Annotated in this window: 49 protein-coding genes and 2 tRNA genes; 14 read left to right on the top strand and 37 right to left on the bottom strand. The window is 71.9% G+C overall.

Annotated elements, in window-relative coordinates; genetic code table 11:
* The 9 genes from IF29_RS0137260 to IF29_RS0137220 all read right to left on the bottom strand — a co-directional run.
* A partial coding sequence (locus IF29_RS0137260) for a beta propeller repeat protein (RefSeq protein ID WP_051726532.1) occupies positions 1-2,482 on the bottom strand: 2,482 nt, incomplete at its 3' end.
* 200 nt (positions 2,483-2,682) lie between these two features.
* Positions 2,683-3,660, bottom strand: a complete 978-nt coding sequence (locus IF29_RS0137255) for a LacI family DNA-binding transcriptional regulator (RefSeq protein WP_232242787.1) — start codon at positions 3,658-3,660, stop codon at positions 2,683-2,685.
* Between the two features lie 283 nt (positions 3,661-3,943).
* Entirely contained in the window at positions 3,944-4,633 is a 690-nt protein-coding gene (locus IF29_RS0137250) for an MmyB family transcriptional regulator (protein WP_157624125.1), read from the bottom strand.
* 499 nt (positions 4,634-5,132) lie between these two features.
* A complete protein-coding gene (locus IF29_RS0137245; protein WP_030265345.1) occupies positions 5,133-5,675 on the bottom strand; it encodes an arginine repressor in 543 nt (180 codons plus the stop codon).
* A gap of 3 nt (positions 5,676-5,678) precedes the next feature.
* Entirely contained in the window at positions 5,679-6,872 is a 1,194-nt protein-coding gene (locus tag IF29_RS0137240) for an acetylornithine transaminase (RefSeq protein WP_030265342.1), read from the bottom strand.
* Positions 6,869-7,813: an acetylglutamate kinase gene (gene argB, locus IF29_RS0137235; protein WP_030265339.1), complete on the bottom strand. Its 945-nt coding sequence runs from the start codon at positions 7,811-7,813 to the stop codon at positions 6,869-6,871. The genes IF29_RS0137240 and argB overlap by 4 nt, the downstream gene beginning before the upstream one ends.
* Positions 7,814-7,828: 15 nt before the next feature.
* Positions 7,829-9,022 (bottom strand): bifunctional glutamate N-acetyltransferase/amino-acid acetyltransferase ArgJ, encoded by a 1,194-nt coding sequence (argJ, locus tag IF29_RS0137230; RefSeq protein ID WP_030265337.1) that lies wholly within the window; start codon positions 9,020-9,022, stop codon positions 7,829-7,831.
* Entirely contained in the window at positions 9,019-10,089 is a 1,071-nt protein-coding gene (argC, locus tag IF29_RS0137225) for an N-acetyl-gamma-glutamyl-phosphate reductase (protein ID WP_232242785.1), read from the bottom strand. The genes argJ and argC overlap by 4 nt, the downstream gene beginning before the upstream one ends.
* A 76-nt stretch (positions 10,090-10,165) precedes the next feature.
* A complete protein-coding gene (locus IF29_RS0137220) occupies positions 10,166-10,996 on the bottom strand; it encodes an SDR family NAD(P)-dependent oxidoreductase (protein ID WP_051726530.1) in 831 nt (276 codons plus the stop codon).
* A gap of 146 nt (positions 10,997-11,142) precedes the next feature.
* Between IF29_RS0137220 and IF29_RS0137215 the strand changes: the two genes are divergently transcribed.
* The gene (locus tag IF29_RS0137215) at positions 11,143-12,000 is read left to right on the top strand and encodes a 3-hydroxybutyryl-CoA dehydrogenase (RefSeq protein WP_030265327.1); all 858 of its coding nucleotides are present in this window, start codon (positions 11,143-11,145) and stop codon (positions 11,998-12,000) included.
* Between the two features lie 9 nt (positions 12,001-12,009).
* Here the strand turns inward: IF29_RS0137215 and IF29_RS0137210 are convergent, their stop codons facing one another.
* The 5 genes from IF29_RS0137210 to IF29_RS46550 all read right to left on the bottom strand — a co-directional run bounded on the left by IF29_RS0137210 (position 12,010) and on the right by IF29_RS46550 (position 13,462).
* Entirely contained in the window at positions 12,010-12,306 is a 297-nt protein-coding gene (locus IF29_RS0137210; RefSeq protein WP_030265324.1) for a hypothetical protein, read from the bottom strand.
* Positions 12,307-12,357: 51 nt separating this feature from the next.
* A complete protein-coding gene (locus tag IF29_RS0137205; RefSeq protein WP_030265321.1) occupies positions 12,358-12,588 on the bottom strand; it encodes a hypothetical protein in 231 nt (76 codons plus the stop codon).
* A gap of 61 nt (positions 12,589-12,649) precedes the next feature.
* Positions 12,650-12,874 carry a hypothetical protein gene (locus IF29_RS0137200; protein ID WP_030265318.1) on the bottom strand — a complete coding sequence of 75 codons (225 nt, stop codon included), beginning with the start codon at positions 12,872-12,874 and terminating at the stop codon, positions 12,650-12,652.
* A gap of 54 nt (positions 12,875-12,928) precedes the next feature.
* The gene (locus IF29_RS0137195) at positions 12,929-13,159 is read right to left on the bottom strand and encodes a hypothetical protein (RefSeq protein WP_030265315.1); all 231 of its coding nucleotides are present in this window, start codon (positions 13,157-13,159) and stop codon (positions 12,929-12,931) included.
* 84 nt (positions 13,160-13,243) lie between these two features.
* Positions 13,244-13,462: a hypothetical protein gene (locus IF29_RS46550; RefSeq protein ID WP_157624124.1), complete on the bottom strand. Its 219-nt coding sequence runs from the start codon at positions 13,460-13,462 to the stop codon at positions 13,244-13,246.
* Between the two features lie 118 nt (positions 13,463-13,580).
* On the opposite strand from IF29_RS46550, the gene IF29_RS0137185 reads away from it, so the two are divergent.
* From IF29_RS0137185 to hemC, 5 genes are all read left to right on the top strand, one after another.
* Positions 13,581-13,913, top strand: a complete 333-nt coding sequence (locus IF29_RS0137185) for a valyl-tRNA synthetase (RefSeq protein ID WP_030265310.1) — start codon at positions 13,581-13,583, stop codon at positions 13,911-13,913.
* 95 nt (positions 13,914-14,008) lie between these two features.
* Positions 14,009-14,081, top strand: a tRNA-His gene (locus tag IF29_RS0137180).
* Between the two features lie 5 nt (positions 14,082-14,086).
* Positions 14,087-14,161: transfer RNA gene (locus IF29_RS0137175), tRNA-Trp, on the top strand.
* Between the two features lie 124 nt (positions 14,162-14,285).
* Positions 14,286-14,588, top strand: a complete 303-nt coding sequence (locus IF29_RS0137170; protein ID WP_030265307.1) for a hypothetical protein — start codon at positions 14,286-14,288, stop codon at positions 14,586-14,588.
* Positions 14,589-14,716: 128 nt separating this feature from the next.
* On the top strand, positions 14,717-15,646 hold the full coding sequence (hemC, locus tag IF29_RS0137165) for a hydroxymethylbilane synthase (protein ID WP_030265304.1): 930 nt from the start codon (positions 14,717-14,719) through the stop codon (positions 15,644-15,646).
* 61 nt (positions 15,647-15,707) lie between these two features.
* Here hemC and IF29_RS0137160 read toward each other — a convergent pair whose 3' ends face one another.
* The 14 genes from IF29_RS0137160 to infC all read right to left on the bottom strand — a co-directional run bounded on the left by IF29_RS0137160 (position 15,708) and on the right by infC (position 28,731).
* Entirely contained in the window at positions 15,708-16,037 is a 330-nt protein-coding gene (locus IF29_RS0137160) for a hypothetical protein (protein WP_030265301.1), read from the bottom strand.
* A gap of 64 nt (positions 16,038-16,101) precedes the next feature.
* On the bottom strand, positions 16,102-16,479 hold the full coding sequence (locus IF29_RS47165; RefSeq protein WP_063757702.1) for a hypothetical protein: 378 nt from the start codon (positions 16,477-16,479) through the stop codon (positions 16,102-16,104).
* A gap of 135 nt (positions 16,480-16,614) precedes the next feature.
* Positions 16,615-17,601 carry a 2-dehydropantoate 2-reductase gene (locus tag IF29_RS0137150; protein ID WP_030265295.1) on the bottom strand — a complete coding sequence of 329 codons (987 nt, stop codon included), beginning with the start codon at positions 17,599-17,601 and terminating at the stop codon, positions 16,615-16,617.
* 79 nt (positions 17,602-17,680) lie between these two features.
* Entirely contained in the window at positions 17,681-18,649 is a 969-nt protein-coding gene (locus IF29_RS0137145) for a HipA family kinase (protein WP_232242783.1), read from the bottom strand.
* A complete protein-coding gene (locus IF29_RS0137140; RefSeq protein WP_051726529.1) occupies positions 18,642-19,130 on the bottom strand; it encodes a MarR family winged helix-turn-helix transcriptional regulator in 489 nt (162 codons plus the stop codon). The genes IF29_RS0137145 and IF29_RS0137140 overlap by 8 nt, the downstream gene beginning before the upstream one ends.
* A gap of 61 nt (positions 19,131-19,191) precedes the next feature.
* A complete protein-coding gene (locus IF29_RS0137135) occupies positions 19,192-20,115 on the bottom strand; it encodes a carbohydrate kinase family protein (protein WP_030265282.1) in 924 nt (307 codons plus the stop codon).
* A 26-nt stretch (positions 20,116-20,141) separates the two neighbouring features.
* Positions 20,142-21,068, bottom strand: coding sequence for a pseudouridine-5'-phosphate glycosidase (locus IF29_RS0137130; protein ID WP_030265279.1), 927 nt, complete (start codon positions 21,066-21,068; stop codon positions 20,142-20,144).
* A gap of 171 nt (positions 21,069-21,239) precedes the next feature.
* Positions 21,240-23,762 carry a phenylalanine--tRNA ligase subunit beta gene (gene pheT / locus IF29_RS0137125; protein WP_030265276.1) on the bottom strand — a complete coding sequence of 841 codons (2,523 nt, stop codon included), beginning with the start codon at positions 23,760-23,762 and terminating at the stop codon, positions 21,240-21,242.
* The gene (gene pheS, locus IF29_RS0137120; RefSeq protein ID WP_030265271.1) at positions 23,762-24,886 is read right to left on the bottom strand and encodes a phenylalanine--tRNA ligase subunit alpha; all 1,125 of its coding nucleotides are present in this window, start codon (positions 24,884-24,886) and stop codon (positions 23,762-23,764) included. Before pheS ends, pheT begins: the two co-directional genes overlap by 1 nt.
* Before the next feature lie 136 nt (positions 24,887-25,022).
* On the bottom strand, positions 25,023-26,126 hold the full coding sequence (locus tag IF29_RS0137115) for a sensor histidine kinase (RefSeq protein ID WP_037598133.1): 1,104 nt from the start codon (positions 26,124-26,126) through the stop codon (positions 25,023-25,025).
* Between the two features lie 35 nt (positions 26,127-26,161).
* Entirely contained in the window at positions 26,162-27,040 is an 879-nt protein-coding gene (locus tag IF29_RS0137110) for a TrmH family RNA methyltransferase (protein ID WP_030265267.1), read from the bottom strand.
* A gap of 119 nt (positions 27,041-27,159) precedes the next feature.
* A complete protein-coding gene (gene rplT, locus IF29_RS0137105; RefSeq protein WP_030265265.1) occupies positions 27,160-27,546 on the bottom strand; it encodes a 50S ribosomal protein L20 in 387 nt (128 codons plus the stop codon).
* Between the two features lie 87 nt (positions 27,547-27,633).
* A complete protein-coding gene (gene rpmI / locus IF29_RS0137100) occupies positions 27,634-27,828 on the bottom strand; it encodes a 50S ribosomal protein L35 (RefSeq protein ID WP_030265264.1) in 195 nt (64 codons plus the stop codon).
* A gap of 132 nt (positions 27,829-27,960) precedes the next feature.
* Complete coding sequence (gene infC / locus IF29_RS42805) at positions 27,961-28,731, bottom strand: translation initiation factor IF-3 (RefSeq protein WP_051726528.1); 771 nt, start codon at positions 28,729-28,731, stop codon at positions 27,961-27,963.
* 414 nt (positions 28,732-29,145) lie between these two features.
* Between infC and IF29_RS0137090 the strand changes: the two genes are divergently transcribed.
* Positions 29,146-29,517 (top strand): DUF1844 domain-containing protein, encoded by a 372-nt coding sequence (locus tag IF29_RS0137090; RefSeq protein ID WP_030265259.1) that lies wholly within the window; start codon positions 29,146-29,148, stop codon positions 29,515-29,517.
* Positions 29,518-29,566: 49 nt separating this feature from the next.
* Here IF29_RS0137090 and IF29_RS0137085 read toward each other — a convergent pair whose 3' ends face one another.
* Complete coding sequence (locus IF29_RS0137085) at positions 29,567-30,316, bottom strand: SseB family protein (RefSeq protein ID WP_030265257.1); 750 nt, start codon at positions 30,314-30,316, stop codon at positions 29,567-29,569.
* A gap of 126 nt (positions 30,317-30,442) precedes the next feature.
* On the opposite strand from IF29_RS0137085, the gene IF29_RS48685 reads away from it, so the two are divergent.
* Complete coding sequence (locus IF29_RS48685) at positions 30,443-31,507, top strand: serine hydrolase (protein ID WP_051726527.1); 1,065 nt, start codon at positions 30,443-30,445, stop codon at positions 31,505-31,507.
* Positions 31,508-31,574: 67 nt separating this feature from the next.
* Positions 31,575-32,774, top strand: coding sequence for an amino acid deaminase/aldolase (locus IF29_RS0137075; RefSeq protein WP_030265253.1), 1,200 nt, complete (start codon positions 31,575-31,577; stop codon positions 32,772-32,774).
* A 112-nt stretch (positions 32,775-32,886) separates the two neighbouring features.
* On the opposite strand, the gene IF29_RS42800 is transcribed toward IF29_RS0137075, so the two are convergent.
* From IF29_RS42800 to IF29_RS0137045, 6 genes are all read right to left on the bottom strand, one after another.
* Positions 32,887-33,882: a DUF2510 domain-containing protein gene (locus IF29_RS42800; protein ID WP_037598127.1), complete on the bottom strand. Its 996-nt coding sequence runs from the start codon at positions 33,880-33,882 to the stop codon at positions 32,887-32,889.
* Positions 33,883-33,934: 52 nt separating this feature from the next.
* On the bottom strand, positions 33,935-35,116 hold the full coding sequence (locus IF29_RS0137065; RefSeq protein ID WP_030265250.1) for a glutathionylspermidine synthase family protein: 1,182 nt from the start codon (positions 35,114-35,116) through the stop codon (positions 33,935-33,937).
* A 9-nt stretch (positions 35,117-35,125) separates the two neighbouring features.
* On the bottom strand, positions 35,126-35,494 hold the full coding sequence (locus IF29_RS0137060) for a hypothetical protein (protein ID WP_030265248.1): 369 nt from the start codon (positions 35,492-35,494) through the stop codon (positions 35,126-35,128).
* A gap of 77 nt (positions 35,495-35,571) precedes the next feature.
* A complete protein-coding gene (locus tag IF29_RS0137055) occupies positions 35,572-36,363 on the bottom strand; it encodes a 3-oxoacyl-ACP reductase (RefSeq protein ID WP_030265245.1) in 792 nt (263 codons plus the stop codon).
* A gap of 7 nt (positions 36,364-36,370) precedes the next feature.
* On the bottom strand, positions 36,371-37,738 hold the full coding sequence (locus tag IF29_RS0137050; RefSeq protein WP_030265243.1) for an aldehyde dehydrogenase family protein: 1,368 nt from the start codon (positions 37,736-37,738) through the stop codon (positions 36,371-36,373).
* Between the two features lie 11 nt (positions 37,739-37,749).
* Positions 37,750-39,111: a glutamine synthetase family protein gene (locus IF29_RS0137045; protein WP_030265240.1), complete on the bottom strand. Its 1,362-nt coding sequence runs from the start codon at positions 39,109-39,111 to the stop codon at positions 37,750-37,752.
* 98 nt (positions 39,112-39,209) lie between these two features.
* On the opposite strand from IF29_RS0137045, the gene IF29_RS0137040 reads away from it, so the two are divergent.
* From IF29_RS0137040 to IF29_RS0137030, 3 genes are read left to right on the top strand one after another with little or no spacing between them, the layout of a single operon-like run.
* Positions 39,210-39,968, top strand: a complete 759-nt coding sequence (locus IF29_RS0137040) for a FadR/GntR family transcriptional regulator (RefSeq protein WP_030265238.1) — start codon at positions 39,210-39,212, stop codon at positions 39,966-39,968.
* 24 nt (positions 39,969-39,992) lie between these two features.
* Complete coding sequence (locus IF29_RS0137035; protein ID WP_063757701.1) at positions 39,993-40,841, top strand: gamma-glutamyl-gamma-aminobutyrate hydrolase family protein; 849 nt, start codon at positions 39,993-39,995, stop codon at positions 40,839-40,841.
* A gap of 4 nt (positions 40,842-40,845) precedes the next feature.
* Complete coding sequence (locus IF29_RS0137030; RefSeq protein WP_030265233.1) at positions 40,846-42,870, top strand: S9 family peptidase; 2,025 nt, start codon at positions 40,846-40,848, stop codon at positions 42,868-42,870.
* Positions 42,871-42,877: 7 nt separating this feature from the next.
* On the opposite strand, the gene IF29_RS0137025 is transcribed toward IF29_RS0137030, so the two are convergent.
* Positions 42,878-43,771: an oxidoreductase gene (locus tag IF29_RS0137025; protein WP_030265230.1), complete on the bottom strand. Its 894-nt coding sequence runs from the start codon at positions 43,769-43,771 to the stop codon at positions 42,878-42,880.
* Between the two features lie 130 nt (positions 43,772-43,901).
* Between IF29_RS0137025 and IF29_RS0137020 the strand changes: the two genes are divergently transcribed.
* A complete protein-coding gene (locus IF29_RS0137020; RefSeq protein WP_380523795.1) occupies positions 43,902-44,909 on the top strand; it encodes a 5'-3' exonuclease in 1,008 nt (335 codons plus the stop codon).
* Between the two features lie 87 nt (positions 44,910-44,996).
* Entirely contained in the window at positions 44,997-45,599 is a 603-nt protein-coding gene (locus IF29_RS44140; RefSeq protein WP_051726525.1) for a restriction endonuclease, read from the top strand.
* 123 nt (positions 45,600-45,722) lie between these two features.
* Here the strand turns inward: IF29_RS44140 and IF29_RS0137010 are convergent, their stop codons facing one another.
* Positions 45,723-50,438 (bottom strand): ATP-binding protein, encoded by a 4,716-nt coding sequence (locus IF29_RS0137010; RefSeq protein WP_157624123.1) that lies wholly within the window; start codon positions 50,436-50,438, stop codon positions 45,723-45,725.
* Between the last annotated feature and the right edge of the window lie 198 nt (positions 50,439-50,636).

Here is a 50,636-nt window from a genome sequence, read left to right as displayed (position 1 = left end):
GGGTCGGCGTCGGGGTGGGGGTCGGCGTGGGAGTAGGAGTCGGGGTGGGCGTGGGCGTCGTGGTGGGCGTGGGCGTCGGCGTGGAGGTGGAGGTCCCGCCGGCGATGTCGCCGTAGAGGATCCCCCGTCCGTTGCTGCTCAGGTACACCCGGCCGTAGGTCCGCATGTCACCGGTGATCGCCGCCCCGGTCCAGCCCCACTGGTGCTGGTCGTCGTTGATCCGCACCCAGGTCGCTCCCGCGTCGTCGGACCGGAAGATCCCGCGGACGCCGCCGACCTGCGCGCTGCTGTAGAGCGCCGGGTAGCTCTGGCCCGGGGCCGCCTTGCCGAAGCCGATGCTGTCGGCCTGGTCCACGGCGGCGACCCGGATGAAGCTCGCGCCGCCGTTGGTCGAGTGCCAGAGGCCGTAGGTTCCGCCGCTCTGGCCGCCGGCGAACCAGACATCGCCCTTGACCCCCGGCAGGGCCTTGAAGCGGACGTTGCCCGCGCTCGGCAGCCCGGTCGCCGCCGTGGCGGTGAAGCTGGCCCCGGCGTCGGTGCTGACGTAGAAGGTCCCGCCCGAGTAGCCGTAGAAGGTCTTGGGGTCGGACCGGTCGGAGGCGACCGTGGCGCCGGCCGGAATGCCCGTCGAAGCGCTCCACGTGTTGCCGTACCCGGTCGAGTGGTAGACCCCGGTCCCGGCCGGGCTCCACACCGTGGCGCTGCCGTCCGCCGCCAGCGCCACGGTGCCGCCGCCGGTCACCCCGCTCGGCTCGGACGAGGCCGCGAACCAGTCCGCGCCGTCGTCGGTGGAGTAGCCGATGTGCTTCTCGGTGGAACCCGACGCGGTGTCACCGACCCGGACGATGATGCTCGGGCTGGTCTCGGCGTAGTCGATCCCGGTGGAGCTGGTGAAGTTCGGCGAGGAGAAGGTCTTGGCGGGGACGGCGGTGACGTCCGTGTGCCGGAAGCCGCTGAGGTCGCCGAGGGCGCTGAGCAGCGGGGCCCCGGTCGGCGGGCTGATCAGCCCGTTGACGGCGGTCTCCTCCAGTCCCTGCACCACCGGCGCGATGGTGATCTTCTTCCCGGCGTCGAAGTCGGTCAGGTCGGAACTGCCGAACAGGGTGGCCCCGGTTCCGTAGAGCATCCGGTTGGAGTTGAACGGGTCGATCTCCAGGGACTCGGTCATCCAGCCGAGCTTGGGGGTCTCCTCCGGCGGCGAGGGATTGGCGTTCATGGTCAGCCAGGGCACCTTGGTCAGGTCGATGGTGTACTGGTCGACCCGGGTGGGATAGCCGTTGTAGGACCAGAACGGCTTCCAGGTCGCCCCGCTGTCGGTGCTGCGCCAGATCTGGGTGTCCGGCCACCAGGAGCTGTAGGCGGTCACCATCAGCGTGCCCGGGTGCTCCCGGTCCACGGTCAGACCGCTGTAGCCGAAGTAGTCGTTGCTGGTGTCGGTGGACGGCACCGGGCTGACGTTGGACCAGGTCCCGGTTCCGGTGGCGTACTTCCAGACGTCGCCGTGCGCGCCGTCGTAGGGGCCGCCGGTGTCGCTGTAGGTGATGAAGAGGTTGCCGCCGGACCCGTCGAGCACCGCCTTGTGCGGGATCATGCCGGTCGGCTGCCCGGTGACGGCCGTCCAGGTGGAGCCGCCGTCGTCGGAGCGGTAGATGCTGTGCGCCTTGTCGGCGACGCCGACGTACACCGTCTTGGTCACCCCGTTCACCGTGCCGCTGCCCTTGTCGAAGACCTCCCAGAGCACGCCCTCGGGGTCGTTCTGGTACCCGGTGGTGTCGGTGGGGTCGGGCGCGTAGGGGCCGGTGTCGGGGAAGGAGCTGACCTTGGCCCAGGTCACACCGTAGTCGGTGCTGCGCCACAGGCCGTTGCCGCTCTCGGCGCCGAAGTACAGCACCTTGTCGTTGTCGGGGTCGATGCTCAGCCGCTCGCCCATCCCCCGTCCCGGCATGTTGCCGCCGACCTTGAACGGCAGCACGGTGCGCTGCCAGGTGGCGCCCTGGTCGTCGGAGCGCAGGATGGCGCCGTCGTTGGAGTCCCAGCTGTTGGTGTAGCTGCCGGCGGCCAGGTAGACCCGGTTGGGGTCGGCCGCGTCGGTGGCCAGGCTGGCCACGCCGCTGAGGTTCCAGTCGCTCCAGCCGATCGAGTCCAGCAGCGGGATCCACGTGCCGGTCGCCGGGTCCTGCCGGTAGGCGCCGCCGACGTCGGTGCGGGCGTACACCAGCCCGGAGCGGCCCTCGTTGAAGATGATGCCGGGGACGAAGCCGCCCCCGCCGATCTGCACGTTGTTCCAGCTGTACGCCTGGCTGGTGGCCGCGGCGGTGACGGCGGCGGTGACGGCGGCGGTGACGGCCTCCGGCTGGACGGTGCGGTCCGGGGCCGAACCCTGGGCCGGGAGCGCTCCCGGCAGCAGGCCGACCACGGCCAGGGCGGCGGCTGTCGTCAGCACGGTGAGCATGGATCTGGCCTTGGTGCGTGGGTGGCGCATCGGGCGGCTCCTCTGGGTGTGCCGGGGTGGCCCGCCCATGAAGGCAGTCGGCTGACGGTACGTCAATCCGACCTATGGGACATGCAAGCGCTTCGCCACACACCAGGGGCTGAGCCGATCCGCGGGCATGAAAGCTACATCCGGTCGGTGAGTCGGTCGCTGAGTCGGCCGGTGAGTCGGCCGGTGAGTCGGCCGGCGGGTCAGGCCGAGTCGCGCAGGACCAGCGTGGTCTCCATCACGACCTGCCCCTGGTCCTGCCCCGATCCCCGGGCCTGCCCGAGCAGTTCGGCCACCGCCCGGGCGCCCATCTCCTCCACCGGCTGCCGCACCGTGGTCAGCAGCGGCCGGATCCGGCAGGCCACCGCGTCGTCGTCGAACCCCACCAGGGCGACCTGCTCCGGCACCCTGATCCGCAGCCGCTGCAACGTCCGGAGCGCGCCGGCGGCCATCAGGTCGGAGGCCGCGAAGACCGCGTCGAGCCCGGGGCGCAGCTCCAGCAGGCGGATCATGGCGTGCTCCCCCGAGGCGACGGTGAAGTCCCCGTAGGCCACGGTCTCCCGCACCGGCCCCTCGGCCTCGCGCACCGCGCGGAGGTAGCCGCGCAGCCGGTCCGCGCCGACCGACATGTCCGGCGGCCCGGCGATGGTGCCGACGGTGCGCCGCCCGGAGCGGAGCAGATGGTCCACCGCACCGGCCGCGCCGCCGAGGTTGTCCGCGTCCACGTAGGGCAGGTCCCCCGGGGCCATCGGCCGGCCCAGCGACACCACCGGCACGCCGGCCGCCCTGATCAGCCGCGGCAGCGAGTCGTCACCGCGCGGCCCGACCAGCAGCACCCCGTCCACATGGCCGCCGCAGAGGTAGCGCAGCAGCGAGGGGCGCCGGGCCCGCCGGGACGCGGTCAGCACCACCAGTTCCTGCTCGCCGTGGAGCAGCGCGCGCTCGACCCCGACCAGCAGCCGTGAGTAGAAGACGTCCGACCAGTAGTGGATCATGTCCTCGAACACCACCACGGCGACCGCCCCGGTCGCCCGCGCCCCGACGCTCTGGGCCCGCTGGCGCACGTACCCCAGGTCCCGCACGGCCGTCTCCACCCGCGCCAGTGCGTCCTCGCTGACCGGCGCGGAGCGGTTGAGCACCCGGGAGGCCGTGGCCGTGGAAACCCCCGCCCTCCGTGCCACCTCGGCGAGGGTGGGTCGCGAGGCAGGTGGGGCAGTGGGAGGAGCAACCATCTCCGGTCCCTTCGACTGTCGGCCGCCTGTCAGGCACCCGTCACCGCGCAATACGGAGCGTCGGGCACCACCGACCCACTGTCAAGACTCCTGCACGGCAAGACCGTTGGCCGCACAACCGGTACGCGCGCGATTCTTGGTCAAGCATCATTCATTGCGACAATGAAATTCCGCCGGCACAGGGGAGCAGGAATGTCTTTTCGCCGCCGCGAACTGACTGTCCGTGAATTCATCAGCGGGTGGCGAGCACCGGGTCGGCCGAGAGCGCCCGTGACGGTCCGAGAAGGCGCCCATGGTTCTTCGGCGGCTCGACGACCCCGGGCTCGAACGGGATGATCATGAGGACGGCCCGCGACCCGAGGTGCGCCGGACACATGCTCACCATCCCCTCCCCCAGGACCTCGTGGCGCAGCGGACGCCGGTCCCCGTCGTTGGTCGTGTACTCCCGGTCCCGGTTCCGGTAGATGGGGCCGGTGTCCGGGTCCGCGAGGATCTCGGCCTCCAGGCGCTGCAGCTCCTGGGACTGCGGATGCTGCCGCACGGTCGCCCTGAGCTGTGCCAGCGCGTACGGGGCCCATGCCTTCTCCCAGTCCATGAGGATCCGCCGGGCCTGGGGACTGAGCATCATCCAGCGCAGGATGTTCTCCGGCGGGCGCGGCGGATCGGGCTCGGCCGAGAACAGGCTCGGGAAATGCCTGTTCCACCTGAGCAGCCGCCAGGACGGGTCGGTGATGTAGGCCATGTGTTCGATGCCGTCCAAGGCCGCCTGCCAGTGCTGCCCCACCCGCACCGGAGCCTGCGGATCGAACGGCTGAAGGCCCCTCTCGACTCCGGCATACAGGTAGAGGCAGGTCCATTCGTGCTGGTCCAGGCCCAGGAGCGTAGCGACGTCGTCCAGCAGCACCGGTGACGGGCTGTCCATCTGACCCCGCTCCAGCCGACCGAACGTCCCGCTCGGCCAGGACCGACTGCTGGGCCACGTCCGTTGAATGAGCAGGTGGTCGACCTGGCTCTGGGACAGACCGGTCACCCGACGTCCCCGCCGCTCCTCCCGGGGCGGGAAGCCCCAGTCGGCCGGGTCGATCCTGCTGCGCGCGCCCTTCAAGAGCCGTCCGAGCTCACCGGCGTCCATATGTCGACAAACCCCCTCATAGCTCCGGGGTCCCTGGTAGTCCGGTCCAGTACCCAGCTTTTTATATGCAGGTAATTACATGCAAAAACCAGCACTGGAAAGATACCCGAGAACCGGACAGACTCTCCGCCGGAACTGAACCAGCACAGACCAATTCCGGCTCGACCGAAGGGCAGGGCAGCCGATGAACCAGCGACACATCCGCCGCGGACCCCGTCGGCGGGCCGGAGGGTCGTGGCGCGGCGGTTCGGCGCCCGTACGGAGCGGGGCTGCTACCACGCCGATCCCGTCAGGACTGGGCCAGGTCCAGTAGGCGGTCGGCGAGGGCGTTGCCGCCGGCCGGGTCGCGGGCGATGAGGAGGACGGTGTCGTCGCCGGCGATGGTGCCGATGATCTCGTGGATGCCGGACTGGTCGATGGCGGAGGCCAGGAACTGGGCGGCGCCGGGCGGGGTGCGGAGGACCACCAGGTTGCCGGAGGCGGTGGCCGAGACCATCAGCTCGGAGGCGAGCCGGGCCAGCCGGCCCTCGTTGCCGAACTCGCCGCCGGCCGCCTGCGGGGTGCGGTCGCCGCCCTCGGCCGGGACGGCGTAGACCAGGTTGCCGTACTGGTTGCGGATCTTGACGGCGCCCAGCTCGTCCAGGTCGCGGGAGAGCGTGGCCTGGGTGACCGCGAGGCCGTCGTCCGCGAGCAGCTTCGCCAACTGGCTCTGCGAGCGGATGGGCTGACGGGTCAGCAGGTCCACGATGCGCCGGTGTCGTGCGGTCCGCGTCTGCGGGAGCTGGGGCACCGGCCCCGGGCCGGCCTGGTCGGGCTGGACGTCTTCGGCCATGGGTCAGTCAGCCTCTCGTACGGAGCGCAGGATGCCGGGCAGCACCGCGAGGAAGGTGTCCGCGTCGCGCTCGGTGAGGATCAGCGGCGGGGCCAGCCGGACGGTGTCCGGGACCGCGGCGTTGACCAGGAACCCGGCCCGCTGGGCGGCGGCCTGGATCTGCGCCGCGACCGGCTGGGTGAGGACGATGCCGAGCAGCAGGCCCGCCCCCCGCACGTGGTCCACCAGCGGGTCGCTGATGGCCTCGATGCCGTTCCGCAGCCGCTCCCCCACCTTGGCGACCTGGTCCAGCAGGCCCTCGGCCTCGATGGTGTCCAGCACCGCGTTGGCCGCGGCGCAGACCACCGGGTTGCCGGAGAAGGTGGAGCCGTGGTGGCCCGGGTGCAGCAGTTCCGCCGCGTCGCCGAAGGCCAGGGTGGCGCCGAGCGGCAGGCCGCCGCCGATGCCCTTGGCCAGGGTGACGATGTCGGGGTCGACGCCCTCGACGGCCTGGTGGGCGAGCCAGTGCCCGGTGCGTCCGATGCCGGTCTGGATCTCGTCCAGCACCAGCAGGGTGCCGGTGGCGCGGGTGATCTCGCGGGCGGCGAGCAGGTAGTCGGCGGGCGGGACGACGACCCCGTTCTCGCCCTGGATCGGCTCCAGCAGCACCAGGGCGGTGTCGGTGGTGACGGCCGCACGCAGCGCCTCGACGTCGCCGTAGGGGACGTGGCTGACGTCGCCCGGCAGCGGGCGGAACGGGTCCTGCTTGGCGGGCTGGGCGGTCAGCGACAGGGCGCCCATGGTCCGGCCGTGGAAGCCGCCGTGGGCGGAGACCATGTGGGTGCGGCCGGTCAGCCGGCCGATCTTGAAGGCCGCCTCGTTGGCCTCGGCGCCGGAGTTGGAGAAGTAGACCCGTCCGGGCAGCGGGTGGTCGGCCAGCGCGACCAGCCGCTCGGCGAGCCGGACGGTGGGCTCGGCCAGGAAGAAGTTGGAGATGTGGCCGAGGGTGCCGATCTGCTCGGTGACCGCCGCGACGATCGCCGGGTGGGCGGTGCCGAGCGCGTTGACGGCGATGCCGCCGAGGAAGTCGGTGTAGCGCTTGCCGTCGGCGTCCCACAGGTGCACGCCCTCGCCGCGGACCAGCGGGATGCGGGGGGTGCCGAAGTTGTTCATCAGCGTGTGCTGCCACCGCTGGGTGAGTTCCTGATTGGCGGTCATGCGAGCCCCCCGGTGATGACGGTGTCGGTCTCTGATGGGTCGTCGGGCACGACCATGGTGCCGATGCCCTCGTCGGTGAAGATCTCCAGCAGCAGGCTGTGCTGCACCCTGCCGTCCAGCACGCGGGCGGTGCCGACGCCCTCGCGGACGGCGCGCAGGCAGCCCTCCATCTTCGGCAGCATCCCGCTGGCCAGCGTCGGCAGCAGCTTCTCCAGCTCGCTGGAGCTGAGTTGGCTGATCACGTCGTCGCTGGCGGGCCAGTCGGCGTAGAGGCCCTCGACGTCGGTGAGCACCACCAGCATCTCGGCGTCCAGCGCGACCGCCATCGCGGCGGCGGCGGTGTCGGCGTTGATGTTGTAGACATGGCCGTCGGAGCCGCGGGCGATCGAGGAGATCACCGGGATCCGGCCGTTGTCCAGCAGCGCGTTGACCGCGCCGGGCTCGACATGGGCGATGTCGCCGACCAGGCCGATGTCCACCTGGGCGCCGTCCACCTCGGCGTAGCGCTTGACGGCGGTCATGGTGTGGGCGTCCTCGCCGGTCATGCCGACGGCGAACGGGCCGTGGTCGTTGAGCAGTCCGACCAGGTCCCGCTGGACCTGTCCGGCCAGCACCATCCGGACCACGTCCATGGTCTCCGGGGTGGTCACCCGCAGGCCGGCGGTGAAGTGCGAGTCGATGCCCAACCGCTCCAGCTGGGCGCTGATCTGCGGGCCGCCGCCGTGGACGATGACCGGGCGCAGCCCGGCATAGCGCAGGAAGACCACGTCCTGGGCGAAGGCCGCCTTGAGCGACTCGTCGACCATGGCGTTGCCGCCGAACTTGATGACCACGGTCTTGCCGTGGAAGCGCTCCAGCCAGGGCAGCGCCTCGATCAGGGTGAGCGCCTTGGGCAGCGCGGTGTTGTTGCGGGCCTGTTCGCCCTTGGGTGCGATCTGCACGGCCGTCGGGCCCCTTCAGCTGGAGTAGGCGCTGTTCTCGTGGACGTAGTCGGCGGTGAGGTCGTTGGTCCACACGGTGGCCTCGGCCTGTCCCGCGTGCAGGTCGGCGGTGATCACGACCTGACGGTCCTTCATGCTGACCAGGTCGCGGTCCTCGCCGACGCCGCCCGACTTGCACACCCAGACGCCGTTGATGGCCACGTCCAGGGCGTCCGGGTCGAAGGCCGCGCTGGTGGTGCCGATCGCGGAGAGCACCCGGCCCCAGTTGGGGTCCTCGCCGTGGACGGCGCACTTGAGCAGGTTGTTGCGGGCGATGGTGCGGGCCACGTCGACGGCCTCGGCCTCGGTGGCGGCGCCCACGACGTCGATCCGGATGTCCTTGCTGGCGCCCTCGGCGTCGCCGACCAGTTGCAGCGCCAGGTCGGCGCAGACGGTGCGGACCGCCTCGGCGAACGCAGCCTGATCCGGCGTCACCCCGCTTGCGCCGGAGGCCAGCAGCAGCACGGTGTCGTTGGTGGACATGCAGCCGTCGGAGTCGACCCGGTCGAAGGTGGTGCGGGTGGCCGAGCGCAGCGCGGTGTCCAGTCGCTGGGCGTCCACCACGGCGTCGGTGGTGAGCACCACCAGCATGGTGGCCAGGCCGGGGGCGAGCATGCCGGCGCCCTTGGCCATGCCGCCGACGGTCCAGCCGTCGGCGTGGGTGACCGCGGCGGTCTTGTGGACGGTGTCGGTGGTCTTGATGGCGACGGCGGCGGCCTCGCCACCGTCCGCGCTGAGCGCGGCGGCTGCGGTGTCCACGCCGGGGAGCAGCTTGTCCATCGGCAGCCGGACCCCGATCAGTCCGGTGGACGCGACGGCCACCTCGGCGGCGTTCAGGCCGAGCACCTCGGCGGTGCGCTCCGCGGTGGCGTGGGTGTCCTGGAAGCCGAGCGGTCCGGTGCAGGCGTTGGCGCCACCGGAGTTGAGGATGACGGCGGAGACGGTGCCGCCCTTGACGACCTGCTCGGACCAGTGCACCGGGGCGGCCTTGACCCGGTTGGAGGTGAAGACCCCGGCGGCGGCGAGGGTGGGTCCGTCGTTGACGACCAGGGCCAGGTCCGGGGTGCCGGAGGCCTTGATGCCGGCGGTGATCCCGGCCGCGCGGAAGCCCTGCGCCGCGGTGACTCCGGTGCCGGACGCTTCGGTGCTGCTGGTGGTGGGGCTGGTCACGGTGCGACTCCAGTCTGCGGAAGGCCGAGTTCCTCGGGCAGCCCGAGGGCGATGTTCATGCTCTGGACGGCGCCGCCGGCCGTCCCCTTGGCGAGGTTGTCGATGGCGCTGACCACGGTGATCCGTCCGACGCTCTCATCCAGGGCGACCTGCACCAGCGCGTGGTTGGAGCCGAGGACGGCGGAGGTGGCGGGCCACTGCCCCTCGGGCAGCAGGTGGACGAAGGGCTCGGCGGCGTACGCCGCACTGTAGGCCTGGCGCAGCCGCTGCGGGGTGGTGCCGGGTCGGGCCTTGACGCTGCAGGTGGCGAGGATGCCGCGGGACATCGGCGCCAGGGTGGGGGTGAACGAGACGGCCACCCGCTCCCCGGCCACCGCCGAGAGGTTCTGCGTCATCTCCGGGGTGTGCCGGTGCACGCCGCCGACGCCGTACGGGCTCATGCTGCCCATCACCTCGCTGCCGAGCAGATGGGTCTTGGCTGCCTTGCCGGCGCCGGAGGTGCCGGAGGCGGCGACCACCACCGCCTCAGGCTCGGCCAGCCCGGCGGCGTAGGCCGGGATCAGGGCGAGGGTGACCGCGGTGGGGTAGCAGCCGGGGACGGCGATCCGCCTGCTGCCCTTCAACGCCTCCCGGGCGCCGGGCAGTTCGGGCAGCCCGTAGGGCCAGGTGCCGGCGTGCGGGGAGCCGTAGAACTTCTCCCACTCGGCGGGGTCGTGCAGCCGGAAGTCGGCGCCGCAGTCGACGATCAGCACGTCCTCGCCCAACTGTGCGGCGACGGCGGCGGACTGACCGTGCGGCAGGCCGAGGAAGACCACGTCGTGGCCGGCCAGCGTCTCGGCGTCGGTGGGCTCCAGGACCCGGTCGGCCAGCGGCAGCAGGTGCGGCTGGAGCCCGCCGAGCCGGGTGCCGGCGTTGGAGCCGCCGGTGAGGGCGCCGATCTCGATCCGCGGGTGGTTCAGCAGCATGCGCAGCACCTCGCCCCCGGCGTAGCCGCTGGCGCCGGCCACCGCCGCCCGGAACATGCCGGGCCGGGACGTGGTGGGCGCACTGGTGGGCGTGACTGCCATGACTCCTCCTCCGCTTCGGGATAACTATACGAAGGAAGGCACATTCATGCAATCAGCTATGCAGTCGGCCCTGCGCTCAGCCGCCGGTCCGCGCGAGCGGGTCCTCCTCGCTGTACGGGCGCAGCCGCAGCGTCCTGGCGTCGTGCTCGCTGATCCGGCCCGCCTGCTCCAGCAGCTCCGGGATGCTGTCCTGGCCCAGGTGCAGGAAGCGCCCGTGCAGCAGGTCCAGACGGCCCCGGGCCGCGTCGGCGACGGTAGAGACCAGCAGGGGGATGCTGCCCCAGTGCAGCATGTCCGCGAACATCGGCATGCCCGCCGTCATCTCGGTGGCCACCGCGCCCGGGCTGATGTCCAGCACGGTCACCCCGTGCGGGCGCAGCGGTCCGGCGACGTTGTCGCTCAGCCGCAGCAGCGCCGCCTTGGAGGTGGCGTACGCCGAGTAGCGCCACTCCGGGCGCAGCGCGAAGCCGGAGTTGAGGTTGACCACCCGGCCGCGCTGGCGCTCCACCATGCCCGGCAGCACGGCCCGCATCATATTGAAGGGCCCGCGCAGATTGGTCTCCACGACCGACCACCACTGCAGCGGGTCCGCCTCCCACAGCGGCACCTCGGCGCGGTCGATCTGTCCGGCGTTGTTGACCAGCAGCCCGACCGGGCCCAGGTCGCGCTCCACGCTGCGCACCGCCTCCCGGACCGCCCCGGGATGGGTGACGTCGGCGGCGACTGCGACGCATTTCACACCCTGCTTCACGCAGGCGCGCAGGGTCTCCGTGAGCGTCTCCCGATGGCGTCCGATCACGCCCAGGTGCATGCCTTCCTCGGCCAGGCCGAGTGCGATCTCCCGTCCGATCCCCCGGCCCGCGCCGGTGATCAGGGCGACCTCTCCTTCGAGCGTCCGCAGGGGCACCCTGGACTCCTCTCGTGGCGCCGGACTGCCATTGTTGATCACCGGGCGGCACCGGCGGCCTCGGACACGCGGGCCGTGACGGAGTAACGTCGGCTCGGTTGATCTGCAGGCTGACCACTCAGCGGGCACGAACGAATGGACTTGATGTGAGCGACATCGCGCGGGTAGGGGTCGTCGGCTGCGGGCTGATGGGGTCGGGGATCGCCGAGGTCTTCGCCCGGGCCGGACTGGACGTCAAGGTCTCCGAGGCGAGCGGCGAGGCCCTGGAGCTCGGCCGCACCCGGCTCACCGGCTCGTTCGACACCGCGGTCAAGCGCGGCAAGCTCACCGAGGAGGAGCGCGACGCGGCGCTGGCCCGGATCTCCTTCACCACCGAACTGGCCGACTTCGCCGACCGCGACCTGGTCATCGAGGCGGTGGCCGAGCGCGAGGACGTCAAGAGCGCGATCTTCCAGACCCTGGACCAGGTGGTGGAGCGGCGCGACGCCATCCTGGCGTCCAACACCTCCTCCATCCCGATCGTGAAGCTGGCCTCGGCCACCTCCCGCCCGGAGCAGGTGCTCGGCATACACTTCTTCAACCCCGCGCCGGTGCAGAAGCTGGTGGAGATCATCCCCACGCTCACCACCTCGGCCGAGACGGTGACCCGCGCCGAGGCCTTCACCCGCGAGGTGCTGGCCAAGGACCCGATCCGGGCCCGCGACCGGGCCGGCTTCGTGGTCAACGCCCTGCTGGTGCCCTACCTGCTCTCCGCCGTCCGGATGTTCGAGTCGGGCGTGGCCACTGCCGAGGACATCGACAAGGGCATGGAGGCCGGCTGCGCCCACCCGATGGGCCCGCTCCGGCTGTGCGACCTGATCGGCTTGGACACCATCGTCTCCATCGCCGAGTCGATGTACCACGAGTACAAGGAGCCCCTGTACGCCGCGCCGCCGCTGCTGCAGCGGATGGTCGACGCCGGCCTCCTCGGCCGCAAGTCCGGCCGGGGCTTCTACCAGTACTGACGTCGGGTCTCAGCCGACGGCGCCGGACCACTCGCCGGGGTGGTCCACCCAGCAGACCCGCTCCGGATCGTCCAGGTCGATGCCGGGGCGGTGCACCTCGACCAGTGCCTCGAACCGCTCCTGGCTGTCGCAGGGCCGGGTGACCACGGTGCCGTCGGCCCGGACGATGCGGACCTGCCGGTCCGGCTCGTCCGGGCTGTAGCCCAGTACATAGACGGCGCAGGTCCCGGGGTCGGCGTCCTGGTCATCGCGGTCCTGGTCATCGAGGCGGTCCAGGGCGAGGTCAAGATCGAGGTCGTCGCTCATGGGCTGAGCCTCCCCCGGGATCAACCAATCCGCATGTCGGGCTGCGGCCGTTCAGTCCTCCGGCCACTCGCCCGGGTGGCCGCCGGCCCAGTGCACCTGGGTCGGGTCGTTGAGGTCCACGTCGGGCCGGAACAGCTTCAACGCGGCCCTGAGGTCGTTCTGGGTGGAGCATGCCTCCCAGAGCGGATCGCCGCCGCCGATGCGCTGCATGCGTACGTGGCGGTGGCGGTCCCACGGGACCAACGGGCTTATCTCGACGGGGTGAACGCTGAGTATCGCCATGACTACACCCTGACTCCCCCCGGCCCCCGCCGCACCTCGGACGGACTCGAACGGATCCGGCTCAGCCCTGCGGCCACTGTCCCGGGCTGCCCACCCAGTGCACCTGCGACTCGTCGCCGAGGTCGAGGTCGGGCCGGAACACGGTCAGCGCGGAGACGAGGTCGGCCCCGGTGGCGCAGGCCTCCCAGACCGGCGCCGAGCCCGGACGCTCGATGCGGACGTGACGGTGCCGGTCGCCGGTCACCAGGGGACCGATCTCTACCGGATACGTGGCGTTTCTGGCCATACCGTCAGCCTCACCCCAAGCGGCGCGGGCCGCACGTCGGGGCGGCCGGGCGGATCAGACGCCCGACCACTCGCCGGGGTGGTCGGCCCAGTAGACCTGTGCCGGGTCGTCCAGGTCGGTGCCCGGACGCTCCAGCGCCACGAAGGCCGCGAACTGGTCCTGGTCCGCGCACAGGGAACGGACGGTGTCGCCGTCCGGGCGCACCACGTGGACGTAGCGGTCGCGGTCCTCGGGGACCAGGGCGCCCACGTAGACGGGCTTGTCGGACTCCGGGTGCTCGCTCATGGCCCCAGCGTCACCCGCGCTGCCGCCGGTCGCACGTCGGACGGGCTCAGGAGGCGGGCTGCGGGGCGGGGGGCGGGGAACCGGCTACGACCCGACCGGCCAGACGCCCCGGTCGCCGTCCCACTGGACCCGCTCCTCGTCGTCCAGGTCCACGGACAGGCCGAGCTGGCCGAGGAACTCCTCGGCCTCGCGCCGGCTGCCGCAGGCCCGAACCGCGGGGATGCCGCCCGGGGTCGAGGCGCTGACCTGCCGGCTGCTCTGGCTGGCGTCGAGCATGCCGATGAATACCGTCGTCTCGCTCATGGCTCCACCCTCGCCCGGCGGCGGGAACCGCGCACGGCGGACGGACTTGCCGGAGCGCCGTCCCAGGTCGGCACGGGTCTGGTAGAAGTAGACGCCATCGCCAGAAGGAGCCCGCACGATGACCCGGCCCGCCCCCGCCGTCGAAGCCATCCGCTCCCGGTACGCCGCCGGTGCCACCGACCGGTGGGAGTCGGCGGACATCGCCACGCTGCTGGCCGAGGTCGACCGGCTGCGGGCGCAGCTGTCCGGCGGCATCGTCGAGTACGCCGTGCAGGCCGTCATCGACGGGCAGCCCCGGGAGATGGTCGAGTACGGCACCGAGCGCGACGCGCTGGAGATCCGGCTCGAACAGCACCGCGACGAGCAACTCTCCGACTACCGGCTGGTGGTGCTGACCCGTCATATCGTCCGCACCGAGTGGATCGAGCAGCCGGACGCCGCGGACCTCTGACGGCCCCCTACCGACAGCCCCCTTCCGAGGGCCCGGAAAACCGTTCGCGGCCCACGGCCGGACCTCCGTAGGCTGCTGTACGGCGGGAACGCCTGGTGGTCGTAGCTCAGTCGGCAGAGCACCGCGTTGTGGACGCGGGTGTCACGGGTTCGAGCCCCGTCGACCACCCTCGATGGTTCGTAGCTCAGCTCGGCCAGAGCAGCCGGCTCCAACCCGGCGTGTCGCAGGTTCGAATCCTGCCGAACCAGCCCAACTGACGTAGCACGAAAAAATCTGCGTTGTCTTCGCGCGTGGAACGTGTCTTACGCTGTCGCAGCGGCCTCCGGCCTGACAACATACGGCTCCAGGAGACCACTGTGGGAGGGAACTGACATGCCGTCCGTGACCATGCGCCGGAAGCGTCCGGTGACCGTCCGCACCCTCCTGTGGACCGGCCTCAACCAGGAGGAGATGACGGAGTTCTGCGGCGGCGCGTTCCGCGTCATCGCCGCGACGGGCCCCGGCAACCCCGGCCAGGACTCGAAGATCACCGCCGAGGTCTTCGACGAGCTCCACTCCACCTGGGTCGGCGTCTACACCGGGCACCATGTGGTCCGCGGCGTCCGCGGCGAGTTCTACCCGATCGACGAGACGGTCCTCAACGAGACCTACGAACCGGCCGACGCGGACCTCTGACCCGGACCACTGGACCCGTGCCGCCGCCGCCCGTGCCGGAACGCGTCAGCATACCCCTCCGGGTGCGCCGACAGGCCGCCCACCTCCCTGATGCCGGTTCCGCCGCCGGGACGCCCTAGGCTGAGGTCATGTCAGATCCTCAACTGATCCGCATCGGCGCACGTTCCTCCCCGATGTCGCTGGCCCAGGTGGAGCGGGTCCGGGCCGAACTGGCCGCCGCGAACCCCGGGATCGCCACCGAGGTCGTCCCGTTCACGACCTCGGGAGACCGCTGGTCGGGCGCGCTGGTGGAGCTCGGCGGCAAGGGCGCCTTCACCCGGGAACTGGACCAGGCGCTGCTCGCCGGGACCATCGACCTGGCCGTGCACTGCGTCAAGGACGTGCCCGGGGACCGGCCGGTGCCGGCCGGGACGGTGTTCGCCGCCTACCTGAAGCGTGACGACCTGCGGGACGCCCTGGTCCACCCGGGCGGCCTGACCCTGGACCGGCTTCCGGCCGGCAGCCGGATCGGCACCTCCTCGGTCCGCCGGGTGGCCCAACTCGCGCAGCGCTGGCCCGAACTGGAGCCGGTGCCGATCCGCGGCAACGCCAACAGCCGACTGGCGAAGCTGGACGCCGGCGTCGTGGACGCGCTGCTGCTGGCCGTCTCCGGGCTGGAGCGGATCGGGGCGCAGGACCGGATCACCGAGATCCTCACGGTGGAGCAGATGATGCCGGCCGTGGGCTCGGGCACCCTCGCCCTGCAGTGCCGCAGCGAGGACGAGGCGGTGGTCGAGGCCGTCGGCGCGCTCAACGACGCCGAGACCTTCCGGCAGACCACCGCCGAGCGGATGCTGCTGCACGTGCTGCAGGGCCACTGCAACTCCCCCATCGCCGCGTTCGCGACCACCGAGCACGACGGCAGGCTGTCGCTGCGGGCCCGGGTCTTCAGCGCGGACGGGAAGACCACGCTGGACGCGCACGAGTGGGACCGCAACGCACTGGCGCTGGGGACGTCGGTGGCGGCGACGCTGCTGCGCCAGGGCGCGCACGAGGTCATCAACGCCATTCCGCACTGATCCGCGCCATTCCGCGCTGATGACCCCCGCTCGACTGCCGACAGGGCCGTCGAGCACACCGTCAGGCCGGGTGGGACTGCCCGCCCTCGACGGTGAGCAGTTCCCCGCCGTCCGGTCCGTGCAGGTCCATCCGGGTCGGCGGGGTGCGGCCGTTGACGGCGTAGTGGTCCCGGATCCGGGCCAGCACGCCGGGCAGCGCCGCCTCGGTGTCCGAGGAGACCGGCCCGTGCTGCAGCCAGTGCAGGCACAGGGTCCAGTCGTCCGGGTCGTCGGGGGCGACGGTCCGCACCGGCTTGGCGGAGACGTCGATGGCGTCGAGGGCGGTGAGGATGGCGGCCATGTCGTCCGGGTGGATCCGGCCGGGGTCGTCCTCCACCAGTGCGTCGGTCATGACTCCCCCTTACCCCGCCCCTGCCGTCACATGCCTAACGAAGCAGCGTCGGCGGGGGCGTGGCTCAGTGGCCGAACAGGTGCACCCCGCGGCTGCGGCGCTTGGTCAGCACCGGCATGGTCGCGGTGTCGTCCTCGCCCGGGTCGGTGGCGGTGCCGGCGTCGACGGTCTTCGCGGCGGCCCGGCGCTCGCGGCGGGCGGCACGCAGTTCGGCGTTGCGGCGGCGCTCGCGGCGGGCGCCCACCGAGACCATCATCAGGGCCAGGCAGAAGACCAGTGCCAGTGCGATTCCCGCGAGGAACGCGCCCAGTGTGTTGACGGTGGCCAGGTGGTGATCGAAGAGGGTGGCCGAGTACTGCGGCCCACCGTCGAGATTGTCGGCGATCAGCACAGTGGCGAAGGCGATGGTTCCGCCCACGAGCAGGAGTCCGAGCAGCAGCATGTCACACCTCGTTGATCCGGTTGGCGTTGCTCCGGTTGACGTCTGCTGCAGCGCGTACCCGGGATGCGGTCGCACTAACGCGCATCACACACCGTGCCCGTGACCTGGTGTGACCTGCTGTGGTGTGACGCAGCGTCAGAGCAGGCCGTGCACGCGGGCGCTGAGGCGGGTGAGGCCCAGCATCGCGTCGATGCTGGGGGTGGCCAGCCCCAGCAGGCCGCCGATCTCGCGCACCGAGCCGACCAGGGCGTCGAGTTCGAGCCTGCGCCCGGCCTGGGCGTCCTGGAGCATGGAGGTCCTGGCCACGCCGAGCTTGCGGGTGACCTGGCTGCGGTCCTCGGGGCTCTGCTCGATCGGGCAGCCGATGCGGGCGCCGATCTCGGCCGCCTCCCGCATGGCGGCATGGCAGAAGGCCATCACCAGTTCGTCGTCGAGGATGAGGTCGCCGGTCGCGCCGGTGAGGGCGGAGACCGGGTTCATCGTCATATTGCCCCAGAGCTTGAACCAGACGTCCCGCTGGATGGCGGTGGACCCGGTCGCCTCCAGCCCCGCGCCGCGCAGCAGCGAGACGAGTTCGCCCACCCGGGGCGAGTCCGTGTTGTCGGGCTCGCCGAGGATCAGCCCCTCGCCCTTGTGGTGGTGCACCAGGCCCGGTTCGGGGGTGCTGCAGCTGACGTGGACCACGCAGCCGACGACCCGGGTGGTCGGGACCGCGGCGGCGATCCGGCCGCCGGGGTCGACCGTGTCCAGGTGCCGGCCCTCGCAGGGGCCGCCGAAGCCGTCGAAGAACCACCAGGGCACGCCGTTGAGGGCGGCGACCACGGCGGTCTCCGGGCCGACCAGGTGGGCGAGGCTGTCCAGGGTGGAGCGGACCGCGTGCGCCTTGACCGCGAGCACCACCACGTCCTGCACGCCCAGTTCGGCAGCGTCGTCGGTGGCCCGGACCGGCGCGGAGGCGACGGCGTCGTCCGGCCGCTCCGCCGACTCCAGCCGCCAGCCGTGCCGGCGCAGCGAGTCCAGGGTCGCGCCGCGCGCGACCGCCGAGGTCTCCACGCCCGCGAGGGCGAGCCTCGCCCCGATGAACCCGCCGACCGCCCCGGCCCCCACCACACAGATCCGCATGGGGTGACGCTACCCCGCAGATGTCGGCCCCGGTCAACCCCGCCTCGGTCGGCCCGGCCCCGGTCGGCTCCCGCTCCGGTCAGCCCCGTACGTGCTGGAGCCAGGCCGGACGGCCGGCGAGGCTCGCCGCCGTGCGCCGCGCCTCGCGCTCGGCCAGTTCCTCGGGGGTGGCGAAGCAGTCCGGCAGCCACTCGGCGGAGCGGCCGGCCCTGGCGGCGAGGTGGCTGACATAGGCCGCACGCTGCAGCTCGGGGGTGTCCAGGCCCGGCTCCGGCTCCAGCCACTCGTCCGGGACCAGCTCGGTGACCTCGCGCAGCAGGTCGACGGTGACCAGCGGCGCCAGGGCCCGGTCCGCCCCGGCGACGTCCGGTGAGTAGCCGCCCAGGGCGTGCTCGGACATCGGGTACTTCCGGCCGACCGCCTCCGCCGCACCGGACCAGCGGTGGTGGAAGATCAGCGCCGCGCCGTGGTCGATCAGCCACAACCGCTGGTGCCACACCATCAGGTTGGGGCTGTGCACGGTGCGGTCGACATTGCCCACCAGGGCGTCGAACCAGACGATCCGGCCGGCCTCGGCGGGCGAGACGTCCACGTCCCGGACCACCCCCGGGGCGAAGTCGCGGGCCCCGGGCAGGAAGTCCATGCCGAGGTTCAGTCCGGCACTGGCCCGCAGCAGGTCCTGCACCTCCGGGTCCGGCTCGTGCACCGCCACCTCGGGGTCGAACCTGACCAGCACCATCTCCGGGACCGGCAGACCCAGCCGCCGTCCCAGCTCGGCGGTGACGACCTCGGCGACCAGCGCCTTGCGGCCCTGTGCGGCGCCGGAGAACTTGACCACATAGGTGCCCAGGTCGTCGGTCTCGACGACACCGGGCAGCGAACCCCCGGCGCGCAGCGGTTCGAGGTACCGCAGCGCGGTCACCTCGGTCAGTCCGCTGTTCGCCCGCACCCGCTCAGCCTCTCGTCCGCCCGGCAGTGGAACCGCCCAGCCGCCGCCCAGTAGTAGTTCCACCATCCGCCACTGCGCCTCCCCCAGCAGGTCAACCATGCCGGTCGGCCGTCGATTCCGTCCGCTTCCGGGACCTGGCGGCACCGGCCCCGGCGCTGCCTTCGAGTGCGTCCAGCAGGTCGACCAGCGTGGCCAACCCGCCACCCTCCCAGACCTCGCCGGTGAAGACGGACTCGGCGACCTCGGCCGCGGTCCGCTCCATCTCGTCCAGCCGCTCCCGACCGGTGGGCGTCAGCGCCGCGTACGCCACCCGGGCGTCGCGCGGGTCGGGCTCGCGGACGACCAGGCCGATCCGCTCCAGCGGGATCAGACCCCGGGTGACGCCGGACGCGGACAGGCCCAGCGCCTGGGCCAGGTCCACCCGGCGCATCCGGCCGCCCTCCGCCTGGCCGAGGCAGCGCAGTACGGCCAGGTCGGCGAAGCTGACCCCGTGCAGCCCGGACAGCCTCGCGTCGAACCGCTTGACCAGCGCCGCCTGGGCCCGAACCAGCCGCAGCGATGTCTCCAGTGCCTCGTTCATGCCTCCACCGTAGCAGAAGCTTGAGCACTCAAGTATTGGCGCAGTACTGTGCCCGGCCCTGTCAGTGGGCAGTGGCGGCCGCCGGACGGCCGCCCACCGCGAGCACCGCCGTCGCCCCCAGCCGACAGCCTGCCGCCGCGGCTGCGGCCGGGTCGGCGCCGTCGAGCAGCGCTGCCAGCAGGCCGCCGGCGAAGGCGTCGCCGGCGCCGGTGGAGTCCAGCGGGACGGCCGCCGGAGCCGGTACCCGGCCGAGCAGCGCACCGTGCTCGGCGAGCAGCGCGCCGGCGGAGCCCAGCTTCAGGGCCACCAGGCAGTGGCAGCGCGCGCTGAGCACGCGGGCCGCGATCGACGGATCGGACTGCCCGGTCAGCGCCCGGGCCTCGTCCAGGTTGGGCAGCAGCAGGTCGACGCCGCCGAGCAGGGCCAGGAACCGGTCCGCACCGAACTCGCGCAGGAAGCCGCTGGACGCCGGGTCCACGCTGACGCCGATCCCCCGGGCGCGGGCCGCCGCCACCGCGACCGCGGCCAGCGCCCGGCCCTCGGCGCCGAACAGCAGGTAGCCGGAGAGGTGCATCCGGCCGACCCCGTCCAGCAGGGCGTCCTGCCAGTCCGACGGGCCCAGCGCGCCGCTGGCGCCGCGGTCGGTCACGAAGGTCCGCTCCCCCGCGCCGTCCACCAGGTCGATGACGACCGCGGTCGGCCGGTCGCGGTCCACCCGCAGGCAGGTCTCCACACCGCCGCGGGCCAGCGCCTCGCGGTGCCAGTCGGCCGAGTCGGCGCCGACCCGGGACAGCAGCCGCGCCGGTACGCCCGCGTGGGCCGCCCAGGCCGCGGTGTTGGCGGCGGATCCGCCGGGACGGACCGCGATCCGCGCCGAGGTGTCGGTGTCCGGGCTCAGCGGCTTGGCGTGCAGCGCCACCACATCGGTGACCAGGTCGCCCACCACCAGCAGGGCCTGAGCCGGCGTCACCTGGGCAGTGGTCACCTGCGCAGTGGCCGCCTGACCGGTGGTCAACTGAGCGCCGCGTGGCTGCGGGCGATCTTCGCCGCCAGCGCGACATTGCCCCGCACCGCGGCGAGATTGGCCTCCAGGGAGGCGCCGTCGGTGTGCTTCACCAGGTAGCCGAGCAGGAACGGGGTGACCGCCTGGCCGGTGATCCCCTGGCGTTCGGCGGCGCGCAGCGCCTTGGCGAGGACCCGGTCGTGCAGTTCGGGGTCGAGCTGTTCAGCCTCGGGCACCGGGTTGCCGACCACCAGCGCGGTGAGGTCGGCGTTCAGCTGCCAGCGGGCCCGCATCAGCTCCGCCACCTGCTCCGGGGTGTCCAGCGTCCAGTCCACCGGCAGTCCGGAGCTGCGCAGGTAGAAGCCGGGGAACTCGGTGGTCCGGTAGCCGACGACGCCCACGTTCAGCGTCTCCAGGCGCTGCAGCGTCGCCGGGACGTCCAGGATGGACTTCACCCCCGCGCACACCACCGTGATCGGCACCCGGGCCAGCAGCCCCAGGTCGGCGGACTCGTCCTGCAGGGTCGTCCAGTCCCGGTGCACTCCGCCGAGGCCGCCGGTGGCGAACACCGCGATCCCGGCCGAATGGGCCAGGAAGGCCGTCGCCGACACCGTGGTCGCCCCGCTGGCGCCGAGCGCCACGGCCGGGGCCAGATCGCGGAAGCCCAGCTTGCGCAGGGACTCGTCGTTGGCGACCCGCTCCAGCTCGTCCTTGCCGAGTCCGACCCTGGCCACCCCGTCCAGCACCGCGATGGTGGCCGGCACCGCCCCGCCCGCCCGGACGGCTGCCTCCAGCTCCCGGGCGACCTCCAGGTTCCGGGGGCGCGGCAGCCCGTGCGAGATGATCGTCGACTCCAGCGCCACCACCGGGCGGCCCCGCTCCACGGCTTTTCGGACCTCGTCGGACAGGCGTATCGGGGCGGGACTGGACGGCATGGGGCCTCCTGGCGCAAGAACGTTCCTGCCCCTGATCCTGTCGCCCGCCGCCACGGCTCAAACCGCCCGGCCCGAACCCGCTCGCTGCGAACCGGTGCGGTCGGAACCCGCAGCACAACGGCGGCCCGCCCCCGGAATCCGGGAACGGGCCGCCGTGCTGCCTGCGGTGCGTCAGCCGCGCGCGGTCGCGCCGGTGCGGCTCACGGCCTCGGCGACGGCCGCCTCGCGGGCCGCCGACGCCTCCTCGGCGGTGAGGGTGCGGTCGGCGGCGCGGAACCGCAGCGCGTACGCCAGCGACTTCTTGTCCGCGCCGATCTGCTCGCCGGTGTAGACGTCGAACAGCCGCAGCGACTCCAGCAGCGGTCCGGCGCCGGACCGCAGCGCGGCCTCCACCTCGGCGGCCGGCACGGTGGCGTCCACGACCAGGGCGACGTCCTGGGTGGCGACCGGGAAGCCGGAGATCCTCGGCCCCTCGACATGGCCGCCGCCGTCGGCCGTCAGCAGCTCGACGTCCAGTTCCATCGCGCAGGTGCGCTCCGGCAGGTGCAGCGCCTTGACGGTGCGCGGGTGCAGCTCGCCCGCGTGGCCGACCAGCCGGTCGCCCACGTAGAGGGCGGCGCAGCGGCCCGGGTGCCAGGGCGCGTGCCGGTCCTGGCGGACCGTCAGCTCGACCCCGGCGGCGGCCGCCACGGTACGGGCCGACTCGACCGCGTCGGCCCAGGTCGCCGCGCGGCCCTTGCCCCACCAGCCGTCGGGCTCGCGGTTGCCGGCCAGGACGGTGGCGACCCGCCGCGGCTGGCGCGGCAGCGCGGCGTTGAGCTGCGCGATCTCCTCGTCGGTGGGACGGCGGTCGACCGGCAGCCGCGGCGCATTGAACAGCGCCTCCGGGTCGGTGCCGTCCACCCGGAAGGCCAGGCCCTGCTCGAACAGCGCCACGTCCGTCGCGCCCCGGCCGACATTGCGGCGCAGCGCCGCCAGCAGGCCCGGCAGCAGCGTGGTGCGCAGCGACGGCTCCTCGTCGGAGATCGGGTTGGCCAGCTGCACCGTCGTCCGGCGCGGGTCGTCCGCGTCGAGCCCGAAGGCGTCGAGCACGGCCTCGCCGATGAACGGGTAGTTCAGCACCTCGACGTAGCCGGCCCCGGCCAGCGCCAGACCGGTACGGCGGCGCAGCCGCTGGGACTCGGTCAGGCCGGTGCCCGCGGGCGGCGTCGGCAGCGTGGAGGGCAGCTCGGCGTAGCCCTCCAGCCGGATGACCTCCTCGGCGAGGTCGTTGGGGTCGGTCAGGTCCGGCCGCCAGCTCGGCGGGGTGACCACCAGCACGTCGCCGCCGACCACGGTGCAGCCGACCTCCTGGAGCCGGCGCACCACGGTCTCGCGGCCGTACTCCTGCCCGGCCACCCGGTCCGGGTGGTCCGCGGCGATGGTGATGCTGTGCACCGGGTGCGGGGCGGCGATGTCGGTGACCCCGGCCTCGGCGGTGCCGCCGGCGACCAGCACCAGCAGGTCCACGGCGCGCTGCGCGGCGGCCTTGCCGGCCTCCGGGTCCACGCCGCGCTCGAAGCGCTTGGCGGCCTCGGAGGGCAGCTTGTGCCGGCGCACGCTGCGGGCGATGGCGACCGGCGCGAAGTGCGCGGCCTCGATGACGACCTCGGTGGTGCCGTCGACCCGGCCGGTCTCCGGGTCCTCGACCGCGGTGGCGATCTCGGTGCCGGCGCCGCCCATGACCCCGGCCAGGCCGATCGGCCCGGAGTTGTCGCAGATCAGCAGGTCCTCGACGTCCAGGGTGCGCTCGACGCCGTCCAGGGTGCGCAGCTTCTCGCCCGCGCGGGCGCGGCGCACCGTGATCGCGCCGTCGATCCGGCTGCGGTCGTAGGCGTGCAGCGGCTGCCCGAGCTCCAGCATCACGTAGTTGGTGATGTCCACGGCCAGCGAGATCGGGCGCATCCCGGCCTTCTGGATCCGGCGCTGCATCCACAGCGGGGACAGCGCGGTCGGCTCGATGCCGATGACGCTGCGGGCCACGAAGCGGTCGCAGCCGGCCTGGTCCTCGACCTTGACCAGCGGGCCGTAGGCGTTGGCCGGCGGCACGTCCAGCAGCGCCGGGTCGCTCAGCGGCAGGCCGTAGGCGATGGCGGCCTCGCGGGCGACGCCGCGCACCGACAGGCAGTAGCCGCGGTCGGCGGTGACGGCGATGTCCAGGACCTCGTCCACCAGCTCCAGCAGCTCGACGGCGTCGGTGCCGGGCACGTACTCGGCCGGCAGCACGATGATGCCGTCGTGCTCGTCGCCCATGCCCAGCTCGCGGGCCGAGCAGATCATGCCCTCGGAGGTGTGGCCGTAGGTCTGCCGCGCCGAGATCGGGAACGGGCCGGGCAGCACCGCGCCGGGGAGCACCACGACGACCTTGTCGCCGACGGCGAAGTTGCGGGCGCCGCAGACGATGTTCTGCGGCTCGCCGGTGCCGTTGGCGTCGCCGACGTCGACCTGGCAGTAGCGGATCGGCTTCTTGAAGCCGGTGAGCTCCTCGATGGCCAGGACCTTGCCGACCACCAGCGGGCCCTTGAGGTCGCCGCCGAGCTGCTCGACGGTCTCGACCTCCAGGCCGGCCCGGACCAGCCGGTCGGCCACGTCGCGGCCGGTCTCGCCTGCGGGCAGGTCGACGTACTCCCGCAGCCAGGAAAGCGGGACGCGCATCAGATCTCCATCCCGAACGGAAGGGTGAAGCGCACGTCACCCTCCACGATGTCTCGCATGTCTTCGACGTTGTGGCGGAACATCAGCAGTCGCTCGATGCCGAAGCCGAACGCGAAGCCGCTGTACTTGTTGGGGTCGATGCCGCAGGCGATCAGCACCCGCGGGTTGACCATCCCGCAGCCGCCCAGCTCGATCCAGCCCTCGGAGGAGCAGGTGCGGCAGGGGCGGTCCGGGTTGCCGACGGACTCGCCGCGGCAGTGGAAGCACACCATGTCCATCTCGGCGGACGGCTCGGTGAACGGGAAGTAGTTGGGGCGCAGCCGGGTCTTCATGCCCTCGCCGAAGAGCGAGACCACCATGTGGTCCAGGGTGCCCTTGAGGTCGGCCATGGTCAGGCCCTCGTCCACGGCCAGCAACTCGATCTGGCTGAAGACCGGGGTGTGGGTGGCGTCCAGCTCGTCGGAGCGGAACACCCGGCCCGGGCAGATCACGTAGATCGGCGGCTCGGAGGCGGCCAGCATGGAGCGGATCTGCACGCCGGAGGTGTGCGTCCGCAGCACCACCCCGTCGGTGGGCTGCCCGGTCGCGTCCTTGAGGAAGAAGGTGTCCTGGGTGGAGCGCGCCGGGTGGTCCGGGCCCATGTTGAGGGCGTCGAAGTTCAGCCACTCGGCCTCGACCTCGGGGCCCTCGGCGATGGCGTAGCCCATGGAGGTGAAGATGTCGCCGAGCCGCTCGGACAGGGTCGTCAGCGGGTGCCGGGCGCCGCGCGGGGCGCGGTCGTACGGGAGGGTGACGTCCACGGCCTCCTCGGTGAGCACCCGGGCGTCCCGCTCGGCCTCCAGCACGGCGCGGCGCTCGGCGAGGGCCTTGTTGACGGCTCCGCGGGCCTGGCCGACCCGCTGGCCCGCCTCCTTCTTGGCCTGCGGCGGCAGCGCGCCGATCTCGCGGTTGGCCAGGGACAGCGGGGAGCGGTCACCGGTGTGGGCGACCTTGGCTTCCTGCAGCGCGGCGAGGTCGGCGGCGGCCTCGAACGCGGCCAGCGCCTCGTCCCGCAGACGCTCGATCTCTTCCGGCTTCAACGCCTCAACCTCGACCGGGTCGTAGGACTTGTTCGGTGCGGACATCCCTCTTCTTCCCATGCTCCTGCGTGGTTCAGCGCACGGCGCCAAAGGCCGAGTCTACTGAGGTTCTGGAGTCGGCAGCGCCCGCTTGCCCTCCGCGACGGGCCGGGGACGTACCGGTCAGGACGGGACGTACCGCTCAGGCCATGAAGTCGGGGATGCCCGCGGGCAGGATAAATCGGAACCTGGCGCCGCCCTCGGGCACCCGGTCCACCGCGATGCTGCCGCCGTGGGCCTCGACGATGCCCTTGACGATGTAGAGGCCCAGGCCGGTGCCGCCGCGCTTGCTGCCGCGCCAGAAGCGGGTGAAGACGCGCGGGATGGACTCCTCGGGGATGCCGGGGCCCTGGTCGCTCACCGTCACCGCCGTCCCTTCGCGCAGTTGGCCGGAGGCGAGGACCGCCTTGTCCGGCTCGACCTCGATGGTGACAGTTCCCTCACCGTGGCGCACCGCGTTTTCCAGCAGGTTGCCCAGCACCTGGTCGACCTTGTCGGCGTCCGCCCACAGCGGGGGCAGCGGCTCGTTGACCCGGATCACGAAGCGCTCCGGGGCGACCCCGGCGGCGATCTTCCCCTCCACGTGGCGGCGCAGCGCCTGCGGCAGGTCGACCTTCTGCCGGCGGATCTCCAGCCGTCCGGCGTCGATCCTGGAGATGTCGAGCAGTTCGGCGATCAGCCGGGTGACCCGGTTGGCGTCCGCGTCCACCGTCTCCAGCATCAGCTTCTTCTGGTCGTCGGTGAACCGCTCCCACTTCTGCAGCAGGGTCGCGGTGAAGCCCTTGACGCTGGTCAGCGGGGAGCGCAGCTCATGGGCGACGGTGGCGATCAGCTCGGCGTGGCTGCGCTCGGTGCGGCGCCTGGCCTCGGTGCCGCGCAGCGCGACCACCACCCGGCGCACCGGTCCGGTGCCCTCGCGCAGGTAGCGGGCCGAGACCAGCACCTCGCGGCCGCCGGGCAGCAGCAGATTGCGTTCCGGCTGGCCGGTGCGTATCCGCAGGCCGCCGTAGGGGTCCAGCAGCGGCCACCAGCGGCGGCCCTCCAGATCCTCTAAAGGCAGGGCCTCGGCCAGTGGCCGGCCCAGCGCCTGTTCCCGGCTGATCCCGCTGATCCGGGCGGCCGCGGAGTTGAAGCAGACGACCACCCCGTCGGCGTCCGCGACGACCAGCCCGTCCGGCAGGTCCTCCGGATCGAGGCCCGGCAGGACAGCGCGGGTTGACGCACGGAGCTGCCGCGTGTCGGTCATGGCCGCCCTCCCCTCCGGATGCCGCCGTGGTCACCCTAGCGAACCAGGCCCTGGGAGCGGCACCCGGCGGGGGCACGCTGTGCGCGCGCGGAGGCGTAGAGGCACACCGCGGCGGCGGTCGCGAGGTTGAGGCTCTCTGCGTGCCCGTGGATCGGGACCCGGACCACCTCGTCGGCCAGTGCCCGGGTGGGCTCGGGCAGGCCCCATGCCTCGTTGCCGAAGACCCAGGCGGTCGGGCCGCCCAGGGTGCCGTCGTCCAGCTCCTGGTCCAGGTCGCGCTTGCCGGCGCCGTCCGCCGCCAGGATCCGCACCCCGGCCGCGCGCAGTCCGGCCACGGCCTGCGCCACCGGCACCCCCACGGCCACCGGCAGGTGGTAGAGGCTGCCGACCGAGGCCCTGACGGCCTTGGGGTTGTAGAGGTCGACCGAGGCGTCGGTGAGCACCACCGCGTCGGCCCCGGCGGCGTCGGCCGTGCGCAGCACCGTCCCGGCGTTCCCGGGGTCGCGGACGTGGGCCAGCACCGCGACCAGCCTGGGTCCTGCGGCCAGCACCTGCTCGAAGGAGGTGTCCACGAAGCGGCAGACGGCGGCGATCCCCTGCGGGGTGACGGTCTGGCAGACCGCCTCGATCACCTCGTCGGTGGCGGTCAGCACCGGCACCCGGGCGGCCCTTGCGTCGGCCAGCAGGTCGGCATGGCGCTCGGCAGCCTCGGCTGTGGTGTAGATCTCCACCACGGCGTGCTCGCCGCCCGGCAGCGTGCCGTACGCCACGGCCTCGCGGACGGCCTGCGGACCCTCGGCGACGAAGCGGCGCTCCTTGCCGCGCTGGGCCCGGCGGGAGAGCCTGCGGGCGGCGGTGACCCTGGTCGAGCGCAGCGAGGTCAGCTCGGGGGCGGGGTGGGGCTGCTGGGGCATCGCTTGCTCTCACTTCGGCTAACGGGAACGGACCCGCAAGGGGTGATCCCCCTACGGGTCCGTTCTCGGATGGCGCTTGCTGCGACAGAGGCCGGCGGAGAGCCGGCTCAGGCAGTCGCTCAGGCGGCGACGCGGGGCGCGTTGACGTCGGCCGGGAGGGCCTTCTGCGCGACCTCGACCAGCGCGGCGAACGCGGTGGCGTCGTGCACGGCGAGCTCGGCGAGCATCTTGCGGTCGATCTCGACGCTGGCCAGCTTCAGGCCCTGGATCAGGCGGTTGTACGTCATGCCGTTCGCACGCGCCGCAGCGTTGATGCGCTGGATCCACAGCTGACGGAAGTCGCCCTTGCGCTTCTTCCGGTCGTTGTAGTTGTAGACGAAGGAGTGGGTGACCTGCTCCTTGGCCTTGCGGTACAGGCGCGAGCGCTGGCCGCGGTAACCGCTGGCGCGCTCGAGGATGACCCGGCGCTTCTTGTGGGCGTTTACTGCCCGCTTGACGCGTGCCACGTTGTTACTCCTTGGTGAGGACCGCGGTCTGTCTCACACGGTCCGGTTACGAATGGGTCGAGGGGATCGGCTGCGCGGGGCGCAGGATCACTTGCCGAGAAGCTTCTTGACCTTCTTGGCGTCAGCCGGGGAGACCTCGACCGTGCCGGCAAGGCGACGGGTCAGCGTGGACGCCTTGTGCTCGAGGTAGTGGCGACGGCCGGCGCGCTGGCGCAGCACCTTGCCGGAGCCAGTGATCTTGAAGCGCTTGCTGGCACCGGAGTGCGTCTTGTTCTTCGGCATGTCGCCGTACTCTCCTCGTCGGTCCGCTCCCGCCCGGCGCCGGGGCGCGAGCGGGAGCGCTGGTGTCTCTGGGCCCTCCGGCGGGTGCCGGTGGGCCGGGGTGGACGCGGCAGCCTACTCGGCTGCCACCTCCTAGGCTTCCGAGACCTCGTCGCCGTCGGGGGCGTCGACAGTCTCTTCGGCGGCCTCGGCCGCCACGGACTCGGCCGGCTCCTGCGGCGCCTGCTCGGCGGCGGGAGCCTCCTCGTCCTCGGCGGGACGGCCCTGGCGGTCGGCCTTGCGGGCGGCTGCCGCCTCGCGGGCCTCGGCCATGGCCTCGGTCTTCTTCTTGTGCGGGCCCAGAACCATGATCATGTTCCGGCCGTCCTGCTTCGGGTTGGACTCGATGAAGCCCAACTCCTCGACATCCGACGCGAGCCGCTGCAGCAGCCGGAAGCCGAGCTCGGGGCGGGACTGCTCGCGACCACGGAACATGATCGTGATCTTGACCTTGTCACCCTGCTTGAGGAACCGGACGACGTGACCCTTCTTGGTGTCGTAGTCGTGCGGGTCGATCTTGGGGCGGAGCTTCATCTCCTTGATGACCGTGTGCGCCTGGTTCTTGCGCGCCTCACGGGCCTTCAAGGCGGACTCGTACTTGAACTTGCCGTAGTCCATGAGCTTGCACACCGGCGGCCGGGCGGTCGCCGCGACCTCGACCAGATCCAGGTCGTACTCCTGCGCAAGTTCCAGGGCCTTGGCCAGCGGCACGATGCCGACCTGCTCGCCACTGGGACCGACGAGTCGCACCTCGGGGACGCGAATCCGGTCGTTGATGCGGGGCTCGGTGCTGATGGATCCTCCTCGGTTGCACCTCGCGGCTGCCGACGGCAGTCGCGTGAACAGCGGACTTTTCACCGCCATACAGGACTTCATTCGTACCGCGGTGGGGATGCGCCGGGCGCAGCACCGCGGGCACGAAAAAAGCCCCGCATGACACACAGGCGGGGCTCCACGGAAACCGGCGCGCTGCCGCGGAGCACATGTCCGCGATACGCGCTGAGCGATGCCGCATCCTTGGCAGGACGGGCACCACCGGACCGGAACCCGACGACCCTGCGGTCGATGCGGGTGGGAGGAGACTCCACTTGTGGGCCGGGTACGGTGTCCTCGGGATTTCCCTCGGGCACGCCAGTACCTGGCCGGTCAGTGTCCAACCATAGCAGCGTTCCGCCGTAGCGCAGAATTCCCCGGCGCGGAGGCGTTTTGGGTGCGCCCCCCGGTGATCAGGCAGACTGCGGTGCAGACATCCGTGTTCGACCGGTGAGACGAGTACCCATGAGCAGCCAGCCGGAGAGCCCCGAGGCTCCCGAGAACCCCGACTTCGACGACCTGACCCGCGACATCGCGGACGTGCCGGCGGTGGAGGTCATCACCACGGTGGCGGTGCACCTGATGAGCGCGGCGGCGGTCAACCTGGGGCTGGCCGAGGACGGCGAGAAGCACAAGGACCTGGACGAGGCCCGCAAGCTGATCACCGCCCTGGCCGGGCTCGTCACCGCTGGCGCGCCGGAGATCAGCAACTTCCACGCCGCACCGCTCCGCGACGGCCTGAAGTCGCTGCAGCTCGCCTTCCGCGAGGCCTCCCTGGTCCCGGACGAGCCGGGCACCGGCCCGGGCGAGAAGTTCACCGGACCGGTCTACGGATAGCCGGGCGCGTCTGCGGACAGAACGCGCGAAGCTTCGGGGTTGCTGGGCGTCAGCGGCTGTAGAGCGGGGGCTGGGGCTCGGCGGGCGACGGGGGGACGACCGCCAGGTCGAGCCCGCGGTCCAGCCGGATCCGGAGCAGGTCGTCGGCGGCGAGGGCGGCCGCCAGCCGCTGGACCACCGCGGTGAGCTCGGCGGAGTCCGTCGCCGGGTCCGGGATCAGCGCCAGCGTCGCGTCGGCCCGCTCGCTGGGCATCAGATGGGCCCGCAGCACGGCCGGGTGCGGGGCCAGCAGACCGCGCACCGCCTCGGCGACCTCCGGGTCGCGCAGCGGTTCGATCCTGGCGCGGCCCTCGGCGACGGCGCGCATCGCGGCCCCCGAGAGCTCGTAGAAGGCCGGCCCCGCCAGGTCGATGAGCAGCGCGTCGGCCTGCTCCGACCAGGCGGCCTGGACCGCCTGCCGGGCCGGGACCGGGGCCGGACGGGCGTCGGAGCGCCAGCGGGCCAGCGCCTCCAGCGAGGTGAAGGCCGGCAGTCCCCTGCGCCCGTCCGGCGCCTGGACGGTGGGGACCGCCATGTCGCTGGACTTCTCGTGCTTCAGGCCGTCCGCACCGGTCTCGGCCTCGCCGAGGATCGCCACGATCGGCACCATCAGCCGGGCGTCGACCAGGGCCGCCAGCAGTTCCTGCTCGGTCCCGGGCGAGGCCTCGGCCGCGTGCCGGGCGAGGGCCGCCGCGAGGCGGGGGTCGGCCGAACCGTCGTCGCCCGCGAAGCCGGGATCGGGGATGTTCTTACGCTGCACCCGGTGAGCCTAGTCGACCCGACCGGCCGCGCCGGACCGCGCCGGACCGGGCCGGGGCCGCGTTGCCAGCCGATTCCACACTTTCTCCCAGGCCACGCGTAGCCGCGGTGCCTACCGTGCGGAACCATGTCGACGACAGGTCCGGGCGGGCCGCAGGAGCAGGAACAGGCGCACGAGCACGGGCACGGGCAGGGACCGGGCCGGCGCAGCGGCGCGGGTCTGCTGCGGAGCCGCGCCGCCATCGGTGCCGCCGTGGTGCTGGTGGTCGCGGTGGCCACCACGACCACGATGCTGCACGGGCACGGGGCGGCCGCACAGAACAGCAGTCTGGTCTCGGCCGCCTCGTCGTCCTCGGATTCCGCCTCGGCCCCCGGCGCGACGACGGTAGTGTCGGCATCCGCTGCCGCGTCGGCAGCGGCGTCGGCGTCCGCATCGACGTCCGCGGAGGCCTCGGCGCAGCCCTCGGCGACCAGCTCGGAGGCGGCCATGGACCAGCTCGAGAAGGCGGCGTCCGCGGCCGAGGGCAAGGTGGCCGTGGCCGCCACGGACCTGACCACCGGGGCCGCGCTCGACTACGGGGACACCGACCACGGCTTCGTCACCGCCAGCATCGCCAAGATGGACATCCTGGCCACGCTGCTGCTGCAGGCCCAGGACGACGACCGGACGCTCACCTCGTCGCAGCGCTCGCTCGCCACCCGGATGATCGAGAACAGCGACAACACCGCAGCCGACAGCCTCTACCAGGCCATCGGGGAGAGCAGCGGGCTGGACGCCGCCAACAAGCGGTTCGGCCTGACCGGGACCGAGGGCGGATCGGGGCTCTACTGGGGGCTGACCACCACCAGCGCCGCCGACCAACTGCGGCTGCTGCGGCAGGTGTTCACCAGTTCCTCGGTGCTGAGCTCCGCCTCGCGCAGCTATGAGCAGGGGCTGATGAGCCAGGTCGAGACCGACCAGCGCTGGGGCGTCAGCGCCGCGGCGACCAGCTCCGACTTCGCGCTGAAGAACGGCTGGCTGCCGCGCTCGGCCACCGGGCTGTGGGTGATCAACAGCGTCGGCCGGGTGTCCCGCAACGGCCATCTGCTGCTGATATCCGTGGTCTCGGACGGCAACCTCTCCGAGTCGGGCGGAATCTCGCTGGTGGAGTCGATGGCGAAGGCCGCGGCAGAGACCCTGGACCAGAGCTGAGCAGGGCTCATACTCGGCCGGGCGATCCCCCTACCGGCAGGTAGTGACGATGTGGCAGGCTTCCGGCATGGTGACACCTTCCGCTGACCGCACGCGCTACGACCGTGCCACGGCCCACCTCGACGCCCCGCTGGCGATCGTGGACCTCGAAGCCTTCGACGCCAACGCCGAGGACCTGGTCCGGCGCGCCGCGGGCAAGCCGATCCGGGTGGCCAGCAAGTCGGTGCGGGTCCGCGCCCTGCTGGAGCGGGTGCTGCGGATGGACGGCTTCCAGGGGATCATGAGCTTCACCCTGGCCGAGTCGATCTGGCTGGCCCAGGCCGGCTTCGACGACATCCTGCTCGCCTACCCCTCCGCGGACCGGGCCGGCTACGCCGAGCTGGCCGCCGACCCCAAGCTGGCCGGGGCGATCTCGGTGCTGCTGGACGACCCGGCCCAGCTGGACCTGATCGACGCCGCCCGCGGGGCCGGGACCGAGGAGATCCGGGTCTGCCTGGAGCTGGACACCGCACTGCACCTGCTCGGCGGCCGGATCCGGATCGGGGCGCGGCGCTCGCCGCTGCGCACCCCGGAGGCGCTGGCCGAGTTCGCCCGACTGGTGCAGCAGCGCCGCGGCTTCCGGGTGGTCGGACTGATGGCCTACGAGGGTCACATCGCGGGGGTGGGCGACAGCATCGCCGGCCGTCCGTTCCGCTCGCGGGCGGTGCAGCTGATGCAGCGCACGGCCCGGGCCGAACTGGCCCAGCGCCGGGCCGCGGTGGTGCGCGCCGTACGCGAGGTCGCCGACCTGGAGTTCGTCAACGGCGGTGGCACCGGCAGTGTGGAGAGCACCGTCGCGGAGGACGCGGTGACCGAGGTCGCCGCCGGGTCGGGCCTCTACGTCCCCCGGCTGTTCGACAACTACCGGTCGTTCCACGGGCGTCCGGCCGCGCTGTTCGCCCAGCCGGTGGTGCGCAGGCCCGGCGTGGGCGTGGTGACCGTGCTCGGCGGCGGCTACCCGGCCTCCGGCGCCGCAGGCGCCGACCGCTCCCCGGTCCCCTACCTGCCGCAGGGGCTGCGCTACGACTCCCAGGAGGGGGCCGGCGAGGTGCAGACCCCGCTGCTGGGATCGGTCGCCGACGACCTGCTGATCGGCGACAAGGTGTGGTTCCGGCACGCCAAGGCCGGCGAGCTGTTCGAGCGCTTCGCCGAGGTGCGGCTGATCGAGGGCGACCAGGTGGTGGAGACCGTACCCACCTACCGGGGCGAGGGCCGGACCTTCCTCTGACGCCTTCGAACGCCGCTGTTCGCGGCTGCTCATGGCTGCTCATGGCTGTGCCCCCGCCGACCGGTCGGCGGGGGCACAGCCACGCGGGGAGTCGCGTGTCAGAAGGCGCGTGTCAGGAGTTGCTGCCGGTGGTGCCGGAGGTCCCGCCGGAGGCACCGGAGACGGTGGCGTCCTTGATGCCGCTGACGATGGTGTCCATCACCGAGACGTCGGGGGCCTTGGCGGCGGTGTCGAAGCCCAGGTGCACGGCGACCAGGCTCTTGTTGTCGCTGGTCGGGAACACCACGGTCTCCACCGTGCCGTCGTTGCCGACCTTGGCGTCGACCTTCCAGCGGATCAGGTAGCCGGAGCGCCCGGCCACGGTGACCGCCTGGGACTCCAGCACGGTGTGACTGTTGAGGTCGTTGTACGCCTCCTTGGCGGCGGCGGCGATGTCGGCCTCAGCGGCGGCCTTGGCGCCGGCGCTGACCGAGGCCTTGAGGGTCTCGGTGTTGGCGCCGCCGAGGGAGCAGGTGGAGCTGGAGCCGGAGGTGGAACCGGCGCAGGTGTAGGAGCCGACGTACATGGAGGCGAAGCCGTCCGTGGTGGTACCGCCGGTCCAACCGCTGGGAATGGGCAGGGATATGCCGTCGACGATGTCGTAGGCGGTGGTGCTGCTGGTGCTGGTGCCGCCCGAGCCGCCGGTCGAACCGTCACCGCCGGTGGAGCCGCCCGTGGAGCCGCCGGGGAGGTTGCCGCTGCCTCCGGTCGAGCCCGAGCCGCCCGAGGAGCCCCCCGAGCCGCCCTCACCGAACAGTCCGCCGTTGCCACCTCCGTTGCCCGGCGTGGACACGGCCGCCTTGGTCGTGCCGTTGTCGCTGCCGTCCATGATCAGGTAGGTGGTCAGGCTGCCGATGCCGAGCCCCAGCAGGGCCGCCACCGTCCCGGCCACCACCGTGGCCCGGCGCGGGCGCGAGCGCTGCTTCGGGACGTCGGTCTCGACGGACAGCGGTTCGTCCGTCTTGGTGCTGACGGTCCATTCGGTGCCGTTCCACCACCGCTGTCCGGGGTTGGTGGGATCGGCGGGCTTGGGGTCCGGGTACCAGCCGGCCGGGGTTGTCGTACTCACACGCGCAATCTAAGGCTTGTTGGATAAGCAAGCAGTCAATCGCCTCTGAGGATCAGCTGAGAATGACATGAGGCAGGAAGCGGGCGTACTCATCCGTGATCAGACCGGACGACTCGCGGATGCCCAGACCGGCCGGCTCGCCGTCCACCACCCAGGCGCCCAGCAGCGTCCGGTTGCCGTCGAAGTCGGGCAGCGGCGCGAACTCCTGCCAGCAGTACCGCTCCTCCGGATCCAGCGGCTCGGACGGCCCGCCGGCCTCAGTGATGACCACGCCGGCGCCCTCGCGGCCCAGCAGCGGTTTGGCGACATGAGCCTTCAGCAGCCGGGGTCCGTCCAGGTAGGCGGGCAGCAGGTTGGGGTGGTCCGGGTAGAGCTCCCAGAGGATCGCCAGCAGCGCCTTGTTGGACAGCAGCATCTTCCAGGCCGGCTCGATCCAGCAGGTGGCACCGCTGCCGCCGCCCTGGTCCAGGGTGTCCAGCACATGGCCACCGAAGTCGTCGGAGACCAGCCACTCCCAGGGGTAGAGCTTGAAGACGGTGCGCATGAAGCGCAGGTCCAGGTCGACGAACCGCTGCGACAGCGCGTCCCAGCCGATGTCCTCGACCGAGATCGGCACCGTCTCCAGCCCGGCCTGGCGGGCGGTCTCCATCAGGTAGACCGTGGTCATCTGGTCCTCGCCGAGCTCGTCCACCCGGGAGTGGGCGAAGTGCACCGGGCCCGGCGCGAGCAGGTGGGCCTGCCGCCGCCAGGCGTCGACCAGCCGTTCGTGCAGCGAGTTCCACTGGTCGGCGCCGGGGAACCGCTCCTCCATCCAGAACCACTGCGGGCTCGCGGCCTCGACCAGGCTGGTGGGGGTGTCGGCGTTGTACTCCAGCAGCTTGGCCGGGCCGCTGCCGTCGTAGCGCAGGTCGAAGCGGCCGTAGAGGCTGGGCTGCTCGGCGCGGCGGCGCCAGGAGGTGCGGATGGTGGCGGCGACCACCTGGTCGGTGATGCCGAGGTCGCGGAAGCGGTTGTGCTCGACGATGTGCTCGGCGGCGGCCAGGCACATGGTGTGCAGTTCGGCGACGACCTGCTCCAGCGCCTCGACCTCGGCGAGGCTGAAGCGGTAGTACCCGGACTCGTCCCAGTAGGGCCGCAGGCCGCCGTCGGGGAAGCGGGTCAGCGGGTAGATCAGCCCCTGCTCCTCGACGATGCTCTGCCAGTTCGGACGGGGGTCGATGCGGTGGCGTTCCATGAGGACGGCTCAGCTCCCGCTCGAACCGCTGCCGTGGCTGCCCAGGCCGCCGCGGGTGACGCCCTTGCCGGTGCTGCTCTTGCCGGTACCGGTCTTGTCGGTGGAGCCCTTGCTGCCGCTGCCGCTCGAACTGCCGTAGTAGCGGTGGTACCCGGCCAGCCCGGTGGAGGTGCCGCCCTTCTGGTACCACTGGTACCGGTCGGTGTCGGCGTAGCCGCCGCCGGGTGCGCTCTTGCAGAGCTTGTCCGCGACGGTCCGGTAGTTGGTGGTGTCCACGCAGCGCTTGTCCGCCTCGCTGTCGCAGGAGGTGAGCGCCAGCGCCAGGCTGCTCACCATCCCCAGCGCGACCGCCCCCGAGCGCATTCTGCGCGCAGTCATGCCCGTCACGTACTCTGCCCCCCAGCTCTTACCCTGATCTTACCGAGGGGTCAGAGTACATGATCGTTCCAGCGGCTCTACTCCGGGGTCACGTAGGCGCCGCCGATACCGCCGTCGACCAGGAACTGACTGGCCGTCATGAACGAGGAGTCGTCGCTGGCCAGGAAGGCCACCGCGGCGGCGATCTCCTCGGGGCGGGCGAAGCGGCCCAGCGGGATGTGGACCAGGCGGCGGGCGGCCCGCTCCGGGTCCTTGGCGAACAACTCGCGCAGCAGCGGGGTGTCCACCGGGCCCGGGCACAGGGCGTTGACCCGGATCCCCTCCCGGGCGAACTGCACGCCCAGCTCACGGGACATCGCCAGCACCCCGCCCTTGGACGCGGTGTAGGAGATCTGCGAGGTGGCCGCGCCCATGACGGCGACGAAGCTGGCGGTGTTGATGATGGAGCCCCGGCCCTGGCGCTGCATGTAGGGGAGGGCCGCCTTGCAGCAGAGGTAGACCGAGGTGAGGTTGACCTCCTGGACCCGGCGCCAGGCGTCGATGCCGGTGGTGAGGATGGAGTCGTCGTCGGGCGGGGAGATGCCGGCGTTGTTGAAGGCGACGTCGACGCTGCCGTAGCTGTCGAACGCGGCCTTGAACAGGGCCTCCACCTGGTCCGCGTCGGTGACGTCGACCCGTACGAACAGGCCGCCGACCTCCTCGGCCGCCGCCTTGCCCGCGGTCTCGTCGATGTCGCCGCAGACGACGTTGGCACCCTCGCTCGCCAGCCGGCGGGCGGTGGCCAGGCCGATGCCGCTGCCCGCGCCGGTGATCACGGCGGTGCGGCCGACCAGGCGGCGGCAGACGGACTCGGTCGCTTCGTTGCTCATGTGCGCTCTACTCCTCGGTGGCGAAGAAGACGTTCTTGGTCTCGGTGAAGTGGGCAAGGGCGTCCGGGCCCAGCTCGCGGCCCAGTCCTGACTCGTTGAAGCCGCCGAAGGGCGTCCAGTAGCGGACCGAGCTGTGCGAGTTGACGGACAGGTTCCCGGCGTTGACGCCGCGGGCCAGCCGGACCGCCCGGCCCAGGTCGCGGGTCCAGAGCGAGCCGGACAGGCCGTAGCGGGTGGCGTTGGCCAGCCGCAGCGCGTCGGCCTCGTCGGTGAAGGGCAGTACCACCGCGACCGGGCCGAAGATCTCCTCGGTGGCGGCGCGGCTGTCCGGGCTCTCCGGGGCGAGCAGGGTCGGCGGGCACCAGAAGCCGGGGCCGGTCGGAGCCTCGCCCTGGGCCAGGATCTTCTGGTCCGGCGTCAGGTAGGAGTGCACCCGGTCGCGCTGGACCGCCGAGATCAGCGGGCCCATCTCGGTGTCGGGGTCGGCCGGGTCGCCGACCCGGACCGCGGCCACCGCCGGGGCGACCCGGGCCAGGAACTCGTCGTAGACCTCGCGCTGCACCAGGATCCGGGTCCGGGCGCAGCAGTCCTGCCCGGAGTTGTCCAGGAAGGACATCGGCGCGGAGGCCGCGGCCCGGTCCAGGTCGGCGTCGGCGAAGACGATGTTGGGGCTCTTGCCGCCCAGTTCCAGGGTGACCCGCTTCAGCTGTCCCGCGCAGCGGGCCATGATCTCCTTGCCGACCGCGGTGGAGCCGGTGAAGACGATCTTGCGCACGCCGGGGTGGTCCACCAGCGCCTGTCCGGTGACCCGGCCGTGGCCCGGGAGCACCTGCAGCAGACCCTCGGGCAGACCGGCGGCGAGCGCCAGTTCGGCCAGCCTGAGCGCGGTGAGCGGGGTGGTCTCGGCGGGCTTCAGCAGCACCGCGTTGCCGGCCGCCAGCGCCGGGGCGAAGCCCCAGGCGGCGATGGGCATCGGGAAGTTCCACGGCGCGATGACGGCGACCACGCCCAGCGGCTCGTGGAAGGTGATGTCCAGTCCGCCAGCGACCGGGATCTGTCGCCCGGTCAGCCGTTCCACTCCGCCTGCCGCGTATTCGAGCAGGTCGCGGACGTTGCCGGCCTCCCAGCGGGCGTTGCCGAGGGTGTGTCCTGCCTCGCGCAGCTCCAGCTGCGCCAGCTCGTCCACCGCGCCGTCCACCGCGTCCGCGAAGCGGCGCAGCAGCCGGGCCCGGTCACCCGGGGCGAGCGCGGCCCAGCGGCGCTGGGCCGCCGCGGCGCGCACCACGGCTGCGTCCACCCGCTCGGGCGTGGTCGCCGGGACGGTGGCGAGCACCTCCTCGGTGGCGGGGTTGAGGACCGTGAGGTCGTCGGTCATGGGTGGAGTGCTCACATTCGCTCGAAGGAGCGGAACCGCTCCCAGTCGGTGACGGCGGAGTCGTAGGCGTCCTGTTCGACCTCGGCCATCCGCAGGTAGTGCTGGACCACGTCGCTGCCGAAGGCGGCCTCGGCGATCTTGCTGCCGGCCCAGAGGCCGGCGGCCTCGCGCAGCGTCGCCGGAAGGTGCTCGTAGTCGGCCGAGTAGGCGTTGCCGGCGCAGGGCTCCGGCAGTTCCAGCTGCTGCTCGATGCCGTGCAGTCCGGCGGCGATCATTCCGGCGACGGCCAGGTAGGGGTTGACGTCCCCGCCGGGGGCCCGGTTCTCGAAGCGCAGCGAGGGGCCGTGGCCGACCACCCGCAGCGAGCAGGTGCGGTTGTCGCGGCCCCAGGCGACGGCGGTGGGGGCGAAGGAGCCGGGGCGGAACCGCTTGTAGGAGTTGATGTTGGGGGCGTAGAGCAGGGTGAGCTCGCGCATCGCGGCCAGCTGGCCGGCCAGGAAGTGCCGCATCAGCGGCGACATGTCGCCGTCCTCCCCGGCGCAGACCGACTTGTTCCGGGCGTCGCGCAGCGAGAGGTGGATGTGGCAGCTGTTGCCCTCGCGCTCGTTGTACTTGGCCATGAAGGTCAGCGACATGCCCTGCTGGGCGGCGATCTCCTTGGCCCCGGTCTTGTAGACGCTGTGCTGGTCGCAGGTGGTGAGGGCGTCGTCGTAGCGGAAGGCGATCTCGTGCTGGCCCAGGTTGCACTCGCCCTTGGCGGACTCCACCACCATCCCGGCGGCGCCCATCTCGTTGCGGATCCGGGCCAGCAGCGGCTCGATCCTGGCGGTGGCCAGCAGCGAGTAGTCGGCGTTGTACTGGTTGGCCGGGGTCAGCTCGCGGTAGCCGCTCTTCCAGGCGTCCTCGAAGGTGTCCCGGAAGACGATGAACTCCAGCTCGGTCCCGGCCCAGGCGGTGAGGCCGTGCTCGGCGAGCCGGTCCAGCTGGCGCCGCAGGATCTGCCGCGGCGAGGCGGGCACGGGCGTGCCGTCGTGCCAGGCCAGGTCGGCGGTGACCAGCGCGGTGCCGGGCTGCCAGGGGGTGCGGCGCAGCGTGGCCAGGTCCGGGACCAGGGCGAAGTCGCCGTAACCGGTGTCCCAGGAGGCCATCGGGTAGCCGTCGACGGTGTTGAGCTCGACGTCGACGGCGAGCAGGTAGGCGCAGCCCTCGGCCCCATGGGCGAGGGTGTCGTCGAGGAAGAAGCCGGCCGCGAAGCGCTTGCCCTGCAGTCTGCCCTGCATGTCGGTGAAGGCCACGGCTACGGTGTGGATCTCCCCGGCGGCGACCAGTCGGCGTAGTTCCTGGACGCTGAGCGGTGGTTGACGGTCTGTCACGGACGGGCCTCCGACTGCTTTCGCTTGCTTTCCGAATGGACCGGCGGTCGAGCAAGCCAAAGGTATAGCCTTGTACCAATGAAAGGGAAGGGGGCTCGATGAGCGGGACTGCGGCGGGTACCCGTCCGACCGGCGCCGATCCGCTGGCCGCGGCACTGCGGCCGGTTCGGTCGGGGAACACCTTCGAGGAAACGGTTCAGCGGGTGCTCCAGCTGATCCGGCTCGGGCTGGTGCCCGAGGGCGAGCGGCTGCCCCCCGAGCGGGAGCTGGCCGAACGGCTCCAGGTCAGCCGGGTGACACTGCGTGACGCCCTGAAGGTGCTCCAGGACGCCGGGCTGTTGGAGATCAGGCGCGGCCGCTACGGCGGCGCCTTCGTCCTGCCCGCGCGGCAGGACACCCCCTCGGGCGACGGCGCCGAGCTGCGCCGTCGGGCCGAGCTGCTGGGCGACCGGCTGGAGGACACCCTGCTCTTCCGCGAGGTGCTGGAGGTCGGCGCAGCCGAGCTCTGCGCCGCCCGGGAGACCGCCGGCGAGGAGGAGGAGCGGCTGCGGGAGTGCCTGGCTGCCACCGCCTCGGCCGGGCTCGCCGACTACCGCAGGCAGGACACCCGGCTGCACCTGGCCATCGCCGAGCTCAGCGGTTCGGTCTCGGTCGCGGCCCAGTACGCGGCGGTCCGCTCGACCGTCAACGAACTGCTCGACTGCATCCCGCTGCTGCCGCCCAACCTGGAGCACAGCGAACGTCAGCACACCGAACTGGTGGCCGCGATCCTGGGCGGGGAGCCCGAGCGCGCCCGCGCGGTGATGCGCCAGCACCTGGCCGGGACGGCCGCGCTGCTGCGCGGCTTCCTGGCCTGACCGACCACAGGAGAGGCTGGATCCATGAACCGTCCGCTCATCGGCGTGACGACCTATCTCGTCCCGGCGGGCTGGGGGGTGTGGACCGAGACGCAGGCCGCGCTGCTGCCGGTCCAGTACACCGACCAGGTCCAGCGGGCCGGGGGCGTCGCCGCGATGTTGCCGCCCGGCGACCCGGCGACCGCCGCCGACACGGTGTCACATCTCGGCGGACTGATCGTCAGCGGCGGCCCGGACGTCGACCCGGCCCGGTACGGAGCGCCGCGCGACCCGCGCACCGACCCGGCGCCGACCGAGCGCGACGCCTGGGAGCTGGCCCTGATCGCCGCCGCCCTGGAGCAGCGGCTGCCGCTGCTGGGGATCTGCCGGGGCATGCAGCTGCTCAACGTCGCCTGCGGCGGCGACCTGGTCCAGCACCTGCCCGACCTGGTCGGGCACGAGGGCCACTCCCCCACCCCGGGCGCCTACGCGGTGCACCCGGTGGTCCCGGTCCCGGGGACCCGGCTGGCGGCGCTGCTCGGCAACCGGCCGATGAACGTGCCCACCTACCACCACCAGGCGGCGCACCGCCTGGGCGCGGGACTGACCGCGAGCGCCCACCACCCCGACGGGACGGTGGAGGCGGTGGAGCACGCGGACGGATTCGCGCTGGCGGTGCAGTGGCATCCGGAACAGGGCGAGGACCTGCGGCTGTTCCAGGCGCTGGTCCGAGCGGCGGCCGGCGGGGCGGCGATCGGCGGGGCGGCGGCCGACGGGGCGGCAGGCACGGAAGGCGCGGTCAGGTCGGACGGCGCGGCCAGCTCAGAGGGCGCGGCCCACGAGGCGGTGATCACGGAAGGGTCTGGTGTGTACACGGCTCCTGTTCCAGGATGATCCCATGCCTGACGACTCCGCACCCCGTACCGCGTTCCACGACCTGGGGGCGTTCCTCGCCCTGCCCAGGATCAACTCCCTCGTCCTCTCCCCCGGCGGCGACCGGCTGATCGCCTCCGTCGCCGAACTGGCCGCCGACGGCGCCCGCTACGTCACCGCGCTGTGGGAGATCGACCCGGCCGGGCAGCGCCCCGCCCGCCGGCTCACCCGCTCCGCCAAGGGCGAGTCCGCACCCGCCTTCCGTCCGGACGGCACCCTCCTCTTCCTGTCCGCCCGCCCGGACACCGATCCGGCCAAGGACGCCCCGGCCGAGGAGGAGGCCGCGCTCTGGGCGCTGCCCGCCGGCGGCGGCGAGGCGTACCGGGTGCTCGGCCGCCCGGGCGGGGTGGACGGCGTGGTGACGGCGCGTCACTCCGACCGGACCGCCGTCCTCGGCTCGCTGCTCCCCGGCGCCGAGGACGCCGAGGCGGACGCCAGGCTGCGCAAGGCCAGGAAGGAGGCCAAGGTCGGCGCGATCCTGCACGAGGAGGCCCTGGTCCGGTTCTGGGACCACGACCTCGGCCCCGGGCTCCCGCACGTCTTCACCCTGCCCGAGGCGTCCGCCGGCGCGGTCCCGGTGGACTGCGGTCGGGTCGGCCGGAGCGACGCGTCGCCGACGCTGTCGCCGGACGGCGCACTGCTCGCCCACGTCGTGGAGATCACCGACGACACCGACCGGATCCGCAGCGCCGTCGCGGTCGTGGACGCGGCCACCGGCAAGCGGCTGCGGCTGATATCGGCGGACGACGCCCAGTTCTCCGCCCCGGTCTTCGCCGCCGACAGCCGCACCCTGATCTGCGAGCGGGGCACCCTGTCGGACTTCGAGGAGAGCTACGACCTGACCCTGTGGTCGCTCGACGCCACCGACGAGCAGGACCGGGGCCGCGACCTGCTGCCGGACCTCGACCTCTGGCCCGGCCCCGGAGTCCCCTCCCCCACCGGCGACGCGGTGTTCTTCAGCGCCGACCAGCTCGGCCACTCCCCGGTCTTCCGGCTGGACACCACCGGCACGGTCACCCGGCTCACCGCCACCGGCAGCTACACCGACCTGTCCGTCTCGCCGGACGGCGGCACCGTGTACGCGCTGCGCGCCGCGATCGACGCACCGCCCACCCCGGTGCGGCTGGACAGCTCCGGCGCCGACCAGCAGCCGGCCGAACTGCCCTCCCCGGCACCGGTCGGCGCGCTCCCCGGCACCCTCACCGAGGTCACCACGACGGCCGAGGACGGCACAGCGCTGCGCTCCTGGCTGGTGCTGCCCGAGGGCGCTAGCGCCGAGGCGCCGGCGCCGCTGCTGCTCTGGGTGCACGGCGGTCCGCAGGGCAGTTGGAACGCCTGGACCTGGCGCTGGAACCCCTGGGTCGCCGCGGCCGCCGGCTACGCCGTACTGCTGCCCGACCCGGCCCTGTCCACCGGCTACGGGCTGGAGATGCACCGGCGCGGCTGGCAGGACTGGGGCGGCAACCCGTACCGGGACGTCATCGCGCTGACCGACGCCGCGCTGGAGCGCCCCGACCTGGACGCCTCGCGCACCGCGATGATGGGCGGCTCCTTCGGCGGCTACATGGCCAACTGGATCGCCACCAGCACCGACCGCTTCAAGGCGATCGTCACCCACGCGAGCCTGTGGAACCTGCACTCCTTCGCCGGCACCACCGACGCCCCGCACTACTGGCGGCGCGGCTTCGGCGACGTGCTCAGGACCACCGAGCGCTATGAGCGGTCGTCACCCCACCTGCGGGCGGCGGAGATCAGCACCCCGATGCTGGTGATCCACGGCGACCGCGACTACCGGGTGCCGATCGGCGAGGCCCTGGGCCTGTGGACCGACCTGGTGCGCTTCGGCGTCCCGGCGAAGTTCCTCTACTACCCGGACGAGGGCCACTGGATCCTCAAGCCCAACAACGCCAAGGTCTGGTACGCCACCGTGCTGGCCTTCCTGGCCCACCACGTGCTCGGCGAGGAGTGGCGCCGCCCCGACCTGCTGTGAACGGTCGTCAGTAGGTCACGCCGGTGAGGTTCTCCGACACGGCCCACAGCCGCTCCTGCGCGGAGCGGTCGTGGGCCGGCGCGGCGGCGGCCTTGAGCACCGGGAGGCCGCGCATCTCGAACGGGCCGTCAGGACCGTAGTAGTGGGCGCCCATGGCGAGCGGGTCGGTGGCGGCGCGCAGGGTGGGCAGCGCGCCGCCCTCGACCGACTGGGCGACCAGGCCCTCCACCAGCGTGTTCAGCGGCCGCAGCGGGGCCCGGGTGTGCCGGGTCAGCTCGGTCGCCGTGAAACCGGGATGGGCCGCCAGCGCGATGGTCCTGGCGTCGGAAGCGGCCAGCCGGCGCTGCAGCGCGTACATGAACATCAGATTGGCCAGCTTGGAGCGGGCGTAGGCGGCCGCCCTCCGGTAGTGGCGCTCCGACTGCAGGTCGCCGAAGTCGAGCCCGTGGCGCGCCTGCTTGTGCGTGATGCTGCTGAGGACGACCACCCGCGAACCCTCGGTGTCCCGCAGCAGGTCCAGCAGCAGCCCGGTGAGCGCGAAGTGGCCCAGGTGGTTGGTGCCGAACTGCAGCTCGAAGCCGTCGGCGGTGCGCTGGTACGGCGGATACATCACCCCGGCGTTGTCGATCAGCAGATCGAGGTGGTCGAAGCGCTGGTGCGCCTCCGCCGCAGCCGCCCGGACCGAGTCCAGCGAGGCCAGGTCCAGCGCCAGCAGCTCGGTACGGCCGCCGATCGCCGCCGCCGCAGCCTCGGCCTTGCGCGGGTTCCGGCAGGCCAGCACGACGGTGGCGCCGCGCTCCGCGAGAACGGTGGCGGTCTGTAGGCCCAGGCCGGTGTTGGCCCCGGTGACCAGGGCGATCCGCCCGGTCTGGTCGGGGACGTCGGCGGTGGTCCAGGCCATGCGGCGCTCCAGATGCGTTGGCTCGTGTGCTCTGCGTGTGCTTCGCAGGGGGAGCCTGCTGCGCCCCCGACGCGCTGTCAAGAATCGTCGGAACCGGCGGCTGTCGTACCCGTGCGGCATGATGCAACGCATGACCGCACCCTCGTCCGCCACCCCGCCGGCCCGGCTGATGCTGCTCGACACCGCCAGCCTGTACTTCCGTGCCTTCTTCGGCGTGCCCGACTCGGTCCGCTCCCCCGACGGGCAGCCGGTCAACGCCGTCCGGGGCCTGCTGGAGTTCATCACCCGACTGGTCCACGACCACGCTCCCGACCAGCTGGTCGCCTGCTGGGACGCCGACTGGCGACCGCAGTGGCGGGTGGACCTGATCCCCACCTACAAGACCCACCGCCTGGCGGCCGAGCCCGAGGTCGAGGGCCAGGAGGAGGTCCCGGACACCCTCTCCCCCCAGGTCCCGGTGATCGCCGCGGTCCTGGACGCCCTCGGCATCGCCCGCATCGGCGTCGCCGGCTACGAGGCCGACGACGTCATCGGCACCCTGGCGACCCGTCACCCCGGCCCGGTCGACGTGGTCACCGGCGACCGGGAGGCTGCAGATTACCAACCCCGCGTGCAGATCGTCACGGGCGACAGGGACCTGTTCCAGCTGGTGGACGACGCGCGGGGCGTGCAGGTCCTCTACCCGATCAAGAGTGTCGGGACGCTGCAGATCACCGACGACGCGCTGCTCATGGAGAAGTACGGCGTCAACGGCTCCCAGTACGTCGACTTCGCCGTCCTGCGCGGCGACCCCAGCGACGGCCTGCCAGGGGTCGTCGGCATCGGTGAGAAGACCGCCACCAAACTCATCAACCAGTACGGCGACCTCGCCGGCATCCAGGCCGCCGCAGTCGACCCGGACAGCAAGCTCACCCCCGCCCAGCGCAAGCGCCTCATCGAAGGCACCGACTACCTCGCCGTCGCCCCCAAGGTCGTCAGCGTCGCCACCAACGTCCCGCTCCCTGCCTTCGACCCCACGCTCCGCGCCGAACCCCTCGACCCAGTCGCCCTCGAAGAACTCTCCGAACGCTGGGGTCTCGGCACACCGCTAAAACGCCTCCTCGACACCCTCGCCGACGCCAAGTCGCAGATCTCGTGACACACAGGGGCACGGATCTCCCGAGGCGCATATTCACGCGACGGGCCAAGTTGCAACACGCCGACCGAAGCAGCTGAGAGGCCAGCCATGACTGATGAAGACGTCGCCAGACCCACCTCGCACTATCCACCCGCCGACATCACCCCCGCGCAGTTCGAAAGTTTCGTCGCTGATCTTCTGTGGTCAGCCCAGCCCGATGTTGATGACTTGAAGGTGACTCTGCACGAGTCCATCACTGGCGTAGACGGCACCTACGACTTCGACGCCACCATTCGCTACCAGCTCGCCGGCATGGATTTCCTCGTCCTGGTAGAAGCAAAGAGGCATAAGAATCCGATCAAGCGCGAACTCGTTCAGGTCCTGCGCGAAAAGATTCTCAGCGTCGGTGCCCAGAAGGGGGTCATGATTTCAACGGCCCCATACCAGAGCGGCGCCCTTAATTTTGCCAAGACACACGGAATTGCGCTCGTCACCGTCACAGAAGGGCGGTTCACCTTTGAGTCCAGAGGCGCGAATCAGCCCCCCTTGATGACAAGGGAAGAGGCGTGGGAGAAGTTTAGGGTCCCCACGTTTGTAGGGCACTGCTACGGGCCAGGGGCCAGTCCAAATTCCACCGCTGTGACATTGGTGAGTTCCAAGGACACAGAACGCGTAGCCGACCTCCTATTGGCATTTCCACAGGCCAGCTAGACGGCAACGTGGAACTCATCCTCGGATAGATCTTGATGCGCTGTCAGTCGGCGTGCCTCCGCGGGGCCGACTCCGAGTGCTGTGCGAATGTATTCGCCTCGCGCTGATCGCGAACCTGGCGGGTTATTCGTCGATCTGCTGGAGATCGACGGCACGGCTGTCGCCGGCTGCGGCGAGTGCATCGATGATGCGCCGCCACTGCTTCAGTGTGCTGGCGTCCAGAGTCGCCTGTTCACGCAGTTCGGCCAGCCAGTGGGTGACGAACCAGCAGCGGTTGGCGAAAGCCACGGCGCGGCCGTCGATGATGCGATCGAGCCATGCCAGCCCCACGGTGCACTGCCATGTGCGGGAGGCGGTACAGGCGAACTGAGCCAGCGCGTCGGCGGCTTTGGGTTCACCGCCGACAAGGCTGATCCACCGCTGGGCCAGACCCCCCAATGCCTCCGGGGCGATCCAGTCGCGGCGGGCGCCGTCGAGGCTGTCGTCCGGGTGAGTGTCGGAACTCCGCAGTCGCGGGGTCGGCAGGAGGGCGCCGAGGGCGTAATCGGCCCAGTGGCCCCTGCCCCCGCGTAGATCGGCGCCCGCGTCGATGGCGTCGAGCGTGGTCTCCAGGACCAAGGGCCACACGCTCGGAAGCATGGCGCGCAACTGAGGGTGGTAGGTGAACAGGAGGGCGAAGTCGTGGAGCAGTTGCTGCAAAGCGTTGGCGTTGGCGGCGAACGTTTGCAGATGCGCGGTGAGCGGTTCCGGTTCGTCGTGGGCGGCGAGGTGGAGCAGGACGCGGGCTACGAGTTCGCGCTCCGGATCCTGGTATCCGGCATAGCCCTTGCTCATCCAGTGATCCGTGCCAGTGAGGTGCGCGTCCAACAACACCGGCAGCAGCGCGGTTGCCCGCCCTGTCAGGCAGGGGGTGCTGCGGGCCGCGAACGTGGAGGCGATCGGCATGGCTAGCCGGTTCACCAACAGGTCGGAAGCGGGGACGGTGGGCAGGTTGTCCGTGTATGGAGGCGGCAGGAATTGCGGGTCCCGGCTCTGTGTCTGGGTGTTCCAGGAGCCCATTCGGCAATCGCCGAGTCCTGCTTGGACAGCGCTCCACAGGGGTTCGTGCCTCCGGCAGAGGGTGCCGTCGCCAAAGTCAGTGCAGGGGGCGCTCCATACCGGTGCGCAGCCGATGGCGAAGGCGGTGCGGACTTCGTCGTACAAGCTGGTGGCCAGGGTGGTGAGTGCGTCCTCGGTCACGGCAGCGTCGAGGTCGAGACCGTCGAAGGGTGGCAGGAGGAGGGAGGGGACGGCTTTCGCGGCCGAGCGGTCGGCTGCCATCGGGTACGTGGTGGCTTCGGTGCTCATGCCGTCGGTGAGCTGGTTTGCGGCGGCAGTCAGGAGCGTGGCAGCGGTCCACTGGAGATCTTCGTACGGGACGGTGATCTGCCCGCAGGCGTGGCTTCGGACGGCGGCCGCCGCGACGGCGGCCACAGGGTCTTCCGGGTTCAGCGGGCCGCTGGTGGGGGGGTTGGCTGCGAGGCGCCGGGCGAGGCCGATGTCTGTCAACAGGGTGTCCACGGGCCATGCATCGCGGTGGTCGTAGTCGGTGTAGGTCAGCTCCAGACGCAGTGCCTCGTTTCCAGTCCGGAAGTCGGCAGCTGAGGGTGCCAGTGCTTCGGCGATGGGGGCCGGGGGCTGGTACTGCATCACGAACGAGCCGTCCGGGGCGCGGCGGGTGTGGTAGTTCTCGGGCCGGAACACTGAGGCCCAGGACTGGACGACGACGAGGTGGACGCTGCCGTCGTCTGCAGCCATCGCCTGGGCGTTGGCGAGGAGTTGGTCTGCGACGGCGGCGAGCTGGTCGAGTCGTGACTGGTCGCCCGCGACCATGGCGCGCAGGGTCATTTCAGCTGCCGCGTCGCGAGGCGTGAGCCGGCGCCGACCGGCAGCCTCGTCCGGGTTGGATTCCCGTCCATGGAATCTGCTCTCCGCGGCGCTTCGGCTGAACTCCAGCTCCCATAGGGCCGGGGAGGTAAGCCATGGATCGAGCAGGGTGCCGGCTGCGTCGAGGTGACGGATCAGCAGACCGACGACGAGCCCCGCCATGGCGAGGTTGTTGCAGCCCCGCATGAGCAGTTCCACGACGCTCTTGACGGGGATGCTGAGGTCCCTGATGAGGTGGTCGGCAGTTCGTTCGACCGCCATGAGCGCGCTGATGCAAGGGTAGGGGCCGACAGTGGAGCCGCGATACCAGCCCCACACATGGCTGTCCCCCACGTAGTGCCGCGGCCCGATCCCGGGAATGTCGAGGTCCAGCCCGTCCAGGGCCTGGCCGAGCTCGGGGGTAACTGCCCGGTAGCGCATCCCGCGTCGGACGCGGGTCGCTGCGGCGTGGTCGAGCATTCGGTTGATCATGTCGAACGTGTCGGCGGGCAGCTTGTTCATCAGTCCGAAGAACGGGCCGTAGTACCAGGCGGCGAACGGGGGACCGAAGCCGAACTCCTGCCCATGGCGGTAGTCTCGGATGCCGTTGTCCCGCAGCCCCCAGCCGGAGTCCCCATCCGGGGTGGGGTGGTCGATGTAGTACGCCTCGGTAAGGCCAAGGAGCAGCGGCGCGTCGCTCTGGGCCAGGCTCAGGACGGCGCGGGATGACTCGATGGCTGGCTCCAGGCGGCCGGGTTCAGTGGCTGCCAGGTCCTTCAGCCACTGCTGTGTTCGGTCGTCGGCGTCGGGGCCGAGCATGGCCAGTGCTTCGACGGCGAACCCGTCGTAGCGTTCCGGGTCTGCGGCCAGGATGCGGTCGCGCACCTGCTGACGTAGCTGGTCGGGTCCGCGGTTGTCTCGGGCCATGCCGCGCAGCCACGCCAGCACAAGCTTGCGGACGGTCCCGCCCATGCCCTGGCGGGAATGGCGGTGGTGCTGTCCCAGGTCGTGGTCGCCGCAGAAGGTGACGGCCACCACGGGCGCGAGCGCGAAGGGGTCTGCGACGGTGTCGGTGCCGTAGCGAAGGTGAGCGAGCCGTAGCAGCGTCTGTACGCCTTTGTGGCCGTCGGCGGCGAGATTGTCCCACAGGTCTTCAATGGCCTTCTGCGCATCGCCCAGGGTCAGCAGTGCCTCGATCGGGAGCTCCGCCCACCGCTGCCCGTCGCTCTCGCCGAGTTCGTCGAAATCGCTGCGCAGCGCGCTCCAGCCGGCTGCTCGATCTGCAGTCAGGAGTTTGGCCTGGCAGGCGAGTCGGACCGCGCGGATGGCCCAGCGCGGCGCTCCAGTCGCCCACAGGGGTTCCCAACCCACTGTCAGGAACAGGCGGCACAGGGCGAAGTCGCGGACCAGGTCGGTGGCGAACTCGTCGCCTGCGGCGAGTGCGGGATTCGCGGGTGGGCGCAGCACCCCGTCGGAGCGCAGTCTCGCCCGTACGGTGCCGGTCGGCATCGTACCGCCGGGGGCCTTAAGCGTGGCGCGCGCCACCGCCAGTACGGCCTCCTCACGGTCGTCCGGGGATGGGCTGTCGGGTTCGTGTTCCTCGTTGTTGCGGATCAGACCGTTCCAGACTGCTGCGAAGACGTCGGCCTCGGACAGCAGGTCGGTCGTCTCGGTTACCGTGCCGGCCCGCAGTAGGGCGTCCACCAGGCCGGGTCGGCCGACCAGCCACTCGGCTCGCGCGTCGGCGCTGAGCCGGATCAGCGACTGGAAGGTTTCCACGAGTTGGAGTCGCTCGGCCGGGGAAAGGCGTGCCACCGTGTGCACGCTCAGCTGCTCGGCGCCGCCTACTACTGACGTGGCGTCTTGCAGAACCTCCTGTACACGTTTGGAGCCGTCGGTCCGGGTGACGGCGACCACTCCGATCCCGTTTCGTAGGGCAGCCGTGGTGAGTTCCCGAAGCAGGTCCCGGCGGCCTTCGAGCACGGCCTCCGCCCCGTCGAGGAGGAGTAGCCGCACCGGGCTGATCTCCGTCGCTGCCAGCACGTCCGCCATCGAGCCGTGTCCCAGGAGGCGTTCGGCCTGTGCTACCGAGGAGGGGAGGTCACGCAGGCTCAGCGAGATCACCGCCGCACCCTGCAGGGCAAGCTGCTCGGCGGCACGCAGGGTGAGTGCGGATTTGCCGACGTCGGGTTCCCCCGTCACCACCAGCGCTGCGCCCATCCGACCCGCGTTGGTCATGGCGTCGGCGAGACGGCCTCGTTCCTCAGCGCGCTCCAGTTCCAGCCGCACACCACTGGCGGACAGGTCCGCTCGGATGCCCTCGCGCAGTCGCCGGCCCAGGCCGTCCAGCACCGACCACGCCCCGCCGTAGGACGAGGACCGGGCCAGCGGGTATCCGCTGAGTGCGCGGCGCACCAGCGCCTGGTTGACGCGTGCCGCCGATGCGGCCCAGGCTCCGCTCTTCTCCGCCAGTGCCGCGAACACCCGGTCCGCTGTCTCTGTCGCCTCCTCGGCCACCACTCGCCGCAGCATCGAGACGGCCGTGGTCCGGTCGCTCTCGTCCGCACCCTCCAACCGCAGCTTCCGCACCCGTAGCGCCGACAGCCAACGCCACGTCAACTCCTTCGCGTCGACCAGTGCCAGTACGGGGTCGCCGAACGCCGCCGCGGCCACCAAGGCGTCCAGATGCGCCAACCGGCCCCGAACGCCGGCATTCGTTGCTGCGGGCCGGTCCACCGCGTCGCGGAACTCCGCCGCGGAGGGGACGGATTGCGCGATACTCGCCAGTAGATCGGTCTCCCGCACAGCGGTACTGGCTACGCCCACCGCCAGGGCAACCCTCCAACGGCCCGCTGCGACTTCGTCCCAGTGCTCGGTCACCACCCGCAGGAACGCTCTCACCAGCGGGACGGACTTCGTGTCGCTGGTGGTCAAGTCGGGGTCCCGGCGCACCCCGATCGATACCCGCCGGATGCGGCCATCGGCCGTGCGGCCCTCCACCACGACGTCGTCGATCGGGCTGATGTCGCTGGCCTGAGAGGGCGTTAAGTCCGTTTTTGGTAGATGCCTCGTCCGGGTTGGGTGAGGACGCCTTGGCGGACGAGTCGGCCTAGGCGGCTTCGGGTGGTGCTC

The sequence above is a fragment of the Streptacidiphilus jeojiense genome (assembly GCF_000719095.1).
Lineage (GTDB): Bacteria > Actinomycetota > Actinomycetes > Streptomycetales > Streptomycetaceae > Streptacidiphilus > Streptacidiphilus jeojiensis.
This window is presented reverse-complemented; position numbering and strand designations above follow the sequence as displayed.

Coding starts and splice junctions, on each gene's coding strand:
- IF29_RS0137065 (WP_030265250.1), bottom strand. CDS start 35,116: ATGGAACGCCACCGCATCGACCCCCGTCCGAACTGGCAGAGCATCGTC.
- IF29_RS0137110 (WP_030265267.1), bottom strand. CDS start 27,040: ATGCCCCAGCAGCCCCACCCCGCCCCCGAGCTGACCTCGCTGCGCTCG.
- IF29_RS0137060 (WP_030265248.1), bottom strand. CDS start 35,494: ATGACTGCGCGCAGAATGCGCTCGGGGGCGGTCGCGCTGGGGATGGTG.
- IF29_RS0137210 (WP_030265324.1), bottom strand. CDS start 12,306: ATGAGCGACGACCTCGATCTTGACCTCGCCCTGGACCGCCTCGATGAC.
- IF29_RS0137185 (WP_030265310.1), top strand. CDS start 13,581: ATGACCCGGCCCGCCCCCGCCGTCGAAGCCATCCGCTCCCGGTACGCC.
- IF29_RS0137115 (WP_037598133.1), bottom strand. CDS start 26,126: ATGACCGACACGCGGCAGCTCCGTGCGTCAACCCGCGCTGTCCTGCCG.
- IF29_RS0137020 (WP_380523795.1), top strand. CDS start 43,902: ATGACCGCACCCTCGTCCGCCACCCCGCCGGCCCGGCTGATGCTGCTC.
- IF29_RS0137200 (WP_030265318.1), bottom strand. CDS start 12,874: ATGGCCAGAAACGCCACGTATCCGGTAGAGATCGGTCCCCTGGTGACC.
- IF29_RS0137150 (WP_030265295.1), bottom strand. CDS start 17,601: ATGCGGATCTGTGTGGTGGGGGCCGGGGCGGTCGGCGGGTTCATCGGG.
- IF29_RS0137090 (WP_030265259.1), top strand. CDS start 29,146: ATGAGCAGCCAGCCGGAGAGCCCCGAGGCTCCCGAGAACCCCGACTTC.
- IF29_RS0137030 (WP_030265233.1), top strand. CDS start 40,846: ATGCCTGACGACTCCGCACCCCGTACCGCGTTCCACGACCTGGGGGCG.
- IF29_RS0137050 (WP_030265243.1), bottom strand. CDS start 37,738: ATGACCGACGACCTCACGGTCCTCAACCCCGCCACCGAGGAGGTGCTC.
- infC (WP_051726528.1), bottom strand. CDS start 28,731: ATGGCGGTGAAAAGTCCGCTGTTCACGCGACTGCCGTCGGCAGCCGCG.
- IF29_RS46550 (WP_157624124.1), bottom strand. CDS start 13,462: ATGAGCGAGACGACGGTATTCATCGGCATGCTCGACGCCAGCCAGAGC.
- IF29_RS0137245 (WP_030265345.1), bottom strand. CDS start 5,675: ATGGCCGAAGACGTCCAGCCCGACCAGGCCGGCCCGGGGCCGGTGCCC.
- IF29_RS0137055 (WP_030265245.1), bottom strand. CDS start 36,363: ATGAGCAACGAAGCGACCGAGTCCGTCTGCCGCCGCCTGGTCGGCCGC.
- pheT (WP_030265276.1), bottom strand. CDS start 23,762: ATGCGCGTCCCGCTTTCCTGGCTGCGGGAGTACGTCGACCTGCCCGCA.
- IF29_RS0137040 (WP_030265238.1), top strand. CDS start 39,210: ATGAGCGGGACTGCGGCGGGTACCCGTCCGACCGGCGCCGATCCGCTG.
- IF29_RS0137035 (WP_063757701.1), top strand. CDS start 39,993: ATGAACCGTCCGCTCATCGGCGTGACGACCTATCTCGTCCCGGCGGGC.
- IF29_RS0137025 (WP_030265230.1), bottom strand. CDS start 43,771: ATGGCCTGGACCACCGCCGACGTCCCCGACCAGACCGGGCGGATCGCC.
- IF29_RS0137075 (WP_030265253.1), top strand. CDS start 31,575: ATGGTGACACCTTCCGCTGACCGCACGCGCTACGACCGTGCCACGGCC.
- IF29_RS0137250 (WP_157624125.1), bottom strand. CDS start 4,633: ATGGACAGCCCGTCACCGGTGCTGCTGGACGACGTCGCTACGCTCCTG.
- IF29_RS0137160 (WP_030265301.1), bottom strand. CDS start 16,037: ATGACCGACGCACTGGTGGAGGACGACCCCGGCCGGATCCACCCGGAC.
- argC (WP_232242785.1), bottom strand. CDS start 10,089: ATGGCAGTCACGCCCACCAGTGCGCCCACCACGTCCCGGCCCGGCATG.
- IF29_RS0137140 (WP_051726529.1), bottom strand. CDS start 19,130: ATGAACGAGGCACTGGAGACATCGCTGCGGCTGGTTCGGGCCCAGGCG.
- IF29_RS48685 (WP_051726527.1), top strand. CDS start 30,443: ATGTCGACGACAGGTCCGGGCGGGCCGCAGGAGCAGGAACAGGCGCAC.
- IF29_RS0137205 (WP_030265321.1), bottom strand. CDS start 12,588: ATGGCGATACTCAGCGTTCACCCCGTCGAGATAAGCCCGTTGGTCCCG.
- pheS (WP_030265271.1), bottom strand. CDS start 24,886: ATGTCCGCACCGAACAAGTCCTACGACCCGGTCGAGGTTGAGGCGTTG.
- IF29_RS0137170 (WP_030265307.1), top strand. CDS start 14,286: ATGCCGTCCGTGACCATGCGCCGGAAGCGTCCGGTGACCGTCCGCACC.
- IF29_RS0137145 (WP_232242783.1), bottom strand. CDS start 18,649: ATGGTTGACCTGCTGGGGGAGGCGCAGTGGCGGATGGTGGAACTACTA.
- hemC (WP_030265304.1), top strand. CDS start 14,717: ATGTCAGATCCTCAACTGATCCGCATCGGCGCACGTTCCTCCCCGATG.
- IF29_RS0137240 (WP_030265342.1), bottom strand. CDS start 6,872: ATGACCGCCAATCAGGAACTCACCCAGCGGTGGCAGCACACGCTGATG.
- IF29_RS47165 (WP_063757702.1), bottom strand. CDS start 16,479: ATGCTGCTGCTCGGACTCCTGCTCGTGGGCGGAACCATCGCCTTCGCC.
- IF29_RS0137130 (WP_030265279.1), bottom strand. CDS start 21,068: ATGCCGTCCAGTCCCGCCCCGATACGCCTGTCCGACGAGGTCCGAAAA.
- IF29_RS0137195 (WP_030265315.1), bottom strand. CDS start 13,159: ATGAGCGAGCACCCGGAGTCCGACAAGCCCGTCTACGTGGGCGCCCTG.
- rpmI (WP_030265264.1), bottom strand. CDS start 27,828: ATGCCGAAGAACAAGACGCACTCCGGTGCCAGCAAGCGCTTCAAGATC.
- IF29_RS44140 (WP_051726525.1), top strand. CDS start 44,997: ATGACTGATGAAGACGTCGCCAGACCCACCTCGCACTATCCACCCGCC.